Below are 57,671 nucleotides of genomic sequence, written 5' to 3' on the forward strand. Positions count from 1 at the left end.
TCCATGGCGATCAGTGTAGTGGTTGTGTCGACATGAAGTCTCTTGATGTGGAGTCTCTTGAAGTTGAGTCTTTTGGTAGTCGAGTCTCTTGATGAAAAGTCTCTTGACGTCGAGATAGTTGGGGTACGAGGATGGCTTCCGTACGGAGGCGGCGTCAAACGGGGGCGACGCCTCCGTACGAGGACGCCGTGCCCGCTCGCCGTTGAGGAGGCCCTGCCATGCCCGCCGCCACTCCCACCTGGGACCCGGGTCAGTACCTGCGCCACGCCGGCCACCGCGCCCGCCCCTTCGTCGACCTGCTCGCCCGCGTCCCCGCACTCCCCGGCGACCCGCCCCGCATCGCCGACCTGGGCTGCGGACCCGGCAACGTCACTGTCCTGCTCGCCGACCGCTGGTCCACCGCGCACATCGTCGGCTACGACAACTCGCCCGAGATGCTGGACAAGGCCATCACCGAGCACGAGGGCCCCACCCCGGGCGGAGGCCGCCTCGACTTCTCGTTCGCCGACGCCCGTACCTGGGTGCCCCCGGAGCCGTACGACCTGATCCTCAGCAACGCCACCCTGCAGTGGGTGCCCGGGCACGCCGGCCGCTTCCCCGACTGGATCGCGGGTCTCGCCCCCGGCGGCACCTTCGCCTTCCAGGTCCCCGGCAACTTCGACTCCCCCAGCCACCAGCTGATGCGGGAACTGGCCCACTCGGCCCGCTGGAAGGACCGTCTCGCCGACACCCTGCGCCACGACGACGCCGTGCTCACCCCCGGCGCCTATCTGGAGCACCTCACCGCCCTCGGCTGCACGGTGGACGTGTGGGAGACGACGTACCTGCATCTGCTGGAGGGCGAGGACCCGGTCCTGGACTGGGTGAAGGGCACCGGACTGCGGCCCGTCCTCACCGAACTGGGCGAGGAGGCGGAGGAGTTCCTCGCCGACTACCGCACGGCGCTGCGCGAGGCGTACCCGGCGACCGGCCACGGCACGGTGTTCCCGTTCCGCCGTATCTTCGCCGTCGCCACGAAGGAGGCGTGAGCGATGCTCGCCGCCGTCGACCATGTGCAGCTCGCGGCCCCGCCGGGCTCCGAGGACCTGCTGCGCGGGTACTACATCGACGCCCTCGGCATGACCGAGATCCCCAAGCCGCCGGTGCTTGCGGCGCGGGGCGGGTGCTGGTTCCAGGCAGGAAGCGTGCAGCTGCATCTGGGAATCGAGGAGGATTTCCGGCCCGCGAAGAAGGCCCACCCCGGGCTGAGGGTGACGGACATCGAGGCCTGCGCCGCCCGTCTCGCCGCGCACGGAGCGCGGGTGACCTGGGACGACAACCTGCCCGGGCACCTGCGGTTCTATTCGGAGGACCCCGTCGGCAACAGGCTGGAGTTCCTCCAGCCCCGGTAGCGCCGGAAGAGCGCCGCCGACCGAACCGCCGCACGGCCGAACAGGGCGGCGCCGGCCAGCGGCACCAGCGGGAGGGACACACGCCCGATCCGGTCCCGGACGTTCCGCTCGACCGGCACCCATCGGCCCCACGGCTCCTTTGCCACCTCCGCGTGCAGACCGGGGAAGGAGGAGTAGGTCACCTTCGCCGTGCCGTGCGCCAGGTATGCGGTGCAGTCCCAATGGGAGGGCGTACCGCCCCGGTAGCTCTTCACCGCGGGCACATAGGAACAGGCCTGCATCCGCGTCTTCTGTGGGTGCCCGATCAGCCCCAGATGGGCTGCCGCAGCGACGTACCCGTAGACGGTGACACCGACAAGAAGGACGCCGACGGCGCCGAAGACGATGACGCCGACCGCCTGCTTCCGGCCGGTGGGCAACCTGATCTCTTTGGCCACCGGGTGATCGTACGAACGCGGCGGCCGGGTGAGGTCGGCGGGGCTACGCCTTGCGGTGGCCTATCAACCGCGGCCTCTGCTCAAGGCCGTCCAGCCCGTGCCACGCCAGGTTCACCAGATGCGCGGCGACCTCCGCCTTCTTCGGGCGGCGCACATCCAGCCACCACTGGCCCGTCAGCGCCACCATGCCCACCAGCGCCTGCGCGTACAGCGGCGCCAGCTTCGGGTCGAAGCCGCGGCTCTTGAACTCACGGCCCAGGATGTCCTCCACCTGGGTCGCGATGTCCGAGATCAGCGAGGCGAACGAGCCCGTCGACTGCGGGATGGGGGAGTCGCGGACCAGGATGCGGAAGCCGTCCGTGTACTCCTCGATGTAGTCCAGGAGGGCGAAGGCCGCCTGCTCGCACAGCTCCCGCGGATGCCCGGCCGTCAGCGAACCGGTGACCATGTCCAGCAGCCGCCGCATTTCGCGGTCCACCACCACCGCGTACAGCCCCTCCTTGCCGCCGAAGTGCTCGTACACCACCGGCTTGGAAACCCCGGCCTTCGCCGCGATCTCCTCCACCGACGTGCCTTCGAACCCCTTGGCGGCGAACAGCGTACGACCGATCTCCAGCAACTGCTGGCGGCGCTCCGCACCGGTCATCCGGGTACGGCGGGTGCGCCGCGGCTTGTCGCTGCTGGGAGTGCTGGAGGAGTCGGTCGCCACGCGTCAATCATGCCGCGTCAGCGGTCGCCTTCCGGCGCCGGGAGCCGTTCCCGTCGGTGCTGCGGCGGGAATCGATACGAGAGCGTGACGGCCAGCGAACGTCGTACGCCCAGCCGAGCTGCTCGCACCAGCGGATGATCCGTGCCGAGGAGTCCAGCTGCCAGCGCTCCACACCGTGCCGCGCCGACGTCGGGTCCGCATGGTGCAGGTTGTGCCACGACTCGCCGCAGGACAGGACCGCAAGCCACCACACGTTGCCCGAACGGTCCCGCGACTTGAACGGGCGCTTGCCGACCGCGTGGCAGATCGAGTTGATCGACCAGGTCACATGGTGCAGCAACGCCACCCGGACGAGTGACCCCCAGAAGAACGCCGTGAACGCGCCCCACCACGACATCGTCACCAGCCCGCCGATCAGCGGCGGCAACGCCAGCGAGACCGCCGTCCACAGCACGAACTGGCGGGAGATCGCCCGGATCGCCCCGTCCTTGATCAGATCGGGCGCGTACTTGTCCTGCGGCGTCTGCTCCTCGTCGAACATCCAGCCGATGTGCGCCCACCACAGGCCCTTGATCAGGGCCGGAACCGTTTCGCCATAACGCCACGGAGAGTGCGGGTCGCCCTCCGCGTCCGAGAACCTGTGGTGCTTGCGGTGGTCGGCCACCCAGCGCACCAGCGGACCTTCCACGGCCAGCGACCCGGCGATCGCCAGCGCGATCCGCAGCGGCCGCCTGGCCTTGAACGCGCCGTGCGTGAAGTAGCGGTGGAAGCCGATCGTGATGCCGTGACAGCCCAGGTAGTAGAAGAGGACCAGCAGGCCCAGGTCGAGCCAGCTCACGCCCCAGCCCCAGGCCAGCGGTACCGCCGCGACGAGCGCCAGGAACGGGACGATGATGAACAGCAGCAGCGTGATCTGCTCGACCGAGCGCTTCTGCTCGCCGCCCAGCGTCGCGGAGGGCAGCGGAGTGTCGTCGTTCGCCTTCGGGGCGTCTTCGATCACATCGGAGCTTGTGGTCATGGGGCGTCCCCTGTGGGGTCGAGGGTTGAGGCAGTCGCCAGGGATACGGAACCCAGAGTGCTCGCGGGATCTGACGGGAGACCCTACGGCTCCGTAACCTACGGCGACGTAAGTATGGCAGTGCGTCGGCCGGCGGCAAGAGCCCGCGAGCCTGCGCGTCCGCGTGGACACCTATCCTTGGTGTCGGTCGGACAGCGCGGTCCGCTCTGTTTTCTTCCCGGATGCCCCGTCCGTATGCGGCACCCGCCGCGCACGGCACCCGTCCGGGTCCCCTCCGGACGAGCTTCAACACTGCAAGGAGCCGCACCTGTGAGCAGTGCCGACGACCAGACCACAACGACCAGCAGTGAGCTGCGCGCCGACATCCGCCGACTGGGTGATCTGCTCGGAGAGTCCCTCGTCCGGCAGGAGGGCCCCGAGCTCCTGGAGCTGGTCGAGCGCGTCCGCCGGCTGACCCGCGAGGACGGCGAGGCCGCCGCGGAGCTGCTGCGCGGCACCGAACTGGAGACGGCAGCCAAGCTGGTCCGCGCCTTCTCCACCTACTTCCACCTGGCGAACGTCACCGAGCAGGTCCACCGCGGCCGCGAACTGCGCGCCAAGCGCGCCGCCGAGGGCGGACTCCTCGCCCGTACGGCCGACCGGCTCAAGGACGCCGACCCCGAGCACCTGCGCGAGACCGTCAAGCACCTCAACGTGCGCCCCGTGTTCACGGCGCACCCGACGGAGGCCGCGCGCCGGTCCGTCCTCAACAAGCTCCGGCGCATCGCCGCGCTCCTGGAAGCCCCCGTCATCGAGGCCGACCGCCGCCGCCACGACACCCGCCTGGCGGAGAACATCGACCTCGTATGGCAGACCGACGAGCTCCGCGTCGTACGCCCCGAGCCCGCCGACGAGGCCCGCAACGCCATCTACTACCTCGACGAACTGCACGCCGGAGCCGTCGGCGACGTCCTGGAGGACCTCACCGCGGAACTGGAGCGCGTCGGCGTCAAGCTCCCCGACGACACCCGCCCCCTCACCTTCGGCACCTGGATCGGCGGCGACCGCGACGGCAACCCCAACGTGACCCCCGAGGTCACCTGGGAGGTGCTCATCCTCCAGCACGAGCACGGCATCAACGACGCGCTGGAGATGATCGACGAACTGCGCGGCCTGCTCTCCCAGTCGATCCGCTACACCGGCGCCACCGAGGAACTCCTCGAATCCCTCCGCACCGACCTCGAACTGCTGCCCGAGATCAGCCCCCGCTACAAGCGCCTCAACGCCGAGGAGCCCTACCGCCTCAAGGCCACCTGCATCCGGCAGAAGCTCGTCAACACCAAGCAGCGCCTCGCCAAGGGCACCCAGCACGAACCGGGACGGGACTACCTCGGCACCACCGAACTGCTGCACGACCTGAGGACCATCCAGACCTCACTGCGCGCCCACCGCGGCAGCCTCTTCGCCGACGGCCGACTCGCCCGCACCATCCGCACCCTCGCCGCCTTCGGCCTCCAGCTCGCCACCATGGACGTCCGCGAGCACGCCGACGCCCACCACCACGCCCTCGGCCAGCTCTTCGACCGGCTCGGCGAGGAATCCTGGCGCTACGACGACATGCCGCGCGAGTACCGCAACAAGCTGCTCGCCAAGGAACTGCGCTCCCGTCGGCCCCTCGCGCCCACCCCCGCCCCCCTCGACGCCGCCGGCGCCAAGACCCTCGGCACCTTCGAGACGATCAAGCGGGCCCTGAAGATCTTCGGCTCCGAGGTCATCGAGTCCTACATCATCTCCATGTGCCAGGGCGCCGACGACGTGTTCGCCGCCGCCGTCCTCGCCCGCGAAGCAGGCCTCATCGACCTGCACGCCGGCTGGGCGAAGATCGGCATCGTCCCCCTCCTGGAGACCACCGACGAGCTGAAGGCCGCCGACACGATCCTGGAGGACATGCTCGCCGACCCCTCCTACCGCCGCCTCGTCGCCCTGCGCGGCGACGTGCAGGAGGTCATGCTCGGCTACAGCGACTCCTCCAAGTTCGGCGGCATCACCACCTCCCAGTGGGAGATCCACCGCGCCCAGCGCCGCCTGCGCGACGTCGCCCACCGCTACGGCGTACGCCTGCGCCTCTTCCACGGCCGCGGCGGCACCGTCGGCCGCGGCGGCGGCCCCAGCCACGACGCGATCCTCGCCCAGCCCTGGGGCACCCTCGAAGGCGAGATCAAGGTGACCGAGCAGGGCGAGGTCATCTCCGACAAGTACCTCATCCCCTCCCTCGCCCGCGAGAACCTGGAACTCACGGTCGCCGCCACCCTTCAGGCCTCCGCGCTGCACACCGCCCCCCGCCAGTCCGTCGAGGCCCTCGCCCGCTGGGACGCCGCCATGGACGTCGTCTCCGACGCCGCCCACGCCGCCTACCGCAAGCTGGTCGAGGACCCCGACCTGCCCGCCTACTTCTTCGCCGCCACCCCCGTGGACCAGCTCGCCGAGCTGCACCTGGGCTCCCGCCCCTCCCGCCGCCCCGACAGCGGAGCAGGACTGGACGGACTACGGGCCATTCCCTGGGTCTTCGGCTGGACCCAGTCCCGGCAGATCGTGCCCGGCTGGTACGGCGTCGGGTCGGGGCTGAAGGCCCTGCGCGAGGCCGGCCTCGACACCGTCCTCGACGAGATGCACGAACAGTGGCACTTCTTCCGCAACTTCATCTCCAACGTCGAGATGACCCTCGCCAAGACCGACCTGCGCATCGCCCGCCACTACGTCGACACCCTCGTACCCGACGAACTCAAGCACGTCTTCACGACGATCGAGGCCGAACACGAGCTGACGGTCCGTGAGGTCCTGCGCGTCACCGGCGAGAGCGAACTGCTGGACGCCAACCCCGTCCTCAAGCAGACCTTCACCATCCGAGATGCCTACCTCGACCCGATCTCCTACCTCCAGGTCGCCCTCCTCAAGCGCCAGCGCGACGCCGCCGCCTCGGGCGCCGAGGCCGACCCGCTGCTGTCCCGCGCCCTGCTGCTCACGGTGAACGGCGTGGCGGCCGGACTGCGCAACACCGGCTGACAGCCTTCCGCACATGACTGTGGCCCCCGAGCCCATACAGGCTCGGGGGCCACAGTCATGTCCTGCGGACGTCAGCCCCGAGAGGCCTTACGGCGGCGCACCACCAGACAACCGCCGGCGGCCACGAGCGCTGCCGCGAGACCGGACAGCAGACCCACCGGGGCGCTGCTGCCGGTTTCGGCCAGACCGCCGCCCCCTCCCTGCGCGGACGGGGAGGCGCTCACGGAGGCCGACGGGGCAGCCCCCGCACTGGAGGAGGACGAACTCGGCGAGGCGGTCGTCCCGGTCGAGCCCGAGGGCGAGGCCGACGCGGAGGGCGACGCGGACGCCGACGGCGAGCCCGACGGCGTGGAGCCGCCGCCCTGCTCCCCCGAACAGTTCGTCCAGAACACCTTCTGCTTGGCCCGGCCCTTCTCACCGTCGAAGTTCCAGAACAGCTTGTAGTGCCCGTCCGGCAGCGTCATGTCGGCCGTACGGCCGTGACCCTTGGCGTCCAGCGTGATGTCGCCGGTCTTCACCGTCTCGCCCTTGGGCTTGCCGGTCGGGGCCCAGACCTCGATGTGCCAGCCGACCTGCTGCTGACCGTCGAAGTTGAAGGCGTCCAGGTAGAACGAGCAGACATGCGGCTCGTTGCGCTGGTCGGACTCGTCCGTGGCGGACTTGTGGATCTTCACATCACCGTTGTCGCCCGGAGCCGTGGCGTGGGCGGACGGAGCGGTCAGCAGCGCTGCTGATGCGACGGCGACAAAGGCGCCGGCGCGCATGAGGGTACGCATGGGCAGTCCATCTTCGGGAAACGGAACGGAAGATGTGGAGGGGGCGGCCCAGCTTCCTGCTGCGCCAAGAACCCGGTCAAGTCACGGAACGACGCTTGTGCCCCATCTGTCGCCGCATGCCTCAAACATCCCGGTAACGATCAGGGAACGCAAGGGTTTTCTACGGATGTAACGCCGGGGAACGCATCAACCAATCCGCGCCCTCACAGCGCCACGAACGCCGCCGTCAACAGCGCGACCCCCGCACCCGCCAGCACCCACGCCACCCGGGCCAGCCGCAAACCACCCGCCACCACCACAGACGCCAGCAGCAGCGCCCCGCCCAGCGGAACCCAGGCGTACAGAATCCCCGCCGGACCCGAACGCACCACATCATCCGTGCCCGGCTTCACGACCACGGTGTACGTCTGCCCCCGCTTCACCGCGACCGACTTCTCGATCACCACGCTCCCGCGCGCCGTCGCCCCGGCCGACAAGGGAGTGAACGGACCGCTGCACGTGTCCGCCCCGCACCGGGTCACCTCGATCGTGCCCCGCTCACGACCCTTGGTCAGCATCACGTACTGCGCGGTGCCCCAGGAACCCCAGACACCGGCGATCAGGATCAGCACAGAGACAGCACCCATCGCCGCGAGCCGCCCGAACCGCAACACCGCGACCGTGCCCCGAGTGGAGATGACGGCAGAAGGCATGGCGGCGATCCTTGGCCATGCCCACGCGCCCGGTCAACTCCCACAAGGCCCGGCAGGCGGACAAGTCACGAGTTGTACGTGCTTTGCGCCCGCTCCAGACCCTCGATCACCAGACACTCCACCGCGTCCGACGCCCGGTCCACGAAGTAGTCCAGCTCCTTGCGCTCCACCGACGAGAAGTCCTTCAGCACGAAATCCGCGACCTGCATACGACCCGGAGGACGCCCGATCCCGAACCGCACCCGGTGATAGTCCGCACCCATCGCCTTCGTCATCGACTTCAGACCGTTGTGACCGTTGTCGCCACCACCCAGCTTCAGACGCAGAGTGCCGTAGTCGATGTCCAGCTCGTCATGCACGGCGACGACATTCGCCACCGGCACCTTGTAGAAATCCCGCAGCGCGTTCACCGGGCCACCCGACAGATTCATGTACGACATCGGCTTCGCGAGAATGACACGACGGTTCGCCGGACCCGGCGGCCCGATCCGCCCCTCGACGACCTGCGCCTGCGCCTTGCTCGCCCGCTTGAACCTCCCCCCGATCCGCTCGGCGAGCAGATCAGCCACCATGAACCCCACGTTGTGCCGGTTCATGGCGTACTCGGGTCCCGGATTGCCGAGGCCCACGATCAGCCAGGGGGCACCCGCGTCGGTCGTCACGTCCATGTCTCCTTGATACGCGCCAGCCGCCGCCCCCGGGGGAGCAGCGGCTGACGAAACGGTGTCGGTGAGGGATCAGGCCTCCACGGCCTCTTCGCCCTCGCCCTCCTCGCCCGCCGGAGCCTCCTCCGCCTGCGCGGCCAGGACCTGCAGAACGACCGCGTCCTCGTCGACGGCCAGCGTCACACCGGACGGCAGGGTGACGTCCTTCGCGAGCACGGAGGCACCGGCCCCCAGACCTTCGACCGAGACCGTCAGAGCCTCGGGGATGTGCGTGGCCTCGGCCTCGACCGGCAGCGCGTTCAGCACGTGCTCCAGCAGGTTGCCACCCGCGGCCAGCTCGCCCTCGGCGTGCACCGGAACCTCGACGGTGACCTTCTCGCCACGCTTCACCAGCAGCAGGTCCACGTGCTCCAGGAAGCCCTTCAGCGGGTCACGCTGCACGGCCTTCGGGATCGCCAGCTCGTTGGTCTTGCCGTCGATGTCCAGGGAGATCAGGACGTTCGGCGTACGCAGCGCCAGCAGCAGGTCGTGACCGGGAAGGGTCAGGTGCAGCGGGTCCGAGCCGTGGCCGTACAGGACACCGGGAACCTTGCTCTCGCGACGGATACGGCGGGCAGCGCCCTTGCCGAACTCGGTACGCGTCTCGGCGGTGAGCTTCACCTCGGACATGATCACTCCTCGTAGAAACCAGAAAAAGGACGGGGTCACCCGGCCACGAACGGCCTGCTACGAAGAGCGCGTCGATAACGGACCGCCGTACCGCAATGAGTACGGCCTCCCTCGCCGAGCAACTGCAGCAGTCTACTCGGCGGGGAGGCCGCACCCCAAAACGATCTCTACCGGAGGATCACCGACGGATCACCACCGGCACACCATCACTGCTCGTCGAACAGGCTCGTCACCGAACCGTCCTCGAACACCTCACGCACCGCACTCGCGATCGTCGGCGCGATCGACAGCACCGTGATCTTGTCCAGCTCCAGCTCACCCGGAGTGGGCAGCGTGTTCGTGAACACGAACTCACTCACCTTCGAGTTCTTCAGCCGGTCCGCCGCCGGACCCGACAGCACACCATGCGTCGCGGTCACGATGACATCCTCCGCACCATGCGCGAACAGAGCGTCCGCAGCCGCGCAGATCGTGCCACCCGTGTCGATCATGTCGTCGACCAGGACACACACCCGGCCCTCGACCTCACCCACGACCTCATGCACGGTCACCTGGTTGGCCACATCCTTGTCACGCCGCTTGTGCACGATGGCCAGCGGCGCACCCAGCCGGTCACACCAGCGGTCCGCGACCCGCACCCGGCCGGCGTCCGGAGACACCACCGTCAGCTTGTCCCGGTCCACCTTCTGACCCACATAGTCCGCCAGCAGCGGCAGCGCGAACAGATGATCCACCGGACCGTCGAAGAAGCCCTGGATCTGGTCCGTGTGCAGATCCACCGTCAGGATCCGGTCCGCACCCGCCGTCTTCATCAGATCCGCAATCAGACGCGCCGAAATCGGTTCACGTCCCCGGTGCTTCTTGTCCTGCCGCGCGTAACCGTAGAAGGGCACGATCACAGTGATGGAACGGGCCGACGCACGCTTCAGCGCGTCGATCATGATCAACTGCTCCATGATCCACTGGTTGATCGGAGCCGTGTGGCTCTGGATCACGAAGCAGTCGGCACCACGCGCCGACTCCTGGTAACGGACGTAGATCTCGCCGTTCGCAAAGTCGAAGGCCTTCGTCGGGACAACCCCGACACCCAGCTCGTGGGCGACCTCCTCGGCAAGCTCGGGGTGGGCGCGGCCGGAGAAGAACATCATCTTCTTCTCGCCGGTCGTCTTGATCCCGGTCACAGCACTGTCTCCTCAGAGGTGTCTCAGCTGGGTGTCGAGAAGCCGTTACCGCCGCGTCGGCTGGATGAGGACGGCCGTCTCAGCTGGTGGGGTGCGGGTGTGCACTTATCACGGTACGCCGTCACAGACGCACCTCAGTCCGGTCAGCCTTCGCCATCCGGCTCCCGGGAAGCCGCCTCAGCCGCCTTCGCAGCCGCGCTCCCAGGACGCTTACGAGCCACCCAACCCTCGATATTCCGCTGCTGACCACGGGCCACGGCCAGCGAACCGGGCGGCACATCCTTCGTGATCACAGAGCCGGCAGCCGTATAGGCACCGTCCCCGACCGTGACAGGCGCCACAAACATATTGTCCGAACCAGTACGGCAATGGGAGCCGACCGTCGTGTGGTGCTTGTCCTGCCCGTCGTAATTCACGAACACACTCGCGGCACCGATGTTCGAGTACTCACCGATCGTCGCGTCCCCCACATACGACAGATGCGGCACCTTCGTACCCTCACCGATCGACGCATTCTTCGTCTCCACGTACGTACCGACCTTGGACTTCAGACCGAGGCGGGTGCCCGGGCGGAGATAGGCGTACGGACCGACCGAGGCCTGCGGGCCCACGGTGGCGCTGTCGGCCACCGTGTTGTCCACGCGCGCCCCCGCACCCACCTGGGTGTCCTTCAGCCGCGAATTCGGCCCGACCTCCGCACCCTCACCGATGTGCGTGGAACCGAGCAACTGCGTGCCCGGCTGCACGACCGCGTCCTGCTCGAAGGTGACAGTGACGTCCACCCAGGTCGTGGCGGGATCGATGACCGTGACCCCCGCCAGCATCGCGGCCGTCAGCAGCCGGTCGTTCAGGATGCGACGCGCCTCCGCGAGCTGCACACGGTTGTTGATCCCGGCGATCTCACGATGGTCGCCCGCCACGGACGCCCCCACCCGATGCCCCGCCTCACGCAGGATGCCGAGCACATCGGTGAGGTACTCCTCGCCCTGACTGTTGTCCGTCCGGACCTTCTTCAGAGCATCCGCGAGCAGCTGTCCGTCGAAAGCGAAGACCCCGGAGTTGATCTCACGGATGGCGCGCTGGGTCTCCGTGGCGTCCTTGTGCTCGACGATCGCGGTGACGGCACCCGTGGCGTCGTCGCGGACGATACGGCCGTAACCGGTCGCGTCCGGCACCTCGGCGGTCAGCACGGTGACGGCGTTGCCGTCCTGCTGATGCGTACCGGCGAGCTGCTGGAGCGTTTCAGCGGTGAGCAGCGGGGTGTCTCCGCACACGACGACAACAGTGCCGTCGACGGACCCGCCCAGCTCCTCGAGGGCCATCCGTACGGCGTGCCCGGTGCCGTTCTGCTCCGCCTGCACGGCAGTCCGCACGGCCGGGTCGATCTGGGCGAGATGCGCGGAGACCTGCTCCCGGGCATGGCCCACGACGACAACGAGGTTCTCGGGCTTCAACTCACGCGCGGCGGCGAGTACATGCCCGACGAGGGAACGGCCACAGATCTCGTGCAGGACCTTGGGTGTGGCCGACTTCATACGGGTGCCCTCACCCGCTGCGAGAACAACGACGGCTGCCGGGCGGTTGGCGCTCACGGGGATGCCCTTCGGCTTCATGGGGTGGGGTGGACATCCGCAGGATACCGGGGTGTTTGTGGGGGGACATGGGAGCGGGCCCTGACGGGTTCCGTCAGGGCCCGAACCGAGCATGGCTCCCCCGCCAGGACTCGAACCTGAAATTCACCGTCCAAAGCGGAGCGTGTTGCCGATTACACCACGGGGGACCACGCGTCAGACCTTACCGGAGTCGCGCGCTCGCGCCAGCAGCTATTCCGTTCCACCAGCCTTCGATGCGGCGGTACAAGTCGGCTCCGCCGCGCACGTCGACACGGAGGCAACCGAGATAGGACTCCTCGGTGTTCTTCCGGTTCGTGCTTGGGTTGTGCTTCTTGAGCGTCGTTTTCAGGAGTTCGGCTCGGTCCACGCCTACGTGATTCGCCCAGAACTCCTCGGCGGCCACCACGTCTGCGGATTCATGGATGTGCACTGCGAACCTGAAGCGATCCGGTTCGACTCCCAGCAGGTCGAGCCAGGCCAGGTACACGCTGATCATGCGGGGATCGCTGTTCACGAAGGTGACGCGCTCCTGCCGGCGGTAGGGCTTGCTCTTCGAGCCCTCAGCCCAGTAGAGCCCCACGCCCACAAGGAACAGTTCCCGGTCGGTCAGTGGCCCGACCTCCTGCTCGGCGGTTTCCTTCGTGCGCTGCCGCTCCTCGTCTCGAAGCCGTAGCTTCGCCTCCCAGCCCCGCCTGGCGATCGCGGCTGCCTCCTCGTAGCTGCGCTTGCGCTCCGGCCTCGGCAGATCCCGTACCCAAAGCGAGATCGAACTCTTCGAGCACCCCAGCTCCACCTGGATCTGGTCGTACGTCCAGCCCTGGAGCCGTAGCTCCCTCGCCTTGTCCCGCAGGTCGTCCTTCGCGTTCGGGCGCCTCGTCCATTCCGGTGGTGGCTCGCCCTCCAGGAGGCGGTTGAGGATGTCGTTGTTGTCGACGTGCAGCCGGTCGCGGATCTGCCGACGGCTCAGGCCCGCGCGCCGCAACGCCACCGCCCTCTCCCTGAGCCCCTCGAAGTCCGCGTATTTGCTTTCTGCATGTGCCATGGGCATACCGTCCGGGCGGAATGTGAGCGTCCGGGGTCGAACGGTGTGCGGTTCAGCAGTTCGAGGGATTCCAGCCGATTTCGCTTCTGTTTGATTACGGAGTGTGGTGTGACGCGGTAGGCGAAACTCACCGGAAAACGCCCGCCTCGCGCCCGTAGGCTGGACCCATGACCACGACGGGGGAAGTCCACACGGGGGCCGGGACCGGGCCCTGGTGGTGGACGCGGTGGCGTAGTGCCCTGCTCGATATCTCGCTGGCGGCGTTGTCCGCGGTGGAGTGTGCGGTCGAGGGGATCCAGTTCTCGCGGGATGCCGGGCTGCCGGTTCCGGTCGGGATGGTGTTCGGGCTGTTCGCGGGGCTCACGCTGCTGCTCAGACGTAAGTGGCCGATTGCCGTGGTGCTGGTGAGTATCGCCATCACGCCGGCCCAGATGGGTTTCCTGATGGGCATCGTCGGGCTGTACACCCTGGCCGCTTCGGAGCTGCCTCGGCGGATCATCGGCGCGCTCGCGGGCATGTCGTTCGCCGGGATGTTCATCGTGACGTATGTGCGGGCTCATCAGGGGATGGTCCGGGGGGATCTGGCGATCGCCGGGGGGTTCATTCCGTTTCTGTCCGTCACGACAGCTCTGGGTATGACGGCTCCTCCCGTGCTGCTGGGGCTGTATGTCGGCGCCCGGCGGCGGCTGATGGAGAGCTTGCGGGAGCGGGCCGACTCGTTGGAGCGGGAGCTGATGCTGCTCGCGGAGCGGGCGGAGGAGCGGGCGGAGTGGGCGCGGAACGAGGAGCGGACGCGGATTGCGCGGGAGATGCATGACGTCGTCGCGCATCGGGTGAGTCTGATGGTGGTGCATGCGGCTGCCCTTCAGGCAGTCGCCAGGAAGGATCCCGAGAAGGCGGTCAAGAATGCTGCTCTGGTCGGTGACATGGGGCGGCAGGCGCTGACGGAGTTGCGGGAGATGCTCGGTGTGCTGCGGACGGGGGAGGGGTTCGTGGGCCGGCCCGCTCGGGTTGCTGTGCCGCTTGCGGCTGTGGGTGCGGCGGCTGCGGCGGCGGCGTCGCGTGCTGCGGACGATTCTTCCGAGGGTCCGTGTCTGGCGGAGCTGGAGGAGTTGGTCGGGCAGTCCGCGGCGGCCGGGATGGTGGTGAATCTGTCGGTGGAGGGCGAGGTGCGGTCGTATGCGCGGGAGGTGGAGCAGACCGCGTATCGCGTGGTGCAGGAGGCGCTGACGAACGTCCACAAGCATGCGGCGGGTGCGAAGACGCATGTGCGGCTTGCGCATCGCAGTGCGGAGATCGCGATGCAGGTGGAGAACGAGCCGCCGCCGGAGCCGGGTTTCGCGGAGGCGGCGCGTTTGCCGAGTGGGGGCAATGGCCTGGTCGGGATGAAGGAGCGGGTCAGTGCGTTGGGTGGTGTGTTTGTGTCGGGGCCGACGGATGCGGGCGGGTTCCGGGTGTCGGCGGTGATTCCGGCGGAGGCTGCGTGAGGGTGCGGCCTGGTGTACCGGCGCCTGGGACGTGCGTCCGTCACGTCCGCGTGTGGCGCCCCTGTGCGCGTACGGCCTTCTTGGTCACCCTGCTGTGAGCCGTACCGGTTCGATTCCGGTGAGCAGTGTGGTGAGGCCGTGGTCGATGTCGGGGCCGAGGTACCAGTCGCCGGTGTGGTCGAGGGCGTAGAGGCGGCCTTCGGCGTCGATGGCGAGGAGGGTGCGGCTGTCGGTTTCCTCGCCGAGGGGGCAGACCTCGGTGTCGAGGGCGCGGCCGAGGTCGCCGAGGGTGCGGGCCATGTGGAGGCCGTGGAGGGGGTTGAGGTGGAGGGTGGCGGGGGCGAGTTGGCGGCCGGGTCCCTGTGCGGTGATGTGGAGGCCGCCGAATTCCGCCCAGGCCTCGACGGCTGCGGGGAACACGGCGTGCTGGTGGCCTGCCGGGGATGTGTGGTCGCGGAGGGTGTCGGCCCAGAGTTCCGCCTGCTTTATGTCCCAGCGGCCGGGTTGCCAGCCCGCGGTGCGTAGTGCGGCGTCCACGGGGACGGAGAAGCGTGTGGTTGAGGAGCGGTCGGCGTGCATCTGCTCTTCGTTCGTCGGGTGTCGTGGTCCGGCGTGTGTGCCGTCGTGCGGTGTGCGGGGGGTGGGGGTGGTCGGCTCGGGGCCGTGGGGTCAGTTTTGTGCTGTGGGGTCGATGATGCGTACGCCGAAGTGGTCGCTGAGTGCGGTGCAGGCGCGGCAGGGTGGGGCGTAGCTGCCGTGCAGGGGGTCGCCGTCCTCGCGGATGCGGCGGGCGGTGAGCTTGGCCTGTTTGAGGGCCCTGCGGGCTTCGCCGTTGGTCATGGGTTTGCGGGCGGCGCGTTTGCTGCGGGCTGCGTCGGTGGCGGCGATGTGCCGGGAGATGAGGATTGCTTCGGCGCAGCGTCCGGTGAAGCGGTCGCGTTGGCCGCTTGTGAGGGTGTCGAGGAAGTCCTGGACGAGTGGGTGCAGGACGGGTGGCTGGTCGCCGCGGGCGGCGGTGCCGGTGAGGGTGGCGCCGCGGACGGAGAGGGCGGCGGCGATGGTGGGGAGTATGCCGTCGCGGCGGTGTTGGAGGGTGGGAGCGGGGGCTGCGTCGGTGGTGCTCCAGCCGATGCGTGGGTCTCCCGACGTGCCTGTTTGTGTCGCGTTCATGATTGTCTTTCCCCTCCCTTGCATCCCCCCGGGAGGAGACAGACTGCCAAATGCCGTGGCGGGTGCGGAAGCTGGGGCGCTGCGACACGCCAGTAGCTCGGCGTACGGTCACGGCGGGGTGACGGCTGGTCACGGTGGTGGCCGATGGCCGACGTCGGGGAACCGGTGGGCCGGTGACCGGTGTCGTCGTACCGCATAGGCTGTGGACATCCGCGATCCACAGGGCCGTTGAGGCCAGACAGAGCGCCGCAGGGGGCAAACGCCATGACGACAGGTCGGCTCGGGCTGGGGGCTCCGCCCAGCCGCCAGGCTGGGGGACAAGCCGCGCCGCCGAACGCGGCTTATGCCGGGCAGGTCGTGCATTTTCCGGACCCGGTGAGGGCGGCTCGTCACCCGAGAGGGGTACGGGTCGACGAGCACGGCTACCCCGACTTTTCGCTGTATGCCCGTGCTGCCGCGGAGATCGCGGAGCCGCCGGAGGGTTTCGGCGTGGACGAGTTGCGGTTGACGGACTATGTGTCGGCGAACGCGGCGCAGGCGGCGGCGGGGCATGAGTTGTGGGACACGATTCCTGCGGTGGCGACGCCGCATGGTTGGACGTGGCATCACGTTCGGGGGACGCGCCGTCTGGAGTTGATTCCGGTCGAGGTGAAGGCGCTGCTGCGGCACCATGGTGGGGTTGCGACGGCGAATGTCGATCAGGGCAAGCGCGGTACGCGGCCGTTGCAGGAGACGCGTCCTGCGCATTTCGGGTTGCCGAAGTCGTCGGTGGCGGTGACGGAGCAGCAGGTGCAGGGGGTCGAGGAGGACCTGGGGTACCGGTTGCCGGGTGCGTACCGTTCGTTCCTGAAGGCGGCGGGTGGTTGTGCGCCGGTGGGGGCTGCGCTGGATGCGGAGTTGGGGCTGCTGGTCGATCAGCCGTTCTTCACGGTGCGCGATGAGGCGGCGGTCAACGACCTGGTGTATGTGAACAAGTGTCTGCGCGATCATCTGACGAAGGATTACCTGGGCGTCGGTTTTGTGCAGGGCGGTCTGCTGGCCTTGAAGGTGAAGGGTGACCGGATAGGTTCGGTCTGGTTCTGTGCGTACGACGACGCGCGTGATGTGGATGCGTCGTGGGCGCCGGCGGAGCGTGTGCAGCGGCTGTTGTTGCCGTGCGGTGATGGCTTCGACCAGTTCCTGTCCCGGCTTGCGGGCAATCCGCCGGAGTTGGAGACCGTGGCGAATCTGATGGTGGACGGCGGGTTCGCGCGTGCGGTGCCGGTGTCGTCTGCGTCTTCGGCGTCTTCGGTGGGGGAGTGAGCTGAGCGATGGTGACGTTCGCGCAGGCGCAGGAGCGCGCGGAAGAGTGGATCAACGGGGATGTGCCGTCGTACCAGCATCGTGAGGTGCGGGTGCGGGAGTTCGAGCTCGGGTTTGTGGTGTGGGCGGAGGACCGGGCCGAGGGGCCGCGGTCGGACGGGGGTGCGCAGCGCCTCGTCATCGCTCGTGACAGCGGTGAGGCGACGCTGTGGCCGGGGCTGCCGGTGGGTGAGGTGATCCGCCGGTACGAGGAGGAGTACGGGGCGAAGGATGCGGGGCTGCAGGCTGCGCCCGCGCCTGCGGCCCGGGTGGATCTGAACCAGACGTCGTTCCTGTTGAGTCCGCCGGAGTGGCTCCAGGAGGCGGCGGACAGGATGGGCATTCCGGATCGTCGGCAGGGTGGCGGGTCGTCGTCCGGGGCGCCGTCCGACGGTTCGGGTTCGCGTCCGGCGGCGGCTGTTGCGGCGGCGGATGTCCCGGCCGCGCCGGCTTCTCCCGCACCTCCCGCTTCTCCGGGTTCTCCGGGTTCTCCGGGTTCCTCGGGTGGTGCGGGTGCGGTGTCGGGTGCGCCGTGGCCTTCCGCCGGGGGCGGCGACGAGGTGCGGGACGCGGTGCCGGGTGTGCCGGCGGGTGCGACGCCGTGGGCGGGTACGGACACCAACGGGGACGGAGGCGAGGACCGTTCGGTACCGCTGCCGGCGACCGTGTTCGCGCCCCCGCTGAGCGAGGCCGACGACGCGTCCACGCCGGACGCGAAGACCGCACTGATAGCGGGCGGCAGCCAGCTGCCGCCCACGGCGGTGGCTCCGGCACTGAACGAGCAGGGCGCGGGCGTGCCGGGTACGCCTACGCCGGGTGTCCCGCAGGCTCCGGGTGTCCCCGGTACCCCGCCTCCTGGTGCGCCGTCGTACGGCTATCCGCAGGGTCCCGCCGGTGGTCCGGGTATGCCTGCGCCGGGTGTCCCGCAGGCTCCGGGTGGTCCCGGTACCCTGCCTCCTGGTGTGCCGTCGTACGGCTATCCGCAGGGTCCTGCCGGTGGTCCGGGTATGCCTGCGCCGGGTGTCCCGCAGGCTCCGGGTGGTCCCAACGCGCCGCAGCCTCCGGTCGGTTCGTCCGTGCCCGGGCGGCCGCTCGCGCCGAACGCCGGGGAGATCGCCGACGCGGCGACCAGCAAGGCGGCGCCTCCTCGGGGTGGCCGCGGTGCGGGTGCGCCGCATCCGCCGGGTGCTCCTGGAGCGCCGGGTGCCGTGCCTCCGCCGCCCGCGCCCGGTGTGCCGGGTGCCCCGGTGGGCGGTTATGTGCCCACGCAGTTCGTCTCGCAGGTCGGCCCGGACGGGCCCGAGGGCGCGGCGGGACCGGGCACCCCTCCGCCCGGGGTGCCCCAGGCTCCGGGTGCGCCGAATCCGCCGGGTGGTACGCCTCCGCGCGGCGCGCACTACGAGGCCACGATGCTCGCGGGCCCGGCCGTCGGCGGTCCTGGTGCTCCGGGCGCCCCCAATCCTCCGGGTCCGCCCAACCCTCCGGGTCCGCCCGGCGCTCCCGGTCAGCCGGGTGCTCCCGGCGCTCCGCAGCCTCCGGGTGGTACGCCTCCGGGCGGTGTGCACTACGAGGCCACGATGCTCGCGGGCCCGGCTGTCGCCGGTCCCGGCGCGCCGCAGCCGCCGGGTGTCCCGGGCGCTCCTGGTGTCCCGGGCGCCCCGGGTGTTCCCGGGGCTCCGGGTGCCCCGGCTGTTCCGGGCTCGCCCGGTGTTCCCGGTGTTCCCGGGGCTCCGGGTGCCCCCGCCGCTCCCGGCGGCCCCGGTGCCGTACACCATGCCGAGACCATGCTGGCGGGCCCGCCGGTCGGTGGTCCGGGCGCGCCTCCGCCCCCGCCGCCGGGTGCCCCGGGCATGCCGCCCGGCGCTCCGCAGCCGGTGCAGGGGCAGCCCATGCCCGGACAGCAGCCGTCGTACGGTTATCCGCCCCAGGGCCAGCCGACGGTCGGCCCCGGCTACCAGGCCGTGCTGCGCTACCGCGCGCAGGACGGTTCCGAGCAGCAGCTGATCCGGCGTTCGGCGCCGGGCATGCCGCACCCGGAGTGGCAGATCTTCCACGAGCTGCGCGGCATGAACGTCCCGCCGGACCAGGTCCTCGAGCTGCACACGGAGCTGGAGTCGTGTGAGCTGCCGGGTGCCTACTGTGCGCGGATGATCCGGGAGAACTGGCCGCAGGCGCGGATCACCAGCATCGCCCCGTACGGCACCGACCATGCCTCGCGTCAGCAGGGCATGCAGCAACTGCTCGCGCACCAGGGTGAGTTGCACCAGGTGGCGGACGGTCCGGCGCGTCCGGGTCCGGTGCGTGCGCCGCTGCCTGCGGTGCAGCCGGCGCCGCCGGTCCCGCCGGAGGCGATTGCGCAGGAGCTGGCCGGTGCCTTCGGGCCGGGGGTCTTCCGGTTCGACCAGGCCGCGGTGTCCCGGCAGGGCGTGCCGCCGATCGTGGCGCACACCCTGGTGGTGGCGGGGCTGCCCCTGGAGATGGGTCCGTTCTTCTGGGCGCAGGCCCAGCCGGGTCGTGCGGTGCCGACGCTGGCGGAGTTGGCGCAGGAGCGCGGGCTGCAGCCGGCCGCGGACGCGGGCTCGTATCTGGTGATGGGCAGCGACTTCGGCAGGGCGATCTGTGTGCAGTACGGCACGGCGAACATCGTCGCTGTGCCGGTGGAGGCGGCGCCGGGCGGTGCTTCCGTGCCGCCGCAGTTCGTGAACACGGGCCTGCCCGAGTTCGTGCGCTGTCTGGCGCTGCTGGGCCGGATGTGGCGGCTGCGGTTCGGTCTCAACCAGGAGCAGGCGGGCCGTTGGACCGTCGACTTCCAGGCGCAGCTCGCCTCTTTGGACCCGGCGGCGCTGGGTTCGCCGGAGAGCTGGTGGTCGGTGTTGCTGGAGCAGATGTGGGACGGGTTGCTGTGATCCATTTCTGACGTTCCGTCAAGGGCAGGGCCCGGTCGTACGCCTTCGTACGACCGGGCCCTGCCCCTTTTCGGGTGGTGTCCCGCCTTATCCGTTGCTTATGTGCGGAGTGTCGCGTTATAAACACTTCCGTCTGATCCATCAAGATGTGCGCGAAATCATCGGTTCATGGCGATCGGTTCATGGCCATCGGTTCATGTGGGTCAGGTGGAGAGGGGTTCCACGTTGAGCAGCGCTTCGGAGTCGCCGCACGGCTTTGCGTCCGTGCGCCGCGGCTACCGTCCCGACCAGGTCGACGCGTACACCACGGCCCTCTCGCGGGACCGTGACGCCGCCTGGGAGCGGGCCGCCCGGCTGACCGTGCTGGCCAAGGAGATGGAGGCCGACCTGGTGCGGCTGCGGGAGACGGTGGCGCAGCTGGGCCCGCAGACGTACGAGATCCTCGGCGACCGGGCCTCGCGGCTGTTCGACCTGGCGCAGGAGGAGGCCGCCGGCGTCCGGGAGGAGGCGCGGCGAGAGGCGGAGTGTCTTGTTGCCGGAGCGGAGGAGGCGGGCCGGCGCCTGCGGGAAGACGCGCAGGCGTACGCCGACGAGGTGCGCGGCGAGGCCGAGGAGCGGATCCGCACCCGGCTGCTGGCGGCCCGGGCGGAGGCCGACGACGTACGGATCGTGGCGCGGCGCGAGGTGAAGGAGGGGCGCGGGGAGGCGCTGGCCGCGCTGCGTGAGGTGCGGCAGCGCACCGAGGCGCTCCTTGCCGAGCAGGAGCGGGAGCACGCCGAGCGCTGGGAGGGTGAGGAGCGTGCGGCGGCGGAACGGGTCGCGGAGCTGGAGGCGTCGGAGGCGGAGCGGGTGGCGTGCGCGGAGGCCGCCCTGTCGGAGGCGAAGCGGGCGCTGGCCGAGGCCGAGGAGTCGGCCCGGCAGGTCCAGCGGGACGCTCAGGCGCGCGCCGCCGAGCTGGTCGCCGAGGCGCGGCTGCGGGAGGACCGCATCGCCCGGGAGACGGAACGGGTGCTGCGGGAGCACGGTGAGGTCTGGGACTGTGTGCAGGCCCAGATGGATCATGTCCGCAACAGTCTTGCGATGCTGACGGGCCGGGCTGCCGCGGAGTAGGTCCACCACGCGGGAGCCCGGCTCTCGCTCAGCTGCTCCTGCGTACCGCCCCCGCCAGGATCCAGCCCTCCACCGCCTCGTACTGGCGGCGCTGTTCCGCTGCCTGGCGGCGGCCGGAGGCGATGGTGCCCAGCCAGCCGTAGGCGAAGCCGAGCGGGATCGAGACCAGGCCGGTGGTGGTGAACGGGAACCAGTTGAAGTCGGCTTCCGGGAAGGCCGCGGCGGGGGATCCGGAGACCAGGTTGGTGCCGGTCATCAGGACGAATGTCGTCACCGTGCCGCCGATGAGCGTGCACAGCAGGCCGGTCCGGGTGTAGCGGCGCCAGAAGAGGCCGTACACCAGGGCCGGTGCGATCGCGGATGCGCCGATGCAGAAGGAGAGTGTCACCAGCGGCTGCAGGCTGCGGTGCTGGACGAGGGTGGCCAGCAGGATCGCCAGGGCGCCCACGGCCAGTGCCGACAGGCGTGCCACGGTCATCTCGCGGCGCGCTGTCAGGTCCCGTACATGGGCCGCGAACACGTCGTGGGCGAGGGAGTTGGCGCAGGCGAGGATCATTCCGGCCACGGAGGCGAGCAGGGTGAGGAAGATCGCCGTCGTCACCGCGGTGAACAGCAGGGTGCCGCCGACCGACACGTCCCGCCCGAACGCCGCCCGGGAGCCCAGCAGATAGGCCGTGCGGCCCTGCGGGTCGGCCGCCGCGATGGTGGCGCGCCCGACCAGGGCCGTCGCACCGAACCCGACGACCGTGATGATGGGCACGAACAGGGCCACCGACGGCACCGCCCAGGACATCGAGCGGCGCACCTGCCGGGCGCTGTTCGCGGTGTACATCCGCATGGTGATGTGCGGCAGACAGGCGCCGCCGAGCACCACCGTCAGCTCCGAGGTGATCATGTCGATGCGGGGAGCCGGGCCGCCGGAGAACTCCAGGCCCGAGTGCAGGAAGGCGGGGCCGACCCCGCTGTTGTTCGCGGCGGCAGTGAAGAGCGCGCCCGGGTCCCAGTCGAAGCGGTGCAGGATCAGCGCGGCGACGGCAGCTCCGGAGCCGAGCAGCATCACGATCTTCAGGATCTGGATGAGGGCGGTGCCCTTCATGCCGCCGATCGCCGCGTAACTGATCATCAGGGTGCCGATGCCGACGATGCAGCCCGTCTTCAGGGAGTTGCTGGAGAAGCCGAGGATGAAGGCCAGCAGATCGCCGGTCCCGGCGAGTTGGATCAGCATCATCGGCAGCAGCGCGGCGATGGTCACGATGCACGCGGTCATGCGCACCGCGCGCCCGGGCATCCGCCGTGCGAGGACGTCGCCCATGGTGAACCGGCCGGCGTTGCGCAGGGGTTCGGCCAGCAGGAACATCAGCAGCATGAGCGACAGGGCCGTGCTCAGCGCGAGGACGACTCCGTCGTACCCGGTGAGCGCGATGATCCCGCCGGTGCTGAGCACGGTGGCGGCGGAGATGTAGTCCCCGGCGATGGCGAGGCCGTTGCGCATGGGGGACAGGGAGTTGTAGCCGGTGTAGAACTCGTCGAGGTCGTCGCGGTCGGGCCCGGTCATCACGCACAGCAGGAGCGTGATGGTGGCGATGGTGGTGAACGCCACCAGTGACATGGCCTGCGCCGAACTGCTGAATCCGGTGAGCCCGCCGACTGCGCTCGCCGTGGTCATCGTGCGGCCTCCCGCTTGGCGTCCAGCGTGGCCTGCCTGCGGATGCGGTCGGCGATCGGGTCGACGGTGTGGCGGGCCGTGTACTCGTACACGCCGATCGCGAGGCAGGCGACGGGGACCTGGAGCAGGCCCAGCAGCAGGCCCATGGTGAGGCCGCCGGAGACCGCGGTGGTCATGAAGGACGGCGCGAACCCGGACAGGAGCAGGAAGAGCGTGAAGTAGCCCAGCGCGGTGAGGGTGGCCACACGCCGCTGCCAACGGTAGGCGTTGCGCAGGACACGAAGGTCGCTGTGGTGCCCGAGCGGCGCTTGGCGTGGCAGCCGCCGCCGGGCCGGCTCGGCGGGCGGCGGCTGCCATGGGTAGGTCGGACAGGACGGTGGCGCATGGTGGTGCGGTGCTGAGTACTCGGGGGACGAGTGGGGCGAGATGAACGCGTCGGACATCCCGTTTCTCCTTGCGTGGCTCGGGTCCGTAGCGGCGGACCGCAGGGAGCGGGGGGCGGCGACGCACGTTACTCGCGCGTACCGAACCGCGTGGAGTTTTGGCCAAACTGAGCGGTCGGTACGCGCTTACCTTCACCAAGCTGTGTCGTTACCCGCGGTCACCCCGGTGCCGGACGTCCCCCGAGGCCGGGTGGTGCGTCAGGTGACCGTCCATTTCTGGTTGTCGCCGCCGTTGCAGGACCACAGGACGAGGTTCGTGCCGTTGGCCGTGGCCGCGCCGTACGCGTCCAGGCACAGGCCCGCGTTGACATTGGTGATCGTGCCGTCGGAGTTGACGTTCCACTTCTGGTTGGCCTGGCCGTTGCAGTCCCAGATGACGACCTTCGTGCCGTTGGTCGTACCGAGGTTGTAGGCGTCCAGGCACTTGTTGCCGTACACCACCAGTTCCTTGCGGGAGGTGTACGTCCAGGACTGGTTCTGGCCGCCGTTGCAGTCCCAGAGTTCCGCCTGGGTGCCGTTGGTGATCGTGTTGTTGTACATGTCGGCGCAGCGGCCGGACTGCTTGCCGACGAGCAGCGAGCCGGTCGTGCCCAGGACCGGGCTGACGGCGATGGTGCCCAGGGCGGGCAGCGAACTACCGGAGAGGGTGAGCGAGTTGGCCGCCCCCTTGGAGAGGTCGGCCTGGACGGAGACCGTGCCCTGGGTGGAGCCGGTGGGCGGGAAGGAGACGGTTGTGGAGGTCTGCCCGTTGACCTGGAGAGTCGCCGTACGGGCGGTGGAGGCGGTGTTGGTGTAGGCGATGTCGACGACGTTCAGGCCGGTGCTCGCGGCGCTCACACCGGTGTAGTGCCCGGTGGAACTCGCCGTGTACGTGCTGCTCGCCGCCTCCGTGCCGCCGCTGACCTTGAGCATCACCGTGCCGCCCGCCGGGACGCTCGTGGTGTAGCCCGTGGCGTACGTGCCCAGGTCCTTGTGTGCCCAAAGGTCGCGGACCGTGGCCGAGGCACCGGTCAGGCCGAGGTCGGACCAGCGGACGGTGATGTTCTGCGCGGAGGAGGTGCGGTTGAGCAGGACGACCGCGCGGTTGCCGGTTCCGGACAGCACCTTGCCGTACACCTGCAGCCCGGAGGTGTCCTCGGCGACCTTGGCGCCCTGCAGTCCGCGCGCGTCCTGGTCGACCGCGATGACCTCCGGGTTGGTGAGGATCCCTGCGGTCTCGGACGTCATTGTCGTCAGGTCGTTGCCGGCCAGCAGCGGGGCGCCGGAGATCGCCCACAGCGCCATGTGGGTGCGGTTCTGCGCGGCGGTGAAGCCGCTCATGCCGACCATCAGCATGTCCGGGTCGTTGTAGTAGCCGGTGTGCTGGGCCGCGGGGTGCAGGGTCTGGTCGAAGTTGGACAGCAGGTTCGTCATCGACGGAGAGTTGCCGTAGTAGATGATGTCCGTGCTGGTCCGCCACATCGGGGCCTGGCCCGGCGCCCAGTTCCAGGGGTTCTGCTTGCCCCAGTTGCAGATCGAGAGGGTGAGCGGGCGGCCGGTGGTCGCGGACGCCTTGGCGACCGCGTCACTGATGGACTTGTACGTGCTCGCCGCGTCCAGGCCCTCGGCGTCACCGCCGCACCAGTCGACCTTCACGAAGTCGAAGCCCCACTTCGAGAACTGGAGCATGTCCTGGTCGTAGTGGCCCTCGCTGCCGGTGTTGGCGGCGGCGGGGCGGCCGGTCGGGAAGTAGTAGCCGCAGCCGTTCTTGCCGGCGTCGGTGTAGATGCCTGCCTTGAGCCCCTTGCTGTGGATGTAGTCGGCGATGGCGCTCATGCCGCCGGGCCACTCGCTGGTGTCGACGGTGATGTTGCCGTTGCTGTCACGGGTGCCCTGCCACCAGCCCTCGTCGATGTTGACGTACTGGTATCCGGCGGCCGGGAGGCCTGTCGCGACGAACGCGTCGGCCTCCTTCTTGATGACGCCGTAGTCGATCTTCGAGGCGAAGCTGTTCCAGGAGGCCCAGCCCATGGGGGCGGTGGGCACGGATATCTGCCGGGCGGTCGTCGCGGCCTGCGCCGGGCCGGGCTGGGCGAAGAGGAGGGCTGCCGTCGCGGTCAGGGCGAGTGCGAGGAGGCGTACGGCGGCGGCTCTGCAGCGGCTCGGGAAGCTCTGCGGGCGCGGTGGGGGCGGGGGAAGCATGCGGCTCCTTGTTTGTGCGACATGTCGAACAAGGGTCGGCGAACCGAACGTGATGCGGCGCCGAACGTAGAGCCGGGGGAGGGCGAAGTCAACGGGTGGGACATGAGAGGGAGTTGATGGTGCGTGCATCCAGGTCGAGCCGGAAGCGGGTGCAGGTCGCGAAGTCCACGACCGGCTCGAAGCCGCGGCGCCGGAGCAGGGCGACGCCCCGGTCGCTGCCGTGTGTGACTCCGGCGAAGACTTCGGTGGCGCGCAGGGTGCGGGCGGCGCAGGTGTACAGGGCGGCGCAGGCGGCGGCGAGCCCGGCGCCGGTGGGGGCGCCGTCGAGCCGGTAGCCGGTAGCCGGGTGCCGTAGCGGGGCGGGGCGACGGCCACCAGGTCGATGCGGCCGACGAGTTCGCCGTGCAGCCGGATGCCGGGGCGCAGGCCCGGGATGGGGTCCTCGCCCAGCTGAGCCCGCACCCGGTCCGGCGTGGCCCGGCGCTCCTCCTGGTGGTCACCCAGCCTGCTCAGTGCTCGCGGTTGCGGTCGGGCACGCGGTAGTACGCGTCGGCGTCCTCGATCGTCAGCGTGCTCAGGACCAGGCCGGGGATCCGGGCCGGGAGCTCCAGGGCCGGTTCAGGGGGACTTCCGGGACGGGGCGAGGAGCCGGCGCCGGTAGCGGACGCCGGGGCGGCCGACAAGGACGGTGTCCTCCACGGCGGTGAAGCCGTTGCGTTCCAGGACGGTGCGGGACGCCGCGTTGTCGTACGCGGTGACCGCGGTGAGGACGGTGAGCCCGTACGACGCGGCAGCCACCCGGCACACCTCCGCCACCGCGGCCGTCGCGACGCCCCGGCCCGCTGCATGTTCGCCGACGCGGTAGCCGAGTTCGGCGCAGCCGTCCTCGACGTCGACGAGGTTGACCCGGCCGAGCAGGACTCCGCGCTCGTCCGTGACGACGTGGAAGTGGCAGACACCGGCGTCCTGTTCGGCAAGGAGGGCGCGGTGGCGGGAGGCGAACTCGGCGAAGTACGCGTCCCCGCGATCCGACACCGAGCGGGCGAAGTACGCACGGTTCTCCCGCTCGAAGGCCAGCAGGGCGTCGGCGTGTTCGGCCCGCAGCCGCTCCAACTTCACCATGGGCCAAAGGATATGCGGGGCTCAGTCCTTGAGGACCGGGAAGCGGCGCGGGGCGAGGAACAGCAGCACCAGGAACGCCAGCGCCGCCGCGCACGACGCGCCCAGGTACACCGCGTGGACCGCGTCCGCGATCGCCCGCCGTGTCGCCTCCGGGGCGGTGCCCGTGTCCAGGCTCCGCGTGACCGAGTCCAGGTCGCCCGCACCGCCCAGGCGTGCGGCCAGGACGCCATTGGCCACCGCGCCGAAGACGGACGCGCCGACGGTCTGGCCGGTCTGACGGCAGAAGAGAACGGACGCGGTCGTCGTACCGCGTTCCGCCCAGCCCACCGTCGACTGCACGCCGACGATGAGGGGAAGCTGGAAGAGTCCCAGTGCGCCGCCGAGCAGAAGCATCAGGAGGGCGGGTTGCCACGCCTGACCCGGGTACGGCAGGAACGGGAACGCCAGCAGCAACAGCGCCGCCGCGCCGATGCCCAGCATCGCCGTGTCGCGGAAACCGATCCGCCGGTACACGTGCTGGCTGAGCGCCGCGGACACCGGCCAGCTCAACGTCCATACGGAGAGCACGAACCCGGCCGCGACCGGCGCGAGACCGAGGACCGCCTGGGCGTACGTCGGCAGGAAGACCGACGGGGCCACCATCAGCAGCCCCAGCGCGCCAAGCGCCAGATTGACCGCGGCGATCGTACGGCGCCGCCACACCCACCCGGGGATGATCGGCTCCGCCGCCCGCCGCTCGATGGCCACCACCACCGCGACCAGCGCGAGTCCCGTACCGAACAACGCCAGGGAGGGCGGCGACAGCCAGGGCCAGGCCACCCCGCCCTGCACCAGTGCCGTCAGCAGCACGCCCCCGCACGCGAACACCGAGAGCGCGCCCGCCCAGTCGATACGGGGACGGGAGCGCCTTTCCCGGTGCGGCTCGTGCAGATGGCGGGCGATCAGCCACAGCGCGACCGCGCCGATCGGCAGGTTGACCAGGAAGATCCACCGCCAGTCGGCGTACGCGGCAAGCACCCCGCCGACCGCCGGGCCCGCTACCGCGGACACCGCCCACACCGTGGACAGTTTGGACTGGATCTTCGGGCGCTCTTCGAGGGGGTACAGGTCGGCGGCGAGTGTCTGCACCGTGCCCTGCAGCGCGCCGCCGCCCAGGCCCTGCACGATGCGGAACGCGATCAGCGCCCCCATGTTCCAGGCGAGCGCGCACAGCAGGGAACCGGCCAGGAAGACGGACGCGCCCGCGATCAGCACGGGCTTGCGGCCGAAGGTGTCGGAGAGCTTTCCGTACACGGGAAGGGTGACCGTGACGGCCAGCAGATAGCCGGAGAAGAGCCAGGAGAAGACGGAGAAGCCGCCGAGATCGCCGACGATCTGGGGAACGGCCGTCGACACGATCGTCGAATCGAGTGCCGCCAGCGCCATCGAGAGCATCAGCGCGGCGACGACGGCGCCGCGCCGGTGGGTTCCGGTCCGCTGTGCGGCTTCGCGTATCGCAGGTCTGGTACCGCCCACCGGATGCCCCTCCCCGTGCACTTGTCCTCCGCACGCAAGTTTCCCACTGGGCCCGCCCGTCGCCCAGCCACCACCCCTCAACGACGCGCTTCGCGCGGCACCTGCTGATTGCGACGGGAGGGTGGAACCTGACTGGGCCGGACGGTGGAGCCGACCCTGAGAAAAACTCCACCCTTCGGTGGACTGCCCCTAGGGGTACCTCCGCACTGGGGCTCGGGGAGGGCTCGTACCGGCGGAGGACGAGAAGTGGCCAGGGCGTCCTTAATCTGGCTTTACGCCGTTGGGGAGCGGCCGGCACGCACGGGGGGCGTGCCGGCCGCACCGGAGGGGGTGGGGTTATCCCCAGCGGAAGAGGGGGCCGGGCACCAGCGCGCCGGGACGGCCATCGACGCGAGACTCGTCGAGGCACCAGGACGAGGGGCCGACTCACCACCTCAGCAAGCATCAGCATGCTGCGCCACTGACCGACGCAGACCGACACCCACCGACGCAGACAGCTGCAGACACACACAGTCAAACAGAGTCCGACATAGGAGAATTGACATGACATCGGCCGTGACCATTCCCAGGCACGGGGGTACTGGAGGGCGTACGGCCGTTGCCGCGCGAGCGCGGCAGGTCGTCAAGGCGTACGGGTCCGGTGAGACCCGTGTCGTCGCCCTCGACCAGGTCGACGTGGACATCGCCCGCGGTCAGTTCACCGCGATCATGGGCCCCTCGGGGTCCGGCAAGTCCACGCTGATGCACTGCCTCGCCGGTCTCGACACCGTGACGAGCGGTCAGATCTTCCTCGACGAGACCGAGATCACCCGCCTGAAGGACAAGAAGCTCACGCAGCTGCGCCGGGACCGGATCGGGTTCATCTTCCAGGCGTTCAACCTGCTGCCGACGCTGAACGCGATCGAGAACATCACGCTGCCCATGGACATCGCCGGCCGCAAGCCGGACAAGGCGTGGCTGGACCGGGTCGTGGAGACCGTGGGCCTCGCCGATCGGCTCAAGCACCGGCCCACCCAGCTCTCCGGCGGCCAGCAGCAGCGCGTCGCCGTGGCCCGCGCCCTGGCCGCCCGCCCCGAGATCATCTTCGGTGACGAGCCGACCGGAAACCTCGACTCGCGCGCGGGCGCCGAGGTGCTGGGCTTCCTGCGCCGCTCGGTGGACGAGCTGGGCCAGACCATCGTGATGGTCACGCACGACCCGGTCGCCGCCTCGTACGCGGACCGGGTGCTGTACCTCGCCGACGGCCGCATCGTCGACGAGATGCACCAGCCGACGGCCGATCAGGTACTGGACCGCATGAAGGACTTCGACGCCCGGGGGCGTACGTCATGACCGTCCTGAAGACCTCGATGCGCAACTTCTTCGCGCACAAGGGCCGCATGGCGCTGTCCGCGATCGCGGTGCTGCTGTCGGTGGCGTTCGTCTGCGGCACGCTGGTGTTCACCGACACCATGAACACGACCTTCGACAAACTGTTCGCGGCCACCTCCTCGGACGTGACGGTGAGCGCGCAGAGCGCCTCGGACAGCGGTGAGACCCAGTCCGGCAACGGCAGGCCGCCCGTCATGCCCGCCTCCGTGCTCGCCAAGGTGCGGGGGGCCCAGGGTGTGAAGTCGGCCGAGGGGACGGTGTTCTCCACCTCGGTGACCGTCGTCGACGCCGACAAGAACAACCTGTCGCCCAAGAGCGGTGCGCCCACCATCGTCGGCAGCTGGAACGGCAACGACGCCCGCACCATGAAGATCACCTCCGGTGCGGCGCCGCACGGCTCCGGTCAGGTCATGGTCGACTCGGACACCGCCGACAAGCACCACCTCAAGCTCGGCGACGGCATCGGCGTGATCAGCGCACTCGGCACGCACACCGCGAAGATCTCCGGCATCGCCACCTTCACCGTCACCAACCCCGGTGCCGCGATCTTCTACCTGGACACGCAGACCGCGCAGCAGACGCTCGTCGGCAGGACCGGCGTCTACACGAACGTCAACGTCACCGCGGCCAAGGGCGTCAGCGACGACCAGCTGAAGAAGAACGTGGTGGCCGAGGTCGGCGGCGCCTACAAGGTGCAGACCGCCAAGGAGACCGCGGACGCCAACCAGAAGAGCGTCAAGAGCTTCATGAACGTCATGAGGTACGCGATGCTCGGCTTCGCCGGGATCGCCTTCCTCGTCGGCATCTTCCTGATCATCAACACCTTCTCCATGCTGGTCGCCCAGCGGACCCGGGAGATCGGCCTGATGCGGGCGATCGGCTCCTCCCGCAAGCAGGTCAACCGGTCCGTGCTGGCCGAGGCGCTGCTGCTCGGCATCGTCGGGTCCGTGCTCGGCGTCGGCGCGGGCGTCGGTATCGCGGTCGGCCTGATGAAGCTCATGGGCCAGATGGGCATGCACCTGTCGACGAACGACCTGACGGTCGCGTGGACGACTCCGGTGGTCGGCCTCCTGCTCGGTGTCGTGGTCACCGTCCTGGCCGCCTATCTGCCCGCCCGGCGCGCCGGCAAGGTCTCCCCGATGGCGGCGCTGCGCGACGCGGGCGCTCCTGCCGACGCGAAGGCGGGCCGGGTGCGGGCCGTGGCCGGTGTGCTCCTCACCGGCGCCGGCGGCTACAGCCTGTATGTGGCCGCCGCCTCCGAGAAGGCGAAGGAGGGCTCTCTCTGGCTCGGCCTGGGCGTGGTCCTCTCCCTGATCGGCTTCGTGGTCATCGGCCCGCTGCTCGCGGGCGGGGTGGTCCGGGTGCTCGGTGCGGTCCTGCTGCGGGTCTTCGGTCCCGTCGGCCGTATGGCCGAGCGCAACGCGCTGCGCAACCCGCGCCGTACGGGTGCCACGGGCGCCGCGCTGATGATCGGACTGGCCCTGGTGGCATGCCTGTCGGTGGTCGGCTCCTCCATGGTCGCCTCGGCGACCGACCAGCTCGACAAGACCGTCGGCACGGACTTCATCATCCAGAGCGACGGCGGTCAGCTGATCACGCCGGAGGCGGTCAGGGCCGTGAAGTCGACGCAGGGCCTTGAGCGGGTCACCGAGTACAAGACGGTCGACGCCACGCTGACCGGGCCCGACGGCCGGTCCGCGGACGAGACGATCAAGGCCGCCGACCCGACGTACGCGCAGGACCTGCGCACCAAGACGGTGGCGGGCAACCTGACGGACGCCTACAAGCCCGACTCGATGTCCGTCTACGAGGGCTTCGCGAAGAAGCACGGCGTCAAGCTCGGCTCGACGGTGGCGGTCGCCTTCAAGGACGGTACGAAGGCACGGCTCACGGTCCGCGCGATCACCAGCGACGACGTCGTCGTCGACAAGATGTCGATATACGTGTCGACGGCGACGACGGCCAAGTACGTGCCCGCCGACAAGATGCCGCTCGACCGACTCGTCTTCGCCACGGCCAAGGACGGGCAGCAGGCGGCCGCGTACAAGGCACTGAAGTCCGCGCTGCACGACTACCCGCAGTACACCGTCCGTGACCAGACCGATTACAAGAAGGCGCTGAAGGACCAGATCGGCCAGCTGCTGAACATGATCTACGGCCTGCTGGCGCTGGCGATCATCGTCGCGATCCTCGGTGTGGTGAACACCCTGGCCCTGTCGGTGGTGGAGCGCACCCGGGAGATCGGCCTGATGCGGGCGATCGGACTGTCGCGGCGGCAGCTGCGGCGCATGATCCGCCTGGAGTCCGTGGTGATCGCCCTCTTCGGCGCCCTGCTCGGACTGGGTCTCGGAATGGGCTGGGGCGCGACGGCCCAGAAGCTGCTGGCTCTGCAGGGCCTGCACATCCTGCAGATCCCGTGGTCGACGATCATCTCGGTGTTCATCGGCTCGGCGTTCGTGGGCCTGTTCGCGGCGCTGGTGCCGGCGTTCAGGGCGGGCCGGATGAACGTACTGAACGCGATCGCCACCGAGTAGCCAACGGGCGGGGAGTACGGGGGAACGGGGGAAAGCCCGGCGTCGGAGAGCGGTGGCTCTCGGGCGCCGGGCTCCGGCGTGTGTGGCTCGACCGGGGCATTCTCGGCTCGTCCGGCGTTTGAGGACGAGGCCGTTCGGGCCGGTATCGGGGTTTGGGGGTGGGCCCTTGGGGATGGGTCTTCCGGTGCCGGGCTTGGGTACGGACTCAGCCTGGCCGGGGCATGCTCAGCCCGTCCGGCGTTTGAGGACGAGGCCGTTCGGGCCGATGAAGGGGGTCTGGGGGCGGAGCCCCCAGGGACGATCACCCCGACGCCGGGTGCCGGACCGGCCAGGGTTGTCCACAGGCCCGGCGCACGCCAGCGCAGCGTCGTACGCTGGACAACCCCGGCCCCCGAAACCCTCGCGGCCGGGTGTTCGTGTTGCCCACCCGGGACGGGATACCCCTTCATGAGCCTGCACGGTCTGCTCGACGCCGTCGTCAAGGACGCCGCACTCGCGGAAGCGGTGAAGGCCGCCACCGACGGCAACCGGATGCATGTCGACCTCGTCGGCCCTCCGGCGGCGCGCCCCTTCGCCGTGGCCGCGCTGGCCCGGGACGCGGGCAGGCCCGTCCTCGCCGTGACCGCGACGGGGCGCGAGGCCGAGGACCTCGCCGCCGCGCTGCGCTCACTGCTGCCGCCGGACGGCGTCGTGGAGTACCCGTCGTGGGAGACCCTCCCGCACGAGCGGCTCAGCCCCCGCAGCGACACCGTCGGCCGTCGTCTCGCCGTCCTGAGACGACTCGCCCACCCCAGCGCCGACGACCCCGAGACCGGCCCGGTCTCCGTCGTCGTCGCCCCCGTCCGCTCCGTGCTCCAGCCCCAGGTCAAGGGCCTGGGCGACCTGGAGCCGGTCGCCCTGAGGACCGGGCAGCAGGCCGACCTGAACAACGTGGTGGACGCCTTGGCCGCGGCCGCGTACTCCCGGGTGGAGCTGGTGGAGAAGCGCGGCGAGTTCGCCGTGCGCGGCGGCATCCTGGACGTCTTCCCGCCCACCGAGGAACACCCCCTGCGCATCGAGTTCTGGGGCGACGACGTCGAGGAGATCCGATACTTCAAGGTCGCAGACCAGCGCTCCCTGGAGGTCGCCGAGCACGGCCTGTGGGCACCGCCGTGCCGTGAGCTGCTGCTCACGGACGACGTACGGCGGCGGGCCGCGGCCCTCGCTGAGCAGCACCCCGAGCTGGGCGAGCTGCTCGGCAAGATCGCCGAGGGTATCGCGGTGGAGGGCATGGAGTCCCTCGCCCCCGTGCTCGTCGACGACATGGAGCTCCTCCTCGACGTCCTGCCCAAGGGCGCCATGGCCGTCGTGTGCGACCCGGAGCGGGTGCGCACGCGTGCCGCGGACCTGGTGGCGACCAGCCAGGAGTTCCTGCAGGCGTCCTGGGCGGCCACGGCGGGCGGGGGTGACGCGCCGATCGACGTAGGGGCGGCCTCCCTGTGGTCCATCGCGGACGTCCGGGACCGTGCGCGCGAGCTGGACATGATGTGGTGGTCCGTGTCGCCGTTCGCGGCGGGCGATGCCCCCGACGACCTCGACGCCCTGGACGGGGACACCCTCAAGCTCGGCATGCACGCCCCGGAGACCTACCGCGGCGACACGGCGAAGGCGCTCGCCGACACCAAGGGCTGGCTCGCCGACAGCTGGCGCGCGGTGTTCGTGACCGAGGGCCACGGCCCGGCGTCCCGCACGGTCGAGGTGCTGGGCGGCGAGGGCATCGCAGCCCGCCTCGACGCGGACCTGGGCACGCTGTCCCCCTCGGTCGTGCACGTGGCGTGCGGCTCGATCGAGTACGGCTTCGTGGACCAGGCGCTCAAGCTCGCGGTCCTCACGGAGACCGACCTCTCCGGCCAGAAGACGGCCACACGCGACGGCGCCCGCATGCCGGCCCGCCGCCGCAAGACCATCGACCCGCTGACCCTGGAGACCGGCGACTACATCGTCCACGAGCAGCACGGCGTGGGCCGCTACATCGAGATGGTGCAGCGCACCGTCCAGGGCGCGACCCGCGAGTACCTGGTGGTGGAGTACGCCCCGGCCAAGCGCGGCCAGCCCGGCGACCGCCTCTACATCCCCACCGACCAGCTGGAGCAGATCACCAAGTACGTCGGAGGCGAGGCCCCGACGCTGCACCGCCTGGGCGGCGCCGACTGGACCAAGACGAAGGCGCGCGCGAAGAAGGCGGTCAAGGAGATCGCCGCGGACCTGATCAAGCTGTACAGCGCGCGGATGGCGGCGCCCGGCCACGCCTTCGGTGCGGACACGCCGTGGCAGCGCGAGCTGGAGGACGCGTTCCCGTACGCCGAGACGCCCGACCAGCTCACCACGATCGCCGAGGTCAAGGACGACATGGAGAAGTCGGTCCCGATGGACCGCCTGATCTGTGGCGACGTGGGCTACGGCAAGACGGAGATCGCGGTCCGGGCCGCATTCAAGGCGGTCCAGGACGGCAAGCAGGTCGCCGTCCTCGTCCCCACCACCCTGCTGGTGCAGCAGCACTTCGGCACGTTCAGCGAGCGCTACTCGCAATTCCCGGTGAATGTGCGGGCGTTGTCCCGTTTCCAGACGGACGGGGAGGCGAAGGCGGTCCTGGAGGGCCTGCGGGACGGCGCGGTGGACGTCGTCATCGGCACGCACCGACTGTTCTCGTCGGAGACGAAGTTCAAGGACCTGGGCCTGGTCATCGTCGACGAGGAGCAGCGCTTCGGCGTCGAGCACAAGGAGCAGCTGAAGAAGCTCCGCGCGAACGTCGACGTGCTGACGATGTCAGCGACCCCGATCCCCAGGACCCTGGAGATGGCGGTGACGGGCATCCGCGAGATGTCCACGATCACCACCCCGCCGGAGGAGCGCCACCCGGTGCTCACCTTCGTCGGCCCGTACGAGGAGAAGCAGATCGGCGCGGCGATCCGCCGTGAGCTGCTGCGCGAGGGGCAGGTCTTCTACATCCACAACCGGGTGGAGTCGATCGACCGGGCCGCGGCGCGACTGCGTGAGATCGTCCCCGAGGCGCGTATCGCCACGGCCCACGGCCAGATGTCGGAGCAGACCCTGGAGCAGGTCGTCGTCGACTTCTGGGGGAAGAAGTACGACGTCCTGGTCTCGACGACGATCGTCGAGTCGGGCATCGACATCTCGAACGCGAACACGCTGATCGTGGAGCGCGGCGACAACTTCGGCCTCTCCCAGCTGCACCAGCTCCGCGGCCGCGTGGGCCGCGGTCGGGAGCGCGGCTACGCGTACTTCCTGTACCCGCCGGAGAAGCCGCTGACGGAGACGGCCCACGAACGCCTCGCGACCATCGCCCAGCACACGGAGATGGGCGCGGGCATGTATGTGGCGATGAAGGACCTGGAGATCCGCGGCGCGGGCAACCTGCTCGGCGGTGAACAGTCCGGCCATATCGCGGGCGTGGGCTTCGATCTGTATGTACGGATGGTCGGCGAGGCGGTCGCGGACTACCGCGCGTCCCTGGAGGGAGGCGTGGAGGAGGAGCCGCCGCTGGAGGTCAAGATCGAGCTCCCGGTGGACGCGCACGTCCCGCACGACTACGCGCCCGGCGAGCGGCTGCGCCTGCAGGCCTACCGTGCGATCGCCTCCGTCAACACGGAGGAGGACATCAAGGCCGTACGCGAGGAACTCGTCGACCGCTACGGCAAGCTCCCGGAACCGGTCGAGAACCTCCTGCTGGTGGCGGGCCTGCGTATGCTCGCCCGTGCCTGCGGCGTCGGCGAGATCGTCCTGCAGGGCAACAACATCCGCTTCGCCCCGGTGGAGCTGAGGGAGTCCCAGGAGCTGAGGGTCAAGCGGCTGTACCCGGGGACCGTCATCAAGCCGGCGGTGCACCAGGTCCTGGTACCGCGCCCCAAGACCGCGAAGGTCGGCGGAAAGCCGCTGGTCGGCCGGGAACTGCTGGGCTGGGTCGGGGAGTTCCTGACGTCGATCCTGGGGTCGTAGGGCACAGGCCACCGGCCGGACCCGGCCGCCGGTGGCGTCCCCGAGCGCGGTGGCCAGGCGGTCGCATACCTCCTGCTGGGCGGCGATGCGCCGGTCGATCACGGCGAGGCGGTCCGGGACGACCCGGAGCGCCCTGTCGGAGGCGTGGCCGGCGGTGATGTCGCCGTCCAGGCAGGGGACGCGCACCTGTGGAGGGCTCGCGCCGGAGGCGCCTCACTACCGGCGATACGCCCGGCGTGCACTAGTTGCCCCTTGCGGGGTGTTATGGGCATGACTCCTCGGCGGCTACCGTGAGATCAGGCCGCCGCACCCGTTCGGACGAGCGGCGCAGGCAAGGGGAGGGCGTCTCATGGTGCGTGTGAGGGGTCGGGGCGCCGCCGTTGTCGTGGTCCTGGCCGCCGTGAGCGGCTGCAAACAGGAGACGAAGGGTTCGCGGGCCCGCAGAGGACGGCGGCCGCCGGTACGGCCCTCGCCGCGGTCGACTCGCTGACCGTGAAGGGACGGGCGCCGAAGACGGGGGACAGCCGGGACAGGTTCGGCACCCCGTGGGCGGACACCGACTCCAACGGCTGCGACATCCGCGTCAACTCTGTGTTGCGTGGCGCGATTGCAGGGTTCTCGCAGCGCATGTCGGGGGTGGCGTGCTGTGCGGTCTGAGAGGCACGTGAGGCACAGCAGCCGGACTCGGGGCGTCATCCTGGCATCCGCCGCGCTGCTCGGTACCGGAATGATCCTTACCGGCTGCAAGGGTGGAGGCCTCCTTGCGGACGACGCTCCCTCGGGTTCCGCCGTCCCAACTGCCGGTCATGGTCGCGCTGTGAACCCACTGGACAACCCGGACGGAACGAAGCCGGGACTGGCAGCGATCACCTCGCCCGCGGACCAGGCAAAGGCGCGAACTCTGATCGAAAGAGTCCCGACGAAGGGGCGTGGCCCCAAAACGGGGTACGCACGAGACGAGTTCGGCTACGCCTGGATGGACTCGGCTCCGGGGGGCATCCCGTTTGCTCACAATGGGTGTGACTCGCGGAACGATCTCTTGAAACGTGATGGAGAGGATGTCCGTTTCCGGGCGGGCTCGGACTGCGTCGTCACCTCCATGACGCTGCATGACCCGTACACCGGGAAGACGATCGAGTGGACGAAGTCCCGTGCGACGACGGTCCAGATCGACCATGTCATGCCGCTGTCGTACGACTGGCAGATGGGTGCCTCCCACTGGACGAAGGGCAAGCGGGAGGACATCGCCAACGACCCGCTCAACCTGATCCCGGTGGACGGACCGACCAACGGCGCGAAGGGCGACTCGGGTCCGGCGACGTGGTTGCCGCCGAACAGGAGCATCCGCTGCTCGTACAGCGTGCGGTTCGCGCAGGTCTCGCTGAAGTACACGCTGCCGGTGACGGCGGCGGACAAGCAGATGATGGTGAAGCAGTGTGGCGGGTAACAGCGGTCTGCGCTGCCGTCGGAGGCTCCGCCGCTCCCTCTTCAACCTCCAACCTCGAACCGGACGCAAGCGCACCCCGCCTCCGGCGAAGCGGAGGCGGGGCGTCTACTGCTGTGCCGGTATGAGCGCGGGCCTCAGGCCGTCTTCTTCAGGGACGCGACGATCTGCTCCGTCAGCTTCTTCGCCGTCGCCGCCCCGTTGTCGTGGCCGTCCGTCGACATCACGCTCACGACGTTCGGGCCGACGCGCGCGGCGATCAGGGTGGTGCCGTTCTCCCAGGCGCTGTCCGTGAGCGTGACGGTGTAGGCCGAGTCACCGAGTCCGGACGTCGCCCGGCCGGCCACCTTGACCTTCGTGTGGGTCTGCGAGTCGGTGAAGGTCGCGCACGCCGAGGCCACGCGCTCCAAGTCCTTCAGAACCGTTGCCGCTGTCGTCCCGCGGAACGTGTCGATCTCCTGCGCGATGTCCTCCGAGGTGTTCTTGCTGACGTAGTCGTTCTGTGCGAAGGACACGCCCGAGACCCCGGTGATGCTGATCCAGCTGGTCTGGCCCAGCTTCTCGCAGTCCGGCTTCGCCGACGCGGGAGCGGAGGACGGTTCGGTGTACGTGCCTCCGGAGTCCCGGGCCCCGCTCGGGTCCACGGCGAAACCCGTTGCGAAGAACGACGCCGGCGCCAGGGCCTTCTTGAGCTGCGTGCCCGTCGGGAGACCGGCGTTCGGGTCCTGGGAGGCCGACTGCTTCGGCTTCGCCGTACCGCCGGAGGAGTCGGACGAGCCGGATGAGCAGGCGGTCAGGGCCAGCGCAAGAGGGAGTGCCGTGACGAGGCAGAGGGCGGCGGGTGCGGTGCGACGCATGAGAGTTCCTTCAGGCGAGATGACGTGCGATGAGGGGTGTCGGGCGGGAGCGGTGTCGGGTTGGCGGGCCGCCCGCCCGGCCGGGCGGGAGCGGGGGGTCAGGACGTCTTCGTCCAGTCCTTGCAGCCCGTGGTCTTGAAGTAGGCGTCGCCCGCGCTGATCGTGACGACGGCGGATCCCCGGGCGTTGTCGTTCGCGGCGACGGACTTCAGGCCGTGCAGGGCGTCCTTGGCGCGCTCCCAGTAGCACTGGTCGTCCGAGTTGCCGGTGGACTTGTACGTGCCGGGGGCGATGTCGACGCCGACTCTGTACATTCCGCCGTCGCCGTTGATCCTGGAGCCGGAGGGCGCGCCGGTGGCCTTCTTGCCGACGGCCTCCCAGTCCTTGCAGCCGCTGGACTTGAAGAGCTTGTCGGTGGCCTTGACGGTCACATAGCTCGTGCCGGTGACGTTGTCGTTGGCGATCAGGGAGTCGGTGTCGCCCGAGGCGTCCTTGGCGCGCTCCCAGTAGCACATGCCGTCGGTGTTGCCGGTCGTACGGTATGTGCCGGGCTGGACGTCCTTGCCGACCACGTAGCTGCCGTCGCCGCCGAGGGCGGGCTTGTCGTGGGCCCCTGATTTCGTGCCGGAGCCGTTTCCGCTCTTTTGGCCGGAGTGCTGTCCCGCGGATGCGGACGAACCCTTCCCGCCGCTGTCGTTCTTGGCTGCTTCCTTGGCTGCTTCCTTGCCTGCGTTCGCCGACACGGCGCCGATGACGACGACACCGACGACAGCCCCCAGCGCGATCCTGCCCTTCATACCCACGGCTGTTCCTCCCCCGGTCGACTGGCGACCGCCACTGCGGCGGATCGCTCGTTCGATGGGTCAATAAGAGCAGAGCCTGTGAACCGAGTCAACATGGTCCACATGTTGAGTCGAGTACACGGTCGTGAAAGGGTGGATCTTGCGTACATCGGTATAGTCGGCGCAACAGAGCGAGGCGGAGGGGAGCCGAGCGAGTGCAGGACAACGGGACAGAGGTGACCGCCGCCGGAATCGCCCGGCTCGCGGGGGTCGGCCGTGCCGCCGTCAGCAACTGGCGCCGCCGCCATGCCGACTTCCCCAAACCCGTCGGCGGTACCGAGACCAGCCCCTCCTTCGCGCTCGCCGAGGTCGAGGACTGGCTGCGCCGCCAGGGCAAACTCGCCGAGGTGCCCCTGCGGGAGCGCGTCTGGCAGCAGGTCGCCGGGCACCCCGAAGGACCCGTCACGGCCCTCGTCCACGCGGGCTGCGTCCTCGTACTCGTCCACGACCGGCCCACGGTCTGGAAGGAGGCGAGCGCCGACTCGGACACCCGCCTCGCCCAACTGCTGCCCACCGCCCTCGAACAGGTGCTCACGCCCCGCTTCGGTGTGCTCCGCAAGCCCGCCGTGCCCGTCCCGACGCCCGCGCAGCTCCTGCAGTCGGCCCCGCTCCTGCGCGGCGTCGCCGACCTCGCCGCGGAACTGGGCGCCCGGCGGACGTACGAGTTCCTGCTCGGCCGGCACCTCGACGCCAACCCGCGCCAGTACACGCTCACCCCGGGCGACGTCGCCGCCCTGATGGCCGACCTCGCGGGGCCCGCCCGCACCGTCCTTGACCCGGCCTGCGGCACCGGCGCCCTGCTGTGCGCGGTCGCCGCGGAGCCCGACCAGGAGCTCTACGGCCAGGACAGCGACCCCGGCCTCGCCGCCCTCACCGCGCTGCGTCTCGCGCTGCACACGAAGGCCGCCGTCCGCGGCGCCGCCGCCGACAGCCTCAGGGCCGACGCGTTCGACTCCGTCAGGGCCGACGCCGTGCTGTGCCACCCGCCGTTCAACGAGCGCAACTGGGGCCACGACGAACTGGCATACGACCCGCGCTGGGAGTACGGCTTCCCGGCCCGCACGGAGTCCGAACTCGCCTGGGTGCAGCACGCGCTGGCCCGCCTCAGGGACGGCGGCACCGCCGTCCTGCTGATGCCGCCCGCCGCCGCCTCCCGCCGCTCGGGCCGCCGTATCCGCGCCGACCTGTTGCGCCGCGGCGCCCTGCGCGCCGTGATCGCCCTGCCGGTGGGCGCGGCGCCCCCGTACAACATCCCGCTGCACCTGTGGGTGCTGCGCCGCCCCGGAAGGGCGCCCGTGCAGCCCGAGTTGCTGCTCACGGACGCGGGCGCGCTCGGCTCCGAGGGCCGCGGCGGCCCGGACTGGAAGGCCGTGCGCACCGCCGTCCTGGACGCCTGGCGCCCGTTCGCCCGCACCGGCACCGCACCGGACGTGCCGGGCGTGAGCCGGTCCGTGCCCGTCATCGAACTCCTCGACGACGACGTCGACCTGGCCCCCGCCCGCCATCTCCCGCCGCCCTCGGCGGGCGGAGGCGCCGAGGGGCTCACGGCCCTGCGGGCACGCCTCGACGAGACGCTTCGCCTCACCACCGACCTCGCCCCGCCCTCCCCCAGGCTCTCGACTGCGCTCGAGCAGGGAGGTGCCCCCGTCGACGCCGCCGAGCGGGCCCGCTGGCCCCTGACCACCGTCGGCGAACTCGCCCGCGCCGGCGCCCTGGTGATGCGCACCGGCGGGAACGGCCCCCACGCGCGCGTGCTCACCGACCACGACGTCCTCACCGGCACCGCGCCCTCCGGGACCCTGCCCGAGACCGGCGAGGAACCGGTCCTCGTCGAAGAGGGAGATGTCGTCGTACCCGTCCTGGGCGGCGGCGCCGTCGCGCGTGTGGTCGACGGGGCGACCGCCGGAGCCGCCCTGGGGCGCAACCTCACGCTCCTGCGCCCCGACCCGGCCGCGCTCGACCCCTGGTTCCTCGCCGGTTTCCTGCGCGGCACCGCCAACAACCGCCAGGCCAGCAGCTACGCCTCCACCGCGACCCGGCTCGACGTGCGCCGCCTCCAGCTGCCCCGGCTCCCGCTGGACCGGCAACGCCGGTACGGTGACCGCTTCCGGGCACTCGCCGCGTTCGAGGACGCCCTCCGCCTGGCCGGCCGCCTCGGTGAACAGCTCGTCCGCGGCCTGCACGACGGACTGACGGACGGGAGGGTCGCACCGGACTGAGAGTTTTGCGGCCCTCCTTCCGGTACGGCAACGGTTCGGCGCAACCCGGGACCGCCTGTCCGAGGAGGGCTATACGCTCGGACTTCGACACTCGTACGTCCGTCCTCACCCGGTCCCAGGAGCAGTCATGTACGGCCACGGCGCGGCGCCGCCCACCCGCACTTCGGGCACGGTCATCACCCTGCGCGTGCTGTTCCCCATCGCCGGCTTCTTCAGCTGCGGACTGCTCGCCTGCCTCTCGCTGTTCCGGGTCGCCGTGCTGCGCGGCAAATGGTGGGACTGGCTGCTGGCCTGGATCAGCCTGCCCCTGTCCATCGGCGGCATCGCCGTCATCGGCTCGGTCCCGGAGAACGACCCCCGGGGGGACATCGCGCTGGCCGTCATCCTCCTCCTCGGCGCGCTCAGCGGCGCGTACTTCGTGGTCTTCGACATACGCCACCACCGCACCCTGCCGCCCACCGGCCCGATGCCGACGCAGACCACGGCCTACATGCATCCTCAGCCGGGCTACGGCTACCCGCCCGCCCAGCCGTACGCCGCCACGCAGGCGGCGCAGACCCCGCCGCCGCCCTACACCCCCACGCCGCCGCCCCCGCAGCCGCAGCGTCCCGCGCCCGCGCGCATCGACCAGGTGCGGGCCGAACTCGACGAACTGAGCGACTATCTGCGCAAGCACGAGGGCGACAGGTGAGCGTGGCGACCGGACGAATCGTCGCCGGCCGCTACGAACTCTCCACGCTCATCGGCCAGGGCGGCATGGGCCAGGTCTGGACGGCGTACGACCAGCGCCTGGACCGGCGCGTGGCGGTCAAGCTGCTGCGCCCCGACAAGGTCGCGGGCCAGGAGGCCGACGAGTTGCGCCGCCGCTTCATACGCGAGTGCCGCGTCACCGCGCAGGTCGACCACCCCGGCCTGGTGACCGTGCACGACGCGGGCAGCGAGGGCGAGGAGCTGTACCTCGTCATGCAGTACGTCGACGGGGCAGACCTCGCCGACCACCTCGCCGAGCACGACCCCTACCCCTGGCAGTGGGTCGTCGCCGTCGCCGCGCAACTGTGCGCCGTGCTGTCCGCCGTGCACGCCGTGCCGATCGTCCACCGGGACCTGAAGCCGCGCAACGTGATGGTCAAGCAGGACGGCACGGTCACCGTCCTCGACCTCGGCGTGGCATCGGTGATGGACACGGACACGACCCGCCTCACCCACACCGGTTCCCCCATCGGCTCGCCCGCCTACATGGCGCCCGAGCAGGCTATGGGCGGCGCGGTCGGCCCGTACACCGACCTGTACGCACTCGGTGTGCTCATGCACGAACTCCTCAGCGGAGACGTGCCGTTCTCCGGCTCCACCGCGCTCGGCGTGCTGCACCGCCATCTCTACGAGCCGCCCGTCCCGGTGCGCCGGCTGCGCTCCGAAGTGCCCGAGGTCCTCGAATCGCTCGTCCTGCGCCTGCTCGCCAAGGATCCGCAGCACCGCCCGGCCTCGGCGCAGGAGACGTACGAGCAGCTGCTGCCGCTCCTCCCGGCGCGCGGCATGCCCACGGGCGCCCCGCTCGACCCCACGCGGCCCTTCCTGCGTCCGCACGCCCCGTGGCCGGACCGGGCGCGTATCCCGGCGCCCCAGCCGCAGCCGGCCCCGGCGGTCGAGAAGCCCGATGTCGCGGGCGCCGTCGACGAGGTCAAGCGCCTCCTCGGCGAGGGCCGCATCACCCAGGCCGTCGACATCCTCGGCGCGATCCTCCCGGCGGCCGCAGCCCAGCACGGCGAGAACTCACCGGTCGTGCGCACCCTGCGCAAGCAGTACGCGGCCACTCTCATGGACGACGGCCAGTACCGGCGTGCGCTGCCCGAACTGCGCCGCCTCGCCGACGAACGCGCCGCCGAGGCGGGTCAGGCCGACCCCCAGTCCCTGCGCTTCCGCTACGACGCCGCGCAGTGCCTGGAGCAGCTCGGCGATCCGGCGGCCGCGCTCGCCGAGTACCGCGCGCTGCTGCCGTACTACGAGAACCAGTACGTCGCGGGCGACCCGGAACTCGCCCACGACGTGCGCCGCCGCATCGGCCACCTGCTGCTGGCCCTCGGCGACCGGGCCGCCGCCCACGACACGCTTGTACGGCTCCTCCATGACGTCGAACGCCTGCGCGGCCCCGGCCATCCGCTGGCCGTGGACGTTCGCCGGACCCTGCAGTGGCTGGGGCAGGTGCGCGGCTGAGGGGCGCATGAGGCGCTTGTTTTTGCAGTGGCTTGAAAGAATCTTGTGCGATTGAAGGGATTACGTTTCCCGAACGCGGAAGCGGTCTGCATTAGGTTGCGTGCGCTTGCGTCTTACACACATTTGACCATCAGGGGTGGGCCGTTCATGTCGAGCCATCGGCTGTCGAAGAAGCGCAGATACATCGCCTGGTCCGTGGCCGGCGCCGCCGTGGTCGCCGGGGCCGGGATCGCGGCGCAGACCTCGATGGCGGCGACGACCTGGCCCGCTCAGAAGACCTTCACCGGCCGCGCCTTCGACACCTGCAGCGCACCCTCGCTCTCCGCGATGAAGGCCTGGAACACCGGCTTCTACGGAGCGGCCGCCGTGTACGTCGGCGGCAAGAACCGCGGCTGCAGCCAGCCAAACCTCACCGCTTCCTGGGTGAAGTCGGTCAGCTCCATCGGCTGGAAGCTCATCCCGATCTACGTCGGCGCCCAGCCGCCCTGCCAGACCAGCTCCAGCCCGGAGAAGCTCACCGCCTCCACCGCCGCCTCCCTCGGAGCGAGCGACGCGGCCGACGCGGTGGCCAAGGCCTCCGCCCTCGGGATGAAGGCGGGCAGCCCTGTCTACCTCGACATGGAGCCGTACGACATCACGAACAAGGCGTGCAACGACGCCGTGCTGACGTACGTCCGCGCCTTCGACAAGGGACTGCACGCCAAGACGTACCGCACCGGCTTCTACGGCTTCACCAGCTCCAGCGCCAAGGCCATCGCCACCGCCACCGACAAGACCGACCTGCCGGGCAACCTCTGGTACGCGCTGTGGGACAAGACGAACACCACGACCACGGACTGGCCGTGGGGCTCCACCCAGTACACCAACCACAGCCGCGGCCACCAGTACATGGTCAACAGCAAGGAGGCGCGCGGCGGTTACACGATCACCGTGGACCGGGACGCCTGGGACGCACCGGTGGCCATCACCGGCTGACAACGAGGCGGGGGCGCGACGGTGCCCGAAGTCCGTGGGAATCGTTGGTCGAATGGGTTGGCCAGAGCCTGCCCACTGCCTACCATCGATCACCGCAAGACTTTGTGCACCGTCGCACAATCTCCTCGGGAGGCCACCTTGCACCGCCGTCGCACCGCGATCGCCCTCAGCGCGGCCCTGGCCGCCGCCCCTCTCCTCACCGCGTGCGGCGGGACCGCCCATGCGGGTGCCGCGGCCGTCGTCGGGGGAGAGAGGATCACGGTCGCACAGCTGGAGAGCCGGGTGAACGAGGTGCGCACCGCCCAGCGCGCCGCCGCACCGGACGACGCCCAGTACCAGCAGACGATCGCCCGGACCAGCAGCCTCACCCGCGACACGCTCCACAGCCTGGTCCTGGACCGGGTCCTTGACCGCGCCGCCGAGGATGCCGGAGTGACCGTCACTCGTCGGGACGTCGAAGAGATGCGGATGGGCCTGGAACAGCAGGCGGGCGGCTCGAAGGCGCTGCAGTCGGCGTGGCTGCAGCAGTACGGGGTGGCCCCCCAGCGCCTCGACGACAACCTCCGTGCGGAGGCCGAGGCGCAGAAGCTGGCCGCCGCGCTCGGCGTAGACATGAACACGACCGACGGCAAGGCCACGTTCTGGAAGGCGATGTCGCAGGCGTCCAAGGAACTCCGCGTCGACCTCAATCCGCGTTACGGAGCGTGGGACGTGCAGAAGAGCAGCCGCGTGGACGCGAAGACGCCGTGGGTCAAGGAGGTCACGGCGGCGACACAGCAGCCGGCGTGACGCGGGGGCGGACCGCCCGCCTGTGGGGAGCCGGCGCCTGTGGAAAACTTCCGGGGTGATCGGTGGCGTGGGTTACGTTCGAGGGGTGAACGCAACCAGCTTCGAAGGAGCCCCGGACGCGACCGCCGCCCCCGGCCGAATCGTCCTGCTCACCACCAGCCACCGGGTCGCGCCCGGACTCCTGTCCTGGCCGGCCTGGCAGGCGCTGCGCGACGCCGACCAGGTCCTGTGCGCGGACGGCGCGCATCCGCAGCTGCCCTATCTGCGCGAGGCGGGCATACCCGTCGACGAGGCCGCCCCGACCGCGCAGGAGTTGGTGGACGCCTGCGCCGGCGGCCGCACCGTGGTCGTCGTCGCGACCGGCGAGGGCGAGCCGCACCTCACCGACGGCCTGGCCCGGCTGGCCGGCTCCGGAAGGGTGCGGATGCCGGAGCTGGAGCTGCTCCCCGCGTCGTACGACCTCCCGGGCGCCCGCCTCCTCGACCTCGTCCAGGTCATGGACCGCATTCGCGCCGAGTGCCCCTGGTCCTCCCGGCAGACCCACATGGGCCTGGCCAAGTACGGCATAGAGGAGGCGTACGAACTGGTCGAGGCGATCGAAGCGGGCGACCGCGACGAACTGCGCGAGGAACTGGGGGACGTCCTGCTCCAGGTGGTCTTCCACGCCCGGATCGCCGAGGAGGACCCGGACGCCCCCTTCTCCATCGACGACGTGGCGGGCGGCATCGTCGCCAAGCTGATCCACCGCCACCCGCACGTCTTCGGCGACGAGACCGCGACGACGCCCGAGGAGGTCAAGGAGCACTGGCTGCGCACGAAGGCGGTCGAGAAGCAGCGCACATCGGTGACGGAGGGCATTCCTCTCGGCCAGCCGGGCCTCGCACTGGCGGCGAAGCTGGCCTCACGCGTACGGACGGCCGCCCTCGAGGTTCCGCTGCCGACGGGGGAGAGCATCGGATACGAGCTGCTCGACCTGGCGGTGCGCGCGGAGGCGCAGGGAGTGGACCCGGAGGCGGCACTCCGGGCGGCGGCTCGGGCCTATCGGGATGCGATTCGGGGGGTGGAGGCCGGGGGCTGAGCGGCGGATACCGTCAAGGAGTGACCAACCAGCCCCACCCCCAGCCCCCCATCCCGGCTCCCGAACTCTTCACCTGGGAGTTCGCCACCGACCCCTACCCCGCCTACGCCTGGCTCCGCGAGCACGCGCCCGTGCACCGGACGAGGCTCCCCAGTGGTGTGGAGGCCTGGCTGGTCACCCGTTACGCCGATGCCAAGCAGGCCCTCGCCGACCAGCGGCTCAGCAAGAACCCGGCGCATCACGACGAGCCAGCGCACGCCAAGGGCAAGACCGGCATCCCCGGCGAGCGCAAGGCGGAGCTGATGACGCACCTCCTCAACATCGACCCGCCGGACCACACCCGGCTGCGCCGGCTCGTCTCCAAGGCCTTCACACCCCGGCGCGTCGCCGAGTTCGCACCGCGGGTCCAGGAACTCACCGACCACCTCATCGACCAGTTCGCAGGCCGGGGCGAAGCCGACCTCATCCACGAGTTCGCCTTCCCGCTCCCCATCTACGCCATCTGCGACATGCTCGGCGTACCCCGCGAGGACCAGGACGACTTCCGGGACTGGGCGGGCATGATGATCCGGCATGGCGGGGGGCCGAGGGGCGGGGTCGCCCGGTCAGTGAAGAAGATGCGCGGGTATCTCGCCGACCTCATCCACCGCAAGCGCGAGGCGCTCCCCGCCGAACCCGCCCCCGGCGAGGACCTCATCTCCGGGCTCATCCGCGCCTCCGACCACGGCGAGCACCTCACCGAGAACGAGGCCGCCGCCATGGCCTTCATCCTGCTCTTCGCCGGGTTCGAGACCACCGTCAACCTCATCGGCAACGGGACGTACGCCCTGCTCACCCACCCCGAGCAGCGTGCCCGCCTGCACGGCTCCCTCGCCGCCGGCGAACACGGCCTCCTGGAAACCGGTGTCGAGGAACTTCTCCGCTACGACGGCCCGGTCGAGCTGGCCACCTGGCGGTTCGCCACGCAGCCGCTCACCATCGGCGGGCAGGACATCGCCCCCGGCGATCCGGTCCTCGTCGTGCTCGCGGCTGCGGACCGGGATCCGGAGCGGTTCGCCGACCCCGACGTCCTCGACCTTTCCCGCCGTGACAACCAGCATCTCGGGTACGGACACGGCATCCATTACTGCCTCGGTGCCCCCCTCGCCCGACTGGAGGGACAGACCGCTCTCGCCACGCTCTTCACCCGTCTCCCGGATCTGCAACTCGCGGGGGATTCAGCCGATTTGCGCTGGCGTGGCGGGCTCATCATGCGGGGATTGCGCACACTTCCCGTGCAGTTTGCACCGGTTCGCGACAAAGGCCGATGACGTTCTGTCAGCGGTCGGTCATGGCGTAGTGAACACGCCGACGGTCACAGAAAGGTGACAGAACCTCAATTCTGTGATCTTTACGTGATCTACGCTGCATTAACTTGTGACAAGCGTTCGACTGCGACTACGTTCACGCAGCAACGCGACGGTTCGCCACAGCCGCCGCGTTGGTCACTGCTGTCGCGTGAAAGGCAACCGCATGCTCCCCGGGAACGGTCGTCACCGTCGCCCCCGTCAGGCTCCGGCTCTCCTCGTCGCGGCAGGGGTGACCGGCTCAGCGATTGCGATCCCGCTCCTCGCCGCCTCCGGCGCGAGCGCGGCCAGCGGTACCACCTGGGACAAGGTCGCAGAGTGCGAGAGCGGCGGGGCCTGGAGTGCCAACGCCGGCAACGGTCACTACGGCGGGCTCCAGTTGACCCAGGCGGACTGGAACAAGTACGGCGGCCTCGACTACGCCCCCAGCGCCGACCAGGCCAGCCGCTCGCAGCAGATCGCCGTCGCCGAGAAGATCCTCGCCGACCGGGGCGTCTCCGCCTGGTCCGCCTGCGGTGCGATCTCCGGACTGGCCCAGGACTCCAGGTCCGCCGGCGTCGACACGGGCCTCGCCGGCGACTCGTCCGGCGGTGGCTCCTCCTCGGACTCCGACGTCGATTCCGGACTGTCCAACTCATCCGGCCTGTCCAACTCATTCGGATTGTCCACGTCGGCTACGACTTCGCACTCGTCGTCATCTTCACCCTCTTCATCCCCGTCCTCTTCTTCGTCCCCCTCCGCGAAGGCGACCGCCCACTCCGGCAAGGGTGACAGCGGCGCGAGCGACTCCCAGGGTTCGGGGAGCTCGTCCACGCCCACCGCGAAGGGTGAAAAGTCGGACAAGTCCGGGCAGGATGGCGCCTCTTCGACTCCGAGCGCGAGTGCGACCTCCGGTGTCGGCCGTCATCGCGGCGGCAGTGCCGACGAGAGCGCCACGGACGGTCGTACGGCCGACTCGACCGGTCGGCACGCCTCACGAGACTCCGCCACCGCAAGCGACTCCGTCGACGGCTCGTACACCGTCCGTCCCGGAGACAGTCTGTCGGTCATCGCCGACTCCCTTGACCTCAAGGGTGGATGGCTGGGGCTGTACGACGCGAACAAGTCGGCGGTCGGTACCGATCCCAACCTCATTATTCCCGGTCAGAGCCTTGCGCTCGATTCCGCACCGGCCACGGAACGGCCCTGAACTACCGTCCGGGCGGGGTGTGTTCACGTCCCGCTTCACGTCAAATGTCCGGTTTGGCGAAAGTGAGAGATGGGTCTCAATAGCCCTGATCGTCTTTGAAAATCGGTGGATCGACTGTTTACGGTCGTGACCGCTCGCCATAGCGGGCCCCAACGGTTGCAACGCCGAATCCTGCCAGCGGCCGTATGGGAACAGTCGTCGCGTCATGCGCCGTAGGCAGGAGCGGGGGACCCAAGGTAGGCGCCGCGCCCGGGAGTTGGCTGACCGGGAGCGGCTTGGGGTGAAGCCGTGCATCGAGAGGTGCGCGGCCGGGCAACTCAACCGGCTCGAACCCGACAGCTCACCTCGCAGGCGTCGGTGAGGGGATCGAACCATGCTGTGTTCCGGCAACGGCAAGCACCGCCGCCCGTCCAAGACCACTCGCGTCATCGCGCTCGCCGGCGTCACCGGCGCTGCCATCGCCGCCCCGCTGCTCGCGGCCGGCAACGCCTCGGCCGCCACCGCCGCCCAGTGGGACGCCGTCGCCCAGTGCGAGTCCGGCGGCAACTGGTCGATCAACACCGGAAACGGCTTCTACGGCGGTCTGCAGTTCACCAACTCCACCTGGGCCGCGTACGGCGGCACCGCCTACGCTCCGCGCGCCGACCTTGCCGGCAAGGCGCAGCAGATAGCCATCGCCGAGAAGGTCCTCGCGGGCCAGGGCAAGGGCGCCTGGCCGGTCTGCGGCAAGGGTCTGACCAGCACCCCGTACAACGGCGGCGGCAGCAGCTCCTCGAGCAGCGCGAAGACCACCACCCGCTCGACCGCCCCGAAGAAGGCCTCCCGTTCGGCCCAGCGTCCGGCCGCCCCGAAGGCCGCAGCCACCCCGAAGGCCGTCACCACCCCGACCGGCGCGACCGTCAAGAAGGGCGACGGCGAGTACAAGGTCGTCAAGGGTGACACCCTCAGCGGGATCGCCGCGGCGCACCACGTCGCCGGCGGCTGGCAGAAGCTGTTCGAGCTGAACAAGGACATCGTCAAGGACGCCGACCTCATCTACCCGGGTCAGCAGCTGCACTTGAAGTGACGCCCGGCTCGTAGTCGAACCACAGCGCTCTCATATCCCTGGTCCCCATAGTGGAGGCCCGGTGAGAGCCACCACCGTCCCCACGGGCTCCCCGCCCCGGTGCGTTTTCCCCCGTACGCACCGGGGCGGGGTTTTTCCATGTCGGCCCCACCCTCGCCCCGCGATTTTCCACTTCCTTTGTTCCGGGCGGGAACAATGGGTACCGTCAGTCCTGTCCACGGGACGGTCGGTCGGCTGCCGACAGCCCCGGGACGGTTAGGCTCTAGTCGCAAGGCACACCAGCCCCGCACTTTCAGCGTCACATTCCACGAAGGAGATGCTCGTGCCGTCCATCGACGTCGTCGTAGCCCGGGAAATCCTGGACTCCCGAGGCAACCCCACGGTCGAGGTCGAGGTCGGCCTCGACGACGGCAGCACGGGTCGTGCCGCCGTTCCGTCCGGCGCCTCCACCGGCGCCTTCGAGGCCATCGAGCTCCGCGACGGTGACCCCAACCGCTACCAGGGCAAGGGCGTCGAGAAGGCCGTCCTCGCCGTGATCGAGCAGATCGGCCCGGAGCTGGTCGGCTACGACGCCACCGAGCAGCGCCTGATCGACCAGGCGATGTTCGACCTGGACGCCACCGACAACAAGGGCTCCCTCGGCGCCAACGCCATCCTCGGCGTCTCCCTCGCCGTCGCCCACGCCGCCTCCGAGGCCAGCGACCTTCCCCTCTTCCGCTACCTTGGCGGCCCGAACGCGCACCTGCTGCCGGTGCCGATGATGAACATCCTGAACGGCGGCTCGCACGCCGACTCCAACGTGGACATCCAGGAGTTCATGATCGCCCCGATCGGCGCGGAGTCCTTCTCCGAGGCCCTGCGCTGGGGCACCGAGGTCTACCACACCCTCAAGAAGGTGCTGAAGGGCAAGGGCCTGTCCACCGGCCTCGGCGACGAGGGCGGCTTCGCCCCGAACCTCGGCTCCAACCGCGAGGCCCTCGACCTCATCCTCGAGGCCATCAAGCAGGCCGGGTACGTCCCCGGTGAGCAGATCGCCCTCGCCCTCGACGTCGCCGCCTCCGAGTTCTACAAGGACGGCAAGTACCTCTTCGAGGGCAAGGAGCGCTCCGCCGCCGAGATGACGGAGTACTACGAGGAGCTCGTGGCGGCCTACCCGCTCGTCTCCATCGAGGACCCGCTGTTCGAGGACGACTGGGCCGGCTGGAAGGTCATCACCGACAGGCTCGGCGACAAGGTCCAGCTGGTCGGCGACGACCTGTTCGTCACCAACCCGGAGCGCCTGGCCCGTGGCATCGAGGAGGGCACCGCCAACGCCCTGCTCGTGAAGGTGAACCAGATCGGTTCGCTGACCGAGACCCTGGACGCCGTCGAGCTGGCCCAGCGCAACGGCTTCAAGTGCATGATGTCCCACCGCTCCGGCGAGACCGAGGACGTCACGATCGCCGACCTGGCCGTCGCCACCAACTGCGGTCAGATCAAGACGGGCGCCCCGGCCCGCTCCGAGCGCGTCGCCAAGTACAACCAGCTGCTGCGTATCGAGGAGATCCTCGACGACGCGGCGGTCTACGCCGGACGCTCGGCCTTCCCGCGCTTCAAGGGCTGACAACCCCGGCAGCCCTGACAACCCGGAGCAGGGCTTAGCCGGTCGTACGTACGTCCCCGTACTCGGTCCCGTACCGTGTGCGGGGACGTACGCGCGTATGAGGGGAGGCAGGAGACATGGCCGGGAAGGACCGCGACCGGTTCTCCACCGCGACCAGGCTCAGGCTCCTCGGCGAGCAGACGGCGGCCCGGGTCTACCGCTCCCAGACCCGGCGGCAGGCGCGTCGCTCCCGGCTCACCGGCCGCGCGGCCCTGCTCGCGCTCGTCCTGTGCTCGCTGGTCGTGGCGCTCGCGTACCCGATAAGGCAGTACGTCTCCCAGCGCGCCCAGATCGCCGACATGGAGCGGCAGCAGAGGCAGGCCCGCGAGCGGGTCGAACAGCTGCGTGACCTCAAGGCGCGCTGGCAGGACGACGCGTACGCCGAGCAGCAGATCCGTAAGCGGCTGCACTATGTGATGCCAGGGGAGACCGGTTACATCGTGGTCGACCCGGACGCGGTCAAGCAGTCGCGCACGGACCGGAAGGCGGCTGCGCGTCCCTGGTACGCCAATGTGTGGGACGGCGTCGACAAGGCCGACGCCTCCGACCAGTGAAGCGACTCAAGACATCAGAGAGACACTCGTACAGCATGCAGACACCCCCGCCGCCCACCCCGCGCACCGAACCCACCGATGCGGACGTCGAGGCCTTCAAGGAGCAGCTCGGGCGTCCGCCGCGCGGACTGCGGGCCATCGCGCACCGCTGCCCGTGCGGGCAGCCGGATGTCGTCGAGACCGCCCCGCGGCTGCCCGACGGCACGCCCTTCCCGACGCTGTACTACCTGACCTGCCCCAGGGCCTCCTCCGCGATCGGCACGCTCGAGGCCAACGGCGTGATGAAGGAGATGACGGAGCGGCTGGCGACGGACCCGGAGCTGGCAGCCGCGTACCGGGCCGCGCACGAGGACTACATCCGGCGGCGGGACGAGATCGAGGAGCTGAAGGGCTTCCCGAGCGCGGGTGGCATGCCGGACCGCGTGAAGTGCCTGCATGTGCTGGTGGCGCACTCGCTGGCGGCGGGCCCGGGGGTGAACCCCCTGGGGGACGAGGCGATCGCCATGCTGCCGGAGTGGTGGCGCAAGGGGCCCTGCGTGGGGCCGAGCCAGGACACGGACGGGGAGGACGAGAAGTGACCCGGGTTGCCGCCATCGACTGCGGTACGAACTCCATCCGCCTCCTGGTCGCCGACGCCACTGTGTCCGACAGCGCCTCCGGCGCGGGGATCACGGGTGAACTCGTCGACCTGGACCGGCGGATGACCATCGTCCGCCTCGGGCAGGGAGTGGACCGGACCGGGCGTCTGGCGCCGGAGGCTCTCGAGCGGACGTTCGCCGCCTGCCGGGAGTACGCCGAGATCATCAAGGAACACGGCGCTGAGCGGCTCCGGTTCGTCGCCACGTCCGCCTCCCGGGACGCCGAGAACCGGGACGAGTTCGTCCGCGGGGTGCTGGACATCCTCGGGGTCGAGCCCGAGGTCATCTCCGGCGACCAGGAGGCGGAGTTCTCCTTCACGGGTGCGACCAGGGAGCTGACGGGACGCGAGGACCTCGCCAAGCCGTTCCTGGTCGTGGACATCGGGGGCGGGTCCACGGAGTTCGTCGTCGGCGACGACCATGTGCGCGGTGCGCGGTCCGTGGACATCGGCTGCGTCCGCATGACCGAGCGCCATCTCGTGCACGAGGGGGTCGTCACCGACCCGCCCACCGAGGAGCAGATCGCGGCCATACGGTCCGACATCGAGGCCGCGCTCGACCTGGCGGAGCAGACGGTCCCGCTGCGCGAGGCGCACACGCTGGTGGGCCTCGCGGGCTCGGTCACCACGATCTCCGCGATCGCCCAGGATCTGCCGGAGTACGACTCCGCGAGGATCCACCACTCCCGGATCTCCTACGACCGCGTACGGGAGATCACCGAGTGGCTCCTGAGGTCCACGCACGACGAACGCGCGGCGATCCCCTCCATGCACCCGGGGCGCGTGGACGTCATCGGCGCGGGCGCCCTCGTACTGCTCGCGATCATGGAGCGGATCGGGGCTTCCGAGGTCGTGGTCAGCGAGCACGACATCCTCGACGGCATCGCCTGGTCCGTCGCGTAGTGGCCGCCGCTCCCTCGCGCCAGGGGGAGCGGCCGAGATTTTACTACTCGCCGGTAGCCTCTCCTGAGCAGGTTCGATAACGTATGAGCGCGCTCGAGGGGTCCTCGGAAACCCCTCGGCAAGAGGCCGCCGAAAAAGTTCGTGAAGTTCTTCACAAGGAAATCGCCCCTGCTGGGCGCCGTTTTGGCCCCCTGAGGCCGTCCGGGGGGCTCATGGGGTCTTCGGCGGCGCTCACGCGAGCGTTCTCGTGACGCCGTACGGGGTGGAGCCGGAGCCCCCTGGGGATCTCCCGGACACCCGGAGGGGCAGCTCACACGGCATTGACAACGGTCGGCCCTACACGGTGGTTCCGCCGCGGCGCCATGACCTCCGTCACGTGGGCGGCGGAGTGTAGCAGACACCTCACCCGAGCTTGTGAAGGGGCGCACGAGCGACCCCCTGGGGGCGGGTGGATACTCGATGCCATGAGCACCACGGAGCGTCCCAGGATCCTCGTAGTAGGCGGTGGGTACGTAGGCCTGTACGCAGCTCGCCGCATTCTCAAGAAGATGCGCTACGGCGAGGCGACCGTCACGGTCGTCGACCCGCGCTCGTACATGACCTACCAGCCCTTCCTCCCCGAAGCCGCCGCCGGCAGCATCTCCCCCCGGCACGTCGTCGTCCCGCTGCGACGCGTGCTGCCGAAGGCGGAGGTCCTCACCGGCCGGGTCACCACCATCGATCAGGACCGCAAGGTCGCCACGATCGCCCCTCTGGTCGGCGAGGCGTACGAGCTGCCTTTCGACTACCTCGTGATCGCGCTCGGCGCGGTCTCCCGCACCTTCCCGATCCCCGGCCTCGCCGAGCAGGGCATCGGCATGAAGGGCATCGAGGAGTCCATCGGCCTGCGCAACCACGTCCTCGAGCAGCTCGACAAGGCCGACTCCACGACCGACGAGGAGATCCGCCGCAAGGCGCTCACCTTCGTCTTCATCGGCGGTGGCTTCGCCGGTGCGGAGACCATCGGTGAGGTCGAGGACATGGCCCGGGACGCGGCCAAGTACTACAAGAACGTGTCCCGTGAGGACATGCGCTTCATCCTCGTCGACGCCGCCGACAAGATCCTGCCCGAGGTGGGTCCGAAGCTCGGCCAGTACGGCAAGGAGCACCTCGAGGGCCGCGGGGTCGAGGTCTACCTGTCCACCTCCATGGAGTCCTGCGTCGACGGTCACGTGGTGCTGAAGAACGGCCTCGAGGTCGACTCCAACACGATCGTGTGGACGGCCGGCGTCAAGCCGAACCCGGCGCTCGCCCGCTTCGGGTTGCCGCTCGGTCCGCGTGGCCACGTGGACACCGCCGCCACCCTCCAGGTCCAGGGCACCGACTACATCTGGGCCGCGGGCGACAACGCCCAGGTTCCGGACGTCGTCGGCCGCAAGGCGGGCAACGAGAACGCCTGGTGCCCGCCGAACGCACAGCACGCGCTGCGTCAGGCCAGGGTGCTCGGCGACAACGTGGTCTCCGGGATGCGGGGCTTCCCGCAGAAGGAGTACAGCCACGCGAACAAGGGCGCCGTCGCGGGCCTCGGCCTGCACAAGGGCGTCGCGATGATCGTCATGGGCAAGATGAAGATCAAGCTCAAGGGCCGTCTCGCCTGGTACATGCACCGTGGCTACCACGGTCTGGCCATGCCGACCTGGAACCGGAAGATCCGGATCTTCGCGGACTGGACGCTCGGTATGTTCCTCAAGCGCGAGGTCGTCTCGCTCGGCGCGATCGAGTCTCCGCGCGAGGAGTTCTACGAGGCCGCGAAGCCGGCGCCGGTCGCTGCCGCGAGCAAGACCGAGCAGAAGGCCAAGGCCTCCTGACCTCCGGTCGCTGATCCAACCGAAGGGCCTCCCGCCATCCGTGGTGCGGGAGGCCCTTCGGCGTTGTGCGCGTGTCCGGTGGCTCCGCCCCCAGCCCCCCAGCGGCCTGAACGGCCTCGTCCTCACGCGCCGGACGGGCTTGTTCCAGCTGAGCCTTCGTGGTGTGTGCGGGGCATTTTGCTCAGCCGTAACGCCAACGGGGGACTGCGGCTCGGCCCCGCAGGTGTTTACGTGGTGTTGGACATTTCGGGATCTCCGTCACGGAGGTGTGCGCCATGGCCGACGCCGCGCTGCGGCTGAAGAGCCTCATCGAACAGTTGTTGGGAGTCCCGCTTCCGGTGGGCATCCGCGCCTGGGACGGTTCCGAGGCCGGCCCGCCCGAGGCTCCCGCTCTCGTCGTACACAATCGTCGCGCTCTGCGCCGCCTCCTGTGGAAACCGGGCGAGTTGGGCCTCGCCCGCGCCTGGGTCGCCGGGGACCTGGACATCGACGGCGATCTGTACACCGCTCTCGACCTCATGGCCGGTCTGATCTGGGAGCGCGGCGACGACGCCCGCACCCTCGCCCAGGCGATCCGCGACCCGGAGGTCCGCGCCGCCGTCCGTGGGCTCGTCAGGATGGCCGGCCCCTACCCGCCGCCCGCGCCGCCCCGCGAGGAGGTCCGCGCCCGGCATCTCCACACCCGGCACAGCGACAAACGCGCCATCAGCCACCACTACGACGTCGGCAACGACTTCTACGAGCTCGTCCTGGGCCCGTCCATGGTGTACTCGTGCGCCTACTGGGACTCCCCGGACGGCACCCTCGAGGACGCCCAGCGCGAGAAGCTGGAACTGGTCTGCCGCAAGCTCGGTCTGACGCCGGGGCAGCGGCTCCTGGACGTGGGCTGTGGCTGGGGCTCCATGGCCGTGCACGCCGCCCGGGAGCACGGTGTGAGCGTCGTCGGCATCACCCTCTCCCAGGAGCAGGCCGCGTACGCCCGCAAACGGGTCGCCGACGAGGGCCTCGCCGATCGCGTGGAGATCAGGGTGCAGGACTACCGCGACGTCGCCGACGGCCCGTACGACGCCATCTCCTCCATCGGAATGGCCGAACACGTCGGCGCCGAGCAGTACCTGGAGTACGCGCGCGTTCTGCACACCCTGCTGAAACCCGGCGGACGGCTGCTCAACCACCAGATCGCGCGCCGGCCCCAGCGGGACGAGTCCACGTACTCCGTCGACCCGTTCATCGACGCCTACGTCTTCCCGGACGGCGAACTCGCCCCCATCGGCAGCACGGTGACCCAGCTGGAACGCGCCGGGTTCGAGGTCCGCGACGTCGAGTCCATCCGCGAGCACTACGCCCTCACCCTGCGCCGCTGGGTCGCGAACCTGGAGGCCGAGTGGGCGCGGGCGCGGCGCCTCACCAGCTTCGGGCGCGCCCGCGTCTGGCGCCTGTACATGGCAGCCTCCGCCCTCGCCTTCGAACGCAACCGCATCGGTGTCAACCAGGTCCTTGCGGTGCGGACACCGCAGGACGGCGCGTCCGGGATGCCACTGCGTTCCCGCACCTGGAACTGACTCATGTACTGACTCCAGTACCGACTCCCCTACGACGCGCGGGGGCCCCGCCCGGACGTTGCCCGGACGGGGCCCCCGCGCGACCGCTGCTACTCCGACTTGATCGCCGTCAGCATGTTCAGGCGGGCCGCGCGCCGGGCCGGCCACAGGGCGGCCAGAACGCCGACCGCCGCCGCGAGGAGGAGGAAGAGGGCCATCCGGCCCCAGGGCAGGACCAGTTCGTAAGTGGCCATCTTCGTGCCGAGCAGTTCGCCGGCCGCCCAGCCGAAGAACACACCCAGGCCGATGCCCAGCACACCGCCGAAGAGCGAGATGACCAGCGACTCAAGACGGACCATCCGCTTGATGCCCTTGCGGTCCAGGCCGATCGCGCGGAGCATGCCGATCTCCTGCGAGCGCTCGAAGACCGACATCGCCAGGGTGTTGATGACAC

Annotated in this window: 47 protein-coding genes, 1 tRNA gene and 1 riboswitch (2 of these 49 only partly in view); of the genes, 26 read left to right on the plus strand and 22 right to left on the minus strand. The window is 70.0% G+C overall.

Annotation, left to right across the window (positions count from 1 at the left end; all coding sequences use genetic code 11):
- A protein-coding gene (tamR, locus tag ABT186_RS05870; protein WP_351226035.1) for a MarR family transcriptional regulator TamR crosses the window boundary here: on the minus strand, window positions 1-5 show its beginning. It extends 493 nt beyond the left edge of the window; 5 of the gene's 498 nt are visible here — the first part of the coding sequence; its start codon is at window positions 3-5; the stop codon falls past the left edge of the window.
- 213 nt (window positions 6-218) lie between these two features.
- Here tamR and ABT186_RS05875 point away from each other — a divergent pair, with 213 nt between their 5' ends.
- Together ABT186_RS05875 and ABT186_RS05880 are read left to right on the plus strand one after the other, a co-directional pair.
- Window positions 219-1,028 carry a trans-aconitate 2-methyltransferase gene (locus tag ABT186_RS05875; protein ID WP_351923776.1) on the plus strand — a complete coding sequence of 270 codons (810 nt, stop codon included), beginning with the start codon at window positions 219-221 and terminating at the stop codon, window positions 1,026-1,028.
- Window positions 1,029-1,031: 3 nt separating this feature from the next.
- On the plus strand, window positions 1,032-1,391 hold the full coding sequence (locus ABT186_RS05880) for a VOC family protein (protein WP_351226037.1): 360 nt from the start codon (window positions 1,032-1,034) through the stop codon (window positions 1,389-1,391).
- Here the strand turns inward: ABT186_RS05880 and ABT186_RS05885 are convergent.
- From ABT186_RS05885 to ABT186_RS05895, 3 genes are read right to left on the minus strand one after another with little or no spacing between them, the layout of a single operon-like run.
- Window positions 1,340-1,828, minus strand: coding sequence for a hypothetical protein (locus ABT186_RS05885; protein ID WP_351226038.1), 489 nt, complete (start codon window positions 1,826-1,828; stop codon window positions 1,340-1,342). The two genes, ABT186_RS05880 and ABT186_RS05885, sit on opposite strands and share 52 nt — an antisense overlap.
- Window positions 1,829-1,871: 43 nt before the next feature.
- Window positions 1,872-2,537: a TetR family transcriptional regulator gene (locus ABT186_RS05890; RefSeq protein ID WP_351226040.1), complete on the minus strand. Its 666-nt coding sequence runs from the start codon at window positions 2,535-2,537 to the stop codon at window positions 1,872-1,874.
- A 7-nt stretch (window positions 2,538-2,544) separates the two neighbouring features.
- The gene (locus ABT186_RS05895) at window positions 2,545-3,555 is read right to left on the minus strand and encodes an acyl-CoA desaturase (protein ID WP_351226042.1); all 1,011 of its coding nucleotides are present in this window, start codon (window positions 3,553-3,555) and stop codon (window positions 2,545-2,547) included.
- 309 nt (window positions 3,556-3,864) lie between these two features.
- Between ABT186_RS05895 and ppc the strand changes: the two genes are divergently transcribed.
- The gene (gene ppc / locus ABT186_RS05900) at window positions 3,865-6,597 is read left to right on the plus strand and encodes a phosphoenolpyruvate carboxylase (RefSeq protein ID WP_351923778.1); all 2,733 of its coding nucleotides are present in this window, start codon (window positions 3,865-3,867) and stop codon (window positions 6,595-6,597) included.
- 71 nt (window positions 6,598-6,668) lie between these two features.
- On the opposite strand, the gene ABT186_RS05905 is transcribed toward ppc, so the two are convergent.
- The 8 genes from ABT186_RS05905 to ABT186_RS05940 all read right to left on the minus strand — a co-directional run bounded on the left by ABT186_RS05905 (window position 6,669) and on the right by ABT186_RS05940 (window position 13,235).
- Window positions 6,669-7,373, minus strand: a complete 705-nt coding sequence (locus tag ABT186_RS05905; RefSeq protein ID WP_351226046.1) for an LPXTG cell wall anchor domain-containing protein — start codon at window positions 7,371-7,373, stop codon at window positions 6,669-6,671.
- 203 nt (window positions 7,374-7,576) lie between these two features.
- On the minus strand, window positions 7,577-8,065 hold the full coding sequence (locus tag ABT186_RS05910) for a hypothetical protein (RefSeq protein ID WP_351226048.1): 489 nt from the start codon (window positions 8,063-8,065) through the stop codon (window positions 7,577-7,579).
- A 65-nt stretch (window positions 8,066-8,130) separates the two neighbouring features.
- Window positions 8,131-8,733: an aminoacyl-tRNA hydrolase gene (pth, locus tag ABT186_RS05915; RefSeq protein WP_351923780.1), complete on the minus strand. Its 603-nt coding sequence runs from the start codon at window positions 8,731-8,733 to the stop codon at window positions 8,131-8,133.
- A gap of 69 nt (window positions 8,734-8,802) precedes the next feature.
- A complete protein-coding gene (locus ABT186_RS05920; RefSeq protein WP_351226052.1) occupies window positions 8,803-9,399 on the minus strand; it encodes a 50S ribosomal protein L25/general stress protein Ctc in 597 nt (198 codons plus the stop codon).
- Window positions 9,400-9,605: 206 nt separating this feature from the next.
- Window positions 9,606-10,580 carry a ribose-phosphate diphosphokinase gene (locus ABT186_RS05925; RefSeq protein WP_351226054.1) on the minus strand — a complete coding sequence of 325 codons (975 nt, stop codon included), beginning with the start codon at window positions 10,578-10,580 and terminating at the stop codon, window positions 9,606-9,608.
- A 143-nt stretch (window positions 10,581-10,723) separates the two neighbouring features.
- Window positions 10,724-12,172 carry a bifunctional UDP-N-acetylglucosamine diphosphorylase/glucosamine-1-phosphate N-acetyltransferase GlmU gene (glmU, locus tag ABT186_RS05930; protein WP_351923782.1) on the minus strand — a complete coding sequence of 483 codons (1,449 nt, stop codon included), beginning with the start codon at window positions 12,170-12,172 and terminating at the stop codon, window positions 10,724-10,726.
- Between the two features lie 113 nt (window positions 12,173-12,285).
- A tRNA-Gln gene (locus ABT186_RS05935) sits at window positions 12,286-12,360 on the minus strand.
- Window positions 12,361-12,374: 14 nt separating this feature from the next.
- Window positions 12,375-13,235: a hypothetical protein gene (locus tag ABT186_RS05940; protein ID WP_351923784.1), complete on the minus strand. Its 861-nt coding sequence runs from the start codon at window positions 13,233-13,235 to the stop codon at window positions 12,375-12,377.
- Between the two features lie 167 nt (window positions 13,236-13,402).
- Here ABT186_RS05940 and ABT186_RS05945 point away from each other — a divergent pair, with 167 nt between their 5' ends.
- Window positions 13,403-14,722, plus strand: coding sequence for a sensor histidine kinase (locus tag ABT186_RS05945; protein WP_351923786.1), 1,320 nt, complete (start codon window positions 13,403-13,405; stop codon window positions 14,720-14,722).
- Window positions 14,723-14,806: 84 nt separating this feature from the next.
- Here the strand turns inward: ABT186_RS05945 and ABT186_RS05950 are convergent, their stop codons facing one another.
- On the minus strand, window positions 14,807-15,301 hold the full coding sequence (locus ABT186_RS05950; protein ID WP_351226062.1) for an SUKH-3 domain-containing protein: 495 nt from the start codon (window positions 15,299-15,301) through the stop codon (window positions 14,807-14,809).
- 90 nt (window positions 15,302-15,391) lie between these two features.
- Window positions 15,392-15,892, minus strand: coding sequence for a YwqJ-related putative deaminase (locus tag ABT186_RS05955; protein WP_351226064.1), 501 nt, complete (start codon window positions 15,890-15,892; stop codon window positions 15,392-15,394).
- 264 nt (window positions 15,893-16,156) lie between these two features.
- Between ABT186_RS05955 and ABT186_RS05960 the strand changes: the two genes are divergently transcribed.
- The 3 genes from ABT186_RS05960 to ABT186_RS05970 all read left to right on the plus strand — a co-directional run bounded on the left by ABT186_RS05960 (window position 16,157) and on the right by ABT186_RS05970 (window position 21,249).
- Complete coding sequence (locus ABT186_RS05960; protein ID WP_351226066.1) at window positions 16,157-17,194, plus strand: SMI1/KNR4 family protein; 1,038 nt, start codon at window positions 16,157-16,159, stop codon at window positions 17,192-17,194.
- 8 nt (window positions 17,195-17,202) lie between these two features.
- Window positions 17,203-20,139, plus strand: coding sequence for an SUKH-4 family immunity protein (locus tag ABT186_RS05965; protein WP_351923788.1), 2,937 nt, complete (start codon window positions 17,203-17,205; stop codon window positions 20,137-20,139).
- A gap of 225 nt (window positions 20,140-20,364) precedes the next feature.
- Window positions 20,365-21,249 (plus strand): DivIVA domain-containing protein, encoded by an 885-nt coding sequence (locus tag ABT186_RS05970; protein ID WP_351236809.1) that lies wholly within the window; start codon window positions 20,365-20,367, stop codon window positions 21,247-21,249.
- A gap of 28 nt (window positions 21,250-21,277) precedes the next feature.
- Here ABT186_RS05970 and ABT186_RS05975 read toward each other — a convergent pair whose 3' ends face one another.
- The 5 genes from ABT186_RS05975 to ABT186_RS05995 all read right to left on the minus strand — a co-directional run bounded on the left by ABT186_RS05975 (window position 21,278) and on the right by ABT186_RS05995 (window position 28,176).
- Complete coding sequence (locus tag ABT186_RS05975; RefSeq protein WP_351236811.1) at window positions 21,278-22,915, minus strand: sodium/solute symporter; 1,638 nt, start codon at window positions 22,913-22,915, stop codon at window positions 21,278-21,280.
- Window positions 22,912-23,358 carry a DUF485 domain-containing protein gene (locus ABT186_RS05980; RefSeq protein ID WP_351923790.1) on the minus strand — a complete coding sequence of 149 codons (447 nt, stop codon included), beginning with the start codon at window positions 23,356-23,358 and terminating at the stop codon, window positions 22,912-22,914. The genes ABT186_RS05975 and ABT186_RS05980 overlap by 4 nt, the downstream gene beginning before the upstream one ends.
- Window positions 23,359-23,556: 198 nt before the next feature.
- Complete coding sequence (locus ABT186_RS05985; protein WP_351923792.1) at window positions 23,557-25,539, minus strand: RICIN domain-containing protein; 1,983 nt, start codon at window positions 25,537-25,539, stop codon at window positions 23,557-23,559.
- Between the two features lie 618 nt (window positions 25,540-26,157).
- Window positions 26,158-26,661 carry a GNAT family N-acetyltransferase gene (locus ABT186_RS05990; RefSeq protein ID WP_351236817.1) on the minus strand — a complete coding sequence of 168 codons (504 nt, stop codon included), beginning with the start codon at window positions 26,659-26,661 and terminating at the stop codon, window positions 26,158-26,160.
- A 21-nt stretch (window positions 26,662-26,682) separates the two neighbouring features.
- Window positions 26,683-28,176 carry an MFS transporter gene (locus ABT186_RS05995; protein WP_351236819.1) on the minus strand — a complete coding sequence of 498 codons (1,494 nt, stop codon included), beginning with the start codon at window positions 28,174-28,176 and terminating at the stop codon, window positions 26,683-26,685.
- A gap of 543 nt (window positions 28,177-28,719) precedes the next feature.
- On the opposite strand from ABT186_RS05995, the gene ABT186_RS06000 reads away from it, so the two are divergent.
- From ABT186_RS06000 to ABT186_RS06020, 4 genes are all read left to right on the plus strand, one after another.
- A complete protein-coding gene (locus tag ABT186_RS06000; RefSeq protein ID WP_351923794.1) occupies window positions 28,720-29,508 on the plus strand; it encodes an ABC transporter ATP-binding protein in 789 nt (262 codons plus the stop codon).
- Entirely contained in the window at window positions 29,505-32,081 is a 2,577-nt protein-coding gene (locus ABT186_RS06005; RefSeq protein WP_351923796.1) for an ABC transporter permease, read from the plus strand. The genes ABT186_RS06000 and ABT186_RS06005 overlap by 4 nt, the downstream gene beginning before the upstream one ends.
- A gap of 447 nt (window positions 32,082-32,528) precedes the next feature.
- Window positions 32,529-36,077, plus strand: a complete 3,549-nt coding sequence (mfd, locus tag ABT186_RS06010) for a transcription-repair coupling factor (protein WP_351923798.1) — start codon at window positions 32,529-32,531, stop codon at window positions 36,075-36,077.
- Between the two features lie 727 nt (window positions 36,078-36,804).
- Window positions 36,805-37,524 (plus strand): HNH endonuclease family protein, encoded by a 720-nt coding sequence (locus tag ABT186_RS06020; RefSeq protein ID WP_351223508.1) that lies wholly within the window; start codon window positions 36,805-36,807, stop codon window positions 37,522-37,524.
- 134 nt (window positions 37,525-37,658) lie between these two features.
- On the opposite strand, the gene ABT186_RS06025 is transcribed toward ABT186_RS06020, so the two are convergent.
- Both ABT186_RS06025 and ABT186_RS06030 read right to left on the minus strand, forming a co-directional pair.
- Window positions 37,659-38,378, minus strand: coding sequence for a hypothetical protein (locus ABT186_RS06025; RefSeq protein WP_351223490.1), 720 nt, complete (start codon window positions 38,376-38,378; stop codon window positions 37,659-37,661).
- A 98-nt stretch (window positions 38,379-38,476) separates the two neighbouring features.
- Window positions 38,477-39,181 carry an Rv1352/Rv1906c domain-containing protein gene (locus ABT186_RS06030; protein ID WP_351223488.1) on the minus strand — a complete coding sequence of 235 codons (705 nt, stop codon included), beginning with the start codon at window positions 39,179-39,181 and terminating at the stop codon, window positions 38,477-38,479.
- Window positions 39,182-39,375: 194 nt separating this feature from the next.
- On the opposite strand from ABT186_RS06030, the gene ABT186_RS06035 reads away from it, so the two are divergent.
- The 15 genes from ABT186_RS06035 to ABT186_RS06105 all read left to right on the plus strand — a co-directional run bounded on the left by ABT186_RS06035 (window position 39,376) and on the right by ABT186_RS06105 (window position 57,238).
- Complete coding sequence (locus ABT186_RS06035) at window positions 39,376-41,439, plus strand: N-6 DNA methylase (protein WP_351923800.1); 2,064 nt, start codon at window positions 39,376-39,378, stop codon at window positions 41,437-41,439.
- A 127-nt stretch (window positions 41,440-41,566) separates the two neighbouring features.
- A complete protein-coding gene (locus tag ABT186_RS06040; RefSeq protein WP_351223484.1) occupies window positions 41,567-42,130 on the plus strand; it encodes a hypothetical protein in 564 nt (187 codons plus the stop codon).
- Window positions 42,131-42,147: 17 nt separating this feature from the next.
- Window positions 42,148-43,650, plus strand: a complete 1,503-nt coding sequence (locus ABT186_RS06045) for a protein kinase domain-containing protein (protein ID WP_351223506.1) — start codon at window positions 42,148-42,150, stop codon at window positions 43,648-43,650.
- Between the two features lie 147 nt (window positions 43,651-43,797).
- Window positions 43,798-44,625: a glycoside hydrolase domain-containing protein gene (locus tag ABT186_RS06050; RefSeq protein ID WP_351223482.1), complete on the plus strand. Its 828-nt coding sequence runs from the start codon at window positions 43,798-43,800 to the stop codon at window positions 44,623-44,625.
- 138 nt (window positions 44,626-44,763) lie between these two features.
- Window positions 44,764-45,414, plus strand: a complete 651-nt coding sequence (locus ABT186_RS06055) for a SurA N-terminal domain-containing protein (RefSeq protein WP_351223480.1) — start codon at window positions 44,764-44,766, stop codon at window positions 45,412-45,414.
- Window positions 45,415-45,499: 85 nt separating this feature from the next.
- The gene (locus ABT186_RS06060; RefSeq protein ID WP_351923802.1) at window positions 45,500-46,492 is read left to right on the plus strand and encodes a nucleoside triphosphate pyrophosphohydrolase; all 993 of its coding nucleotides are present in this window, start codon (window positions 45,500-45,502) and stop codon (window positions 46,490-46,492) included.
- Between the two features lie 20 nt (window positions 46,493-46,512).
- A complete protein-coding gene (locus tag ABT186_RS06065; RefSeq protein WP_351223476.1) occupies window positions 46,513-47,802 on the plus strand; it encodes a cytochrome P450 family protein in 1,290 nt (429 codons plus the stop codon).
- A gap of 202 nt (window positions 47,803-48,004) precedes the next feature.
- Window positions 48,005-49,027: a transglycosylase family protein gene (locus ABT186_RS06070; RefSeq protein ID WP_351923804.1), complete on the plus strand. Its 1,023-nt coding sequence runs from the start codon at window positions 48,005-48,007 to the stop codon at window positions 49,025-49,027.
- A gap of 198 nt (window positions 49,028-49,225) precedes the next feature.
- Window positions 49,226-49,396, plus strand: a riboswitch (cyclic di-AMP (ydaO/yuaA leader).
- 4 nt (window positions 49,397-49,400) lie between these two features.
- A complete protein-coding gene (locus ABT186_RS06075; RefSeq protein ID WP_351923806.1) occupies window positions 49,401-50,093 on the plus strand; it encodes a transglycosylase family protein in 693 nt (230 codons plus the stop codon).
- A 316-nt stretch (window positions 50,094-50,409) separates the two neighbouring features.
- Window positions 50,410-51,696, plus strand: a complete 1,287-nt coding sequence (gene eno / locus ABT186_RS06080) for a phosphopyruvate hydratase (RefSeq protein WP_351223471.1) — start codon at window positions 50,410-50,412, stop codon at window positions 51,694-51,696.
- Between the two features lie 116 nt (window positions 51,697-51,812).
- Window positions 51,813-52,289 carry an FtsB family cell division protein gene (locus ABT186_RS06085; protein ID WP_351223469.1) on the plus strand — a complete coding sequence of 159 codons (477 nt, stop codon included), beginning with the start codon at window positions 51,813-51,815 and terminating at the stop codon, window positions 52,287-52,289.
- A 35-nt stretch (window positions 52,290-52,324) separates the two neighbouring features.
- Window positions 52,325-52,867: a DUF501 domain-containing protein gene (locus ABT186_RS06090; RefSeq protein WP_351223467.1), complete on the plus strand. Its 543-nt coding sequence runs from the start codon at window positions 52,325-52,327 to the stop codon at window positions 52,865-52,867.
- Window positions 52,864-53,829 carry a Ppx/GppA phosphatase family protein gene (locus ABT186_RS06095; RefSeq protein ID WP_351223465.1) on the plus strand — a complete coding sequence of 322 codons (966 nt, stop codon included), beginning with the start codon at window positions 52,864-52,866 and terminating at the stop codon, window positions 53,827-53,829. Before ABT186_RS06090 ends, ABT186_RS06095 begins: the two co-directional genes overlap by 4 nt.
- 464 nt (window positions 53,830-54,293) lie before the next feature.
- Entirely contained in the window at window positions 54,294-55,676 is a 1,383-nt protein-coding gene (locus ABT186_RS06100; protein WP_351223463.1) for an NAD(P)/FAD-dependent oxidoreductase, read from the plus strand.
- Window positions 55,677-55,951: 275 nt separating this feature from the next.
- Window positions 55,952-57,238 (plus strand): class I SAM-dependent methyltransferase, encoded by a 1,287-nt coding sequence (locus ABT186_RS06105; protein WP_351923808.1) that lies wholly within the window; start codon window positions 55,952-55,954, stop codon window positions 57,236-57,238.
- A gap of 89 nt (window positions 57,239-57,327) precedes the next feature.
- On the opposite strand, the gene ABT186_RS06110 is transcribed toward ABT186_RS06105, so the two are convergent.
- A protein-coding gene (locus tag ABT186_RS06110; RefSeq protein ID WP_351923809.1) for an ABC transporter permease crosses the window boundary here: on the minus strand, window positions 57,328-57,671 show its 3' portion. 2,188 nt of this gene lie beyond the right edge of the window; 344 of the gene's 2,532 nt are visible here — the last part of the coding sequence; its start codon lies off the right edge, out of view — the gene reads right to left on this strand; it ends in the stop codon at window positions 57,328-57,330.

Source organism: Streptomyces sp. NPDC001634, assembly GCF_040298185.1.
In the GTDB taxonomy this organism is placed as follows: Bacteria; Actinomycetota; Actinomycetes; order Streptomycetales; family Streptomycetaceae; genus Streptomyces.

Bases quoted from the DNA above. Each gene is read 5' to 3' on its own strand.
- ABT186_RS05875 (WP_351923776.1), top strand. From the start codon at position 219: ATGCCCGCCGCCACTCCCACCTGGGACCCGGGTCAGTACCTGCGCCAC.
- ABT186_RS05880 (WP_351226037.1), top strand. From the start codon at position 1,032: ATGCTCGCCGCCGTCGACCATGTGCAGCTCGCGGCCCCGCCGGGCTCC.
- ABT186_RS05895 (WP_351226042.1), bottom strand. From the start codon at position 3,555: ATGACCACAAGCTCCGATGTGATCGAAGACGCCCCGAAGGCGAACGAC.
- ABT186_RS05905 (WP_351226046.1), bottom strand. From the start codon at position 7,373: ATGCGTACCCTCATGCGCGCCGGCGCCTTTGTCGCCGTCGCATCAGCA.
- ABT186_RS05910 (WP_351226048.1), bottom strand. From the start codon at position 8,065: ATGCCTTCTGCCGTCATCTCCACTCGGGGCACGGTCGCGGTGTTGCGG.
- pth (WP_351923780.1), bottom strand. From the start codon at position 8,733: ATGGACGTGACGACCGACGCGGGTGCCCCCTGGCTGATCGTGGGCCTC.
- ABT186_RS05920 (WP_351226052.1), bottom strand. From the start codon at position 9,399: ATGTCCGAGGTGAAGCTCACCGCCGAGACGCGTACCGAGTTCGGCAAG.
- ABT186_RS05940 (WP_351923784.1), bottom strand. From the start codon at position 13,235: ATGGCACATGCAGAAAGCAAATACGCGGACTTCGAGGGGCTCAGGGAG.
- ABT186_RS05945 (WP_351923786.1), top strand. From the start codon at position 13,403: ATGACCACGACGGGGGAAGTCCACACGGGGGCCGGGACCGGGCCCTGG.
- ABT186_RS05950 (WP_351226062.1), bottom strand. From the start codon at position 15,301: ATGCACGCCGACCGCTCCTCAACCACACGCTTCTCCGTCCCCGTGGAC.
- ABT186_RS05955 (WP_351226064.1), bottom strand. From the start codon at position 15,892: ATGAACGCGACACAAACAGGCACGTCGGGAGACCCACGCATCGGCTGG.
- ABT186_RS05960 (WP_351226066.1), top strand. From the start codon at position 16,157: ATGACGACAGGTCGGCTCGGGCTGGGGGCTCCGCCCAGCCGCCAGGCT.
- ABT186_RS05965 (WP_351923788.1), top strand. From the start codon at position 17,203: ATGGTGACGTTCGCGCAGGCGCAGGAGCGCGCGGAAGAGTGGATCAAC.
- ABT186_RS05975 (WP_351236811.1), bottom strand. From the start codon at position 22,915: ATGACCACGGCGAGCGCAGTCGGCGGGCTCACCGGATTCAGCAGTTCG.
- ABT186_RS05980 (WP_351923790.1), bottom strand. From the start codon at position 23,358: ATGTCCGACGCGTTCATCTCGCCCCACTCGTCCCCCGAGTACTCAGCA.
- ABT186_RS05985 (WP_351923792.1), bottom strand. From the start codon at position 25,539: ATGCTTCCCCCGCCCCCACCGCGCCCGCAGAGCTTCCCGAGCCGCTGC.
- ABT186_RS05990 (WP_351236817.1), bottom strand. From the start codon at position 26,661: ATGGTGAAGTTGGAGCGGCTGCGGGCCGAACACGCCGACGCCCTGCTG.
- ABT186_RS06000 (WP_351923794.1), top strand. From the start codon at position 28,720: ATGACATCGGCCGTGACCATTCCCAGGCACGGGGGTACTGGAGGGCGT.
- ABT186_RS06005 (WP_351923796.1), top strand. From the start codon at position 29,505: ATGACCGTCCTGAAGACCTCGATGCGCAACTTCTTCGCGCACAAGGGC.
- mfd (WP_351923798.1), top strand. From the start codon at position 32,529: ATGAGCCTGCACGGTCTGCTCGACGCCGTCGTCAAGGACGCCGCACTC.
- ABT186_RS06020 (WP_351223508.1), top strand. From the start codon at position 36,805: ATGATCCTTACCGGCTGCAAGGGTGGAGGCCTCCTTGCGGACGACGCT.
- ABT186_RS06025 (WP_351223490.1), bottom strand. From the start codon at position 38,378: ATGCGTCGCACCGCACCCGCCGCCCTCTGCCTCGTCACGGCACTCCCT.
- ABT186_RS06040 (WP_351223484.1), top strand. From the start codon at position 41,567: ATGTACGGCCACGGCGCGGCGCCGCCCACCCGCACTTCGGGCACGGTC.
- ABT186_RS06050 (WP_351223482.1), top strand. From the start codon at position 43,798: ATGTCGAGCCATCGGCTGTCGAAGAAGCGCAGATACATCGCCTGGTCC.
- ABT186_RS06070 (WP_351923804.1), top strand. From the start codon at position 48,005: ATGCTCCCCGGGAACGGTCGTCACCGTCGCCCCCGTCAGGCTCCGGCT.
- ABT186_RS06075 (WP_351923806.1), top strand. From the start codon at position 49,401: ATGCTGTGTTCCGGCAACGGCAAGCACCGCCGCCCGTCCAAGACCACT.
- eno (WP_351223471.1), top strand. From the start codon at position 50,410: ATGCTCGTGCCGTCCATCGACGTCGTCGTAGCCCGGGAAATCCTGGAC.
- ABT186_RS06085 (WP_351223469.1), top strand. From the start codon at position 51,813: ATGGCCGGGAAGGACCGCGACCGGTTCTCCACCGCGACCAGGCTCAGG.
- ABT186_RS06090 (WP_351223467.1), top strand. From the start codon at position 52,325: ATGCAGACACCCCCGCCGCCCACCCCGCGCACCGAACCCACCGATGCG.
- ABT186_RS06100 (WP_351223463.1), top strand. From the start codon at position 54,294: ATGAGCACCACGGAGCGTCCCAGGATCCTCGTAGTAGGCGGTGGGTAC.
- ABT186_RS06105 (WP_351923808.1), top strand. From the start codon at position 55,952: ATGGCCGACGCCGCGCTGCGGCTGAAGAGCCTCATCGAACAGTTGTTG.